General features: G+C 37.2%; 54 protein-coding genes, 9 tRNA genes, 3 rRNA genes, 2 pseudogenes and 3 riboswitches (2 of these 71 cut by a window edge). Of the genes and pseudogenes, 20 read left to right on the top strand and 48 right to left on the bottom strand.

The features are described from left to right. The 3 genes from F0362_RS01200 to F0362_RS01190 all read right to left on the bottom strand — a co-directional run. Nucleotides 1-736: the 5' portion of a YitT family protein gene (locus F0362_RS01200; protein WP_000248049.1), read on the bottom strand. It extends 101 nt beyond the left edge of the window; 736 of the gene's 837 nt are visible here — the first part of the coding sequence; it begins with the start codon at nt 734-736; its stop codon lies beyond the left edge, outside the window. 117 nt (nt 737-853) lie between these two features. Next, entirely contained in the window at nt 854-1,183 is a 330-nt protein-coding gene (locus F0362_RS01195; RefSeq protein ID WP_001004254.1) for a PH domain-containing protein, read from the bottom strand. 160 nt (nt 1,184-1,343) lie between these two features. After that, nucleotides 1,344-2,321, bottom strand: coding sequence for a LacI family DNA-binding transcriptional regulator (locus F0362_RS01190; RefSeq protein ID WP_149889616.1), 978 nt, complete (start codon nt 2,319-2,321; stop codon nt 1,344-1,346). Nucleotides 2,322-2,623: 302 nt separating this feature from the next. Here F0362_RS01190 and F0362_RS01185 point away from each other — a divergent pair, with 302 nt between their 5' ends. After that, the gene (locus tag F0362_RS01185) at nt 2,624-2,719 is read left to right on the top strand and encodes a DUF3948 family protein (protein WP_001060006.1); all 96 of its coding nucleotides are present in this window, start codon (nt 2,624-2,626) and stop codon (nt 2,717-2,719) included. A 64-nt stretch (nt 2,720-2,783) separates the two neighbouring features. On the opposite strand, the gene F0362_RS01180 is transcribed toward F0362_RS01185, so the two are convergent. Beyond that, the gene (locus tag F0362_RS01180) at nt 2,784-3,389 is read right to left on the bottom strand and encodes a lysophospholipid acyltransferase family protein (RefSeq protein ID WP_000277795.1); all 606 of its coding nucleotides are present in this window, start codon (nt 3,387-3,389) and stop codon (nt 2,784-2,786) included. 334 nt (nt 3,390-3,723) lie between these two features. Between F0362_RS01180 and F0362_RS01175 the strand changes: the two genes are divergently transcribed. Continuing rightward, nucleotides 3,724-3,819: a DUF3948 family protein gene (locus F0362_RS01175; protein ID WP_001179702.1), complete on the top strand. Its 96-nt coding sequence runs from the start codon at nt 3,724-3,726 to the stop codon at nt 3,817-3,819. A gap of 63 nt (nt 3,820-3,882) precedes the next feature. On the opposite strand, the gene F0362_RS01170 is transcribed toward F0362_RS01175, so the two are convergent. After that, on the bottom strand, nt 3,883-4,023 hold the full coding sequence (locus tag F0362_RS01170; RefSeq protein ID WP_000894071.1) for a YrzO family protein: 141 nt from the start codon (nt 4,021-4,023) through the stop codon (nt 3,883-3,885). Between the two features lie 21 nt (nt 4,024-4,044). After that, a complete protein-coding gene (locus tag F0362_RS01165; RefSeq protein WP_001252495.1) occupies nt 4,045-5,013 on the bottom strand; it encodes a DMT family transporter in 969 nt (322 codons plus the stop codon). A gap of 127 nt (nt 5,014-5,140) precedes the next feature. Between F0362_RS01165 and F0362_RS01160 the strand changes: the two genes are divergently transcribed. Together F0362_RS01160 and F0362_RS01155 are read left to right on the top strand one after the other, a co-directional pair. After that, a complete protein-coding gene (locus tag F0362_RS01160) occupies nt 5,141-6,007 on the top strand; it encodes a LysR family transcriptional regulator (RefSeq protein ID WP_000423064.1) in 867 nt (288 codons plus the stop codon). A gap of 255 nt (nt 6,008-6,262) precedes the next feature. Further along, entirely contained in the window at nt 6,263-6,364 is a 102-nt protein-coding gene (locus F0362_RS01155; RefSeq protein ID WP_001060020.1) for a DUF3948 family protein, read from the top strand. 65 nt (nt 6,365-6,429) lie between these two features. Here the strand turns inward: F0362_RS01155 and F0362_RS01150 are convergent, their stop codons facing one another. Beyond that, nucleotides 6,430-7,377, bottom strand: a complete 948-nt coding sequence (locus F0362_RS01150; protein ID WP_079520217.1) for a helix-turn-helix transcriptional regulator — start codon at nt 7,375-7,377, stop codon at nt 6,430-6,432. Nucleotides 7,378-7,511: 134 nt separating this feature from the next. On the opposite strand from F0362_RS01150, the gene modA reads away from it, so the two are divergent. The 3 genes from modA to F0362_RS01135 all read left to right on the top strand — a co-directional run bounded on the left by modA (nt 7,512) and on the right by F0362_RS01135 (nt 10,150). Further along, entirely contained in the window at nt 7,512-8,318 is an 807-nt protein-coding gene (gene modA / locus F0362_RS01145; RefSeq protein ID WP_001032238.1) for a molybdate ABC transporter substrate-binding protein, read from the top strand. A gap of 5 nt (nt 8,319-8,323) precedes the next feature. Next, complete coding sequence (gene modB, locus F0362_RS01140; protein ID WP_002037814.1) at nt 8,324-8,998, top strand: molybdate ABC transporter permease subunit; 675 nt, start codon at nt 8,324-8,326, stop codon at nt 8,996-8,998. A gap of 300 nt (nt 8,999-9,298) precedes the next feature. Beyond that, nucleotides 9,299-10,150 (top strand): GRP family sugar transporter, encoded by an 852-nt coding sequence (locus F0362_RS01135; RefSeq protein WP_000353553.1) that lies wholly within the window; start codon nt 9,299-9,301, stop codon nt 10,148-10,150. A gap of 67 nt (nt 10,151-10,217) precedes the next feature. On the opposite strand, the gene pnuC is transcribed toward F0362_RS01135, so the two are convergent. Continuing rightward, a complete protein-coding gene (gene pnuC, locus F0362_RS01130; protein WP_000252476.1) occupies nt 10,218-10,868 on the bottom strand; it encodes a nicotinamide riboside transporter PnuC in 651 nt (216 codons plus the stop codon). A gap of 197 nt (nt 10,869-11,065) precedes the next feature. On the opposite strand from pnuC, the gene proC reads away from it, so the two are divergent. The 4 genes from proC to F0362_RS01110 all read left to right on the top strand — a co-directional run bounded on the left by proC (nt 11,066) and on the right by F0362_RS01110 (nt 16,762). Then, the gene (gene proC / locus F0362_RS01125) at nt 11,066-11,869 is read left to right on the top strand and encodes a pyrroline-5-carboxylate reductase (RefSeq protein WP_000956243.1); all 804 of its coding nucleotides are present in this window, start codon (nt 11,066-11,068) and stop codon (nt 11,867-11,869) included. Between the two features lies 1 nt (nt 11,870). Further along, nucleotides 11,871-12,704: an aldo/keto reductase gene (locus F0362_RS01120; RefSeq protein ID WP_001054813.1), complete on the top strand. Its 834-nt coding sequence runs from the start codon at nt 11,871-11,873 to the stop codon at nt 12,702-12,704. Nucleotides 12,705-12,858: 154 nt separating this feature from the next. Further along, a riboswitch (SAM riboswitch) is annotated at nt 12,859-12,963 on the top strand. Nucleotides 12,964-13,096: 133 nt separating this feature from the next. After that, the gene (locus F0362_RS01115; protein ID WP_000726293.1) at nt 13,097-14,737 is read left to right on the top strand and encodes a peptide ABC transporter substrate-binding protein; all 1,641 of its coding nucleotides are present in this window, start codon (nt 13,097-13,099) and stop codon (nt 14,735-14,737) included. A 384-nt stretch (nt 14,738-15,121) separates the two neighbouring features. Then, entirely contained in the window at nt 15,122-16,762 is a 1,641-nt protein-coding gene (locus F0362_RS01110) for a peptide ABC transporter substrate-binding protein (RefSeq protein WP_149889615.1), read from the top strand. Between the two features lie 6 nt (nt 16,763-16,768). On the opposite strand, the pseudogene F0362_RS31210 reads toward F0362_RS01110, so the two are convergent. The 3 genes and pseudogenes from F0362_RS31210 to F0362_RS01095 form a co-directional block, all read right to left on the bottom strand. Beyond that, nucleotides 16,769-17,046, bottom strand: a pseudogene (locus F0362_RS31210) (hypothetical protein). Next, entirely contained in the window at nt 17,040-17,231 is a 192-nt protein-coding gene (locus F0362_RS01100) for a hypothetical protein (RefSeq protein ID WP_000942528.1), read from the bottom strand. The pseudogene F0362_RS31210 and the gene F0362_RS01100 overlap by 7 nt, the downstream one beginning before the upstream one ends. A 16-nt stretch (nt 17,232-17,247) precedes the next feature. Beyond that, nucleotides 17,248-18,150 carry a helix-turn-helix transcriptional regulator gene (locus F0362_RS01095; protein ID WP_000544207.1) on the bottom strand — a complete coding sequence of 301 codons (903 nt, stop codon included), beginning with the start codon at nt 18,148-18,150 and terminating at the stop codon, nt 17,248-17,250. Between the two features lie 173 nt (nt 18,151-18,323). Here F0362_RS01095 and F0362_RS01090 point away from each other — a divergent pair, with 173 nt between their 5' ends. Beyond that, entirely contained in the window at nt 18,324-18,791 is a 468-nt protein-coding gene (locus F0362_RS01090; protein ID WP_001221551.1) for a YusW family protein, read from the top strand. 24 nt (nt 18,792-18,815) lie between these two features. Here F0362_RS01090 and F0362_RS01085 read toward each other — a convergent pair whose 3' ends face one another. The 5 genes from F0362_RS01085 to F0362_RS01065 are packed head-to-tail and all read right to left on the bottom strand — an operon-like array spanning nt 18,816 to nt 24,116. After that, nucleotides 18,816-20,426, bottom strand: coding sequence for a peptide ABC transporter substrate-binding protein (locus tag F0362_RS01085; protein WP_000714105.1), 1,611 nt, complete (start codon nt 20,424-20,426; stop codon nt 18,816-18,818). A gap of 13 nt (nt 20,427-20,439) precedes the next feature. After that, a complete protein-coding gene (locus F0362_RS01080; RefSeq protein WP_000205656.1) occupies nt 20,440-21,213 on the bottom strand; it encodes an ABC transporter ATP-binding protein in 774 nt (257 codons plus the stop codon). Beyond that, nucleotides 21,210-22,220 (bottom strand): ABC transporter ATP-binding protein, encoded by a 1,011-nt coding sequence (locus F0362_RS01075; protein ID WP_000531247.1) that lies wholly within the window; start codon nt 22,218-22,220, stop codon nt 21,210-21,212. Before F0362_RS01075 ends, F0362_RS01080 begins: the two co-directional genes overlap by 4 nt. Beyond that, on the bottom strand, nt 22,177-23,181 hold the full coding sequence (locus tag F0362_RS01070; protein ID WP_000501534.1) for an ABC transporter permease: 1,005 nt from the start codon (nt 23,179-23,181) through the stop codon (nt 22,177-22,179). The genes F0362_RS01075 and F0362_RS01070 overlap by 44 nt, the downstream gene beginning before the upstream one ends. Nucleotides 23,182-23,198: 17 nt before the next feature. After that, on the bottom strand, nt 23,199-24,116 hold the full coding sequence (locus F0362_RS01065; protein ID WP_000289322.1) for an ABC transporter permease: 918 nt from the start codon (nt 24,114-24,116) through the stop codon (nt 23,199-23,201). A gap of 136 nt (nt 24,117-24,252) precedes the next feature. Further along, nucleotides 24,253-24,358: riboswitch (SAM riboswitch) on the bottom strand. Between the two features lie 173 nt (nt 24,359-24,531). Between F0362_RS01065 and F0362_RS01060 the strand changes: the two genes are divergently transcribed. Further along, the gene (locus F0362_RS01060; RefSeq protein ID WP_000377754.1) at nt 24,532-24,747 is read left to right on the top strand and encodes a DUF3951 domain-containing protein; all 216 of its coding nucleotides are present in this window, start codon (nt 24,532-24,534) and stop codon (nt 24,745-24,747) included. A 16-nt stretch (nt 24,748-24,763) separates the two neighbouring features. Here the strand turns inward: F0362_RS01060 and F0362_RS01055 are convergent, their stop codons facing one another. The 6 genes from F0362_RS01055 to F0362_RS01030 form a co-directional block, all read right to left on the bottom strand. Next, nucleotides 24,764-25,267, bottom strand: a complete 504-nt coding sequence (locus F0362_RS01055; protein ID WP_000756534.1) for a hypothetical protein — start codon at nt 25,265-25,267, stop codon at nt 24,764-24,766. Between the two features lie 249 nt (nt 25,268-25,516). Then, nucleotides 25,517-26,776, bottom strand: a complete 1,260-nt coding sequence (locus tag F0362_RS01050) for a multidrug effflux MFS transporter (protein ID WP_149889614.1) — start codon at nt 26,774-26,776, stop codon at nt 25,517-25,519. A 117-nt stretch (nt 26,777-26,893) separates the two neighbouring features. Continuing rightward, nucleotides 26,894-28,612 carry a DUF3981 domain-containing protein gene (locus F0362_RS01045; protein WP_149890052.1) on the bottom strand — a complete coding sequence of 573 codons (1,719 nt, stop codon included), beginning with the start codon at nt 28,610-28,612 and terminating at the stop codon, nt 26,894-26,896. Between the two features lie 78 nt (nt 28,613-28,690). Then, complete coding sequence (locus F0362_RS01040; protein WP_000222357.1) at nt 28,691-29,224, bottom strand: MFS transporter; 534 nt, start codon at nt 29,222-29,224, stop codon at nt 28,691-28,693. Further along, nucleotides 29,221-30,657 carry an FAD-binding oxidoreductase gene (locus F0362_RS01035; protein WP_000746388.1) on the bottom strand — a complete coding sequence of 479 codons (1,437 nt, stop codon included), beginning with the start codon at nt 30,655-30,657 and terminating at the stop codon, nt 29,221-29,223. The genes F0362_RS01040 and F0362_RS01035 overlap by 4 nt, the downstream gene beginning before the upstream one ends. A 110-nt stretch (nt 30,658-30,767) precedes the next feature. Then, nucleotides 30,768-31,532 (bottom strand): DUF6612 family protein, encoded by a 765-nt coding sequence (locus tag F0362_RS01030; RefSeq protein WP_000720091.1) that lies wholly within the window; start codon nt 31,530-31,532, stop codon nt 30,768-30,770. A gap of 145 nt (nt 31,533-31,677) precedes the next feature. Here F0362_RS01030 and F0362_RS01025 point away from each other — a divergent pair, with 145 nt between their 5' ends. The 4 genes from F0362_RS01025 (at nt 31,678) to F0362_RS01010 (ending at nt 35,374) form a co-directional block, all read left to right on the top strand. After that, complete coding sequence (locus F0362_RS01025) at nt 31,678-32,586, top strand: NAD(P)-dependent alcohol dehydrogenase (RefSeq protein WP_016513781.1); 909 nt, start codon at nt 31,678-31,680, stop codon at nt 32,584-32,586. A gap of 80 nt (nt 32,587-32,666) precedes the next feature. Beyond that, a riboswitch (SAM riboswitch) is annotated at nt 32,667-32,781 on the top strand. 84 nt (nt 32,782-32,865) lie between these two features. Further along, nucleotides 32,866-33,678 carry a MetQ/NlpA family ABC transporter substrate-binding protein gene (locus tag F0362_RS01020; protein WP_000756963.1) on the top strand — a complete coding sequence of 271 codons (813 nt, stop codon included), beginning with the start codon at nt 32,866-32,868 and terminating at the stop codon, nt 33,676-33,678. 12 nt (nt 33,679-33,690) lie between these two features. Further along, complete coding sequence (locus F0362_RS01015) at nt 33,691-34,731, top strand: methionine ABC transporter ATP-binding protein (protein WP_000571367.1); 1,041 nt, start codon at nt 33,691-33,693, stop codon at nt 34,729-34,731. Beyond that, nucleotides 34,706-35,374 (top strand): methionine ABC transporter permease, encoded by a 669-nt coding sequence (locus F0362_RS01010; protein ID WP_000428866.1) that lies wholly within the window; start codon nt 34,706-34,708, stop codon nt 35,372-35,374. Before F0362_RS01015 ends, F0362_RS01010 begins: the two co-directional genes overlap by 26 nt. Before the next feature lie 36 nt (nt 35,375-35,410). On the opposite strand, the gene F0362_RS01005 is transcribed toward F0362_RS01010, so the two are convergent. Then, a complete protein-coding gene (locus tag F0362_RS01005; RefSeq protein ID WP_149889613.1) occupies nt 35,411-36,187 on the bottom strand; it encodes an SDR family oxidoreductase in 777 nt (258 codons plus the stop codon). Between the two features lie 387 nt (nt 36,188-36,574). On the opposite strand from F0362_RS01005, the gene F0362_RS01000 reads away from it, so the two are divergent. Next, the gene (locus F0362_RS01000; RefSeq protein WP_000236354.1) at nt 36,575-37,081 is read left to right on the top strand and encodes a DoxX family membrane protein; all 507 of its coding nucleotides are present in this window, start codon (nt 36,575-36,577) and stop codon (nt 37,079-37,081) included. 71 nt (nt 37,082-37,152) lie between these two features. On the opposite strand, the gene F0362_RS00995 is transcribed toward F0362_RS01000, so the two are convergent. The 23 genes and pseudogenes from F0362_RS00995 to F0362_RS00885 form a co-directional block, all read right to left on the bottom strand. Continuing rightward, nucleotides 37,153-37,719, bottom strand: coding sequence for a DUF4256 domain-containing protein (locus F0362_RS00995; RefSeq protein WP_000138392.1), 567 nt, complete (start codon nt 37,717-37,719; stop codon nt 37,153-37,155). A 136-nt stretch (nt 37,720-37,855) separates the two neighbouring features. Continuing rightward, nucleotides 37,856-39,812 (bottom strand): annotated as a pseudogene (locus F0362_RS00990) (prolyl oligopeptidase family serine peptidase). A 26-nt stretch (nt 39,813-39,838) separates the two neighbouring features. Beyond that, nucleotides 39,839-40,012: a PDDEXK family nuclease gene (locus tag F0362_RS30420; RefSeq protein ID WP_002037801.1), complete on the bottom strand. Its 174-nt coding sequence runs from the start codon at nt 40,010-40,012 to the stop codon at nt 39,839-39,841. 184 nt (nt 40,013-40,196) lie between these two features. After that, entirely contained in the window at nt 40,197-41,999 is a 1,803-nt protein-coding gene (gene glmS / locus F0362_RS00980) for a glutamine--fructose-6-phosphate transaminase (isomerizing) (RefSeq protein WP_000334150.1), read from the bottom strand. Between the two features lie 12 nt (nt 42,000-42,011). Beyond that, on the bottom strand, nt 42,012-42,197 hold the full coding sequence (locus F0362_RS00975) for a hypothetical protein (RefSeq protein ID WP_033657406.1): 186 nt from the start codon (nt 42,195-42,197) through the stop codon (nt 42,012-42,014). Nucleotides 42,198-42,487: 290 nt separating this feature from the next. After that, entirely contained in the window at nt 42,488-43,831 is a 1,344-nt protein-coding gene (glmM, locus tag F0362_RS00970) for a phosphoglucosamine mutase (protein ID WP_000521472.1), read from the bottom strand. Further along, nucleotides 43,824-45,293, bottom strand: a complete 1,470-nt coding sequence (locus tag F0362_RS00965; protein ID WP_000359586.1) for a CdaR family protein — start codon at nt 45,291-45,293, stop codon at nt 43,824-43,826. The genes glmM and F0362_RS00965 overlap by 8 nt, the downstream gene beginning before the upstream one ends. Continuing rightward, nucleotides 45,286-46,107 (bottom strand): diadenylate cyclase CdaA, encoded by an 822-nt coding sequence (cdaA, locus tag F0362_RS00960; RefSeq protein WP_001115710.1) that lies wholly within the window; start codon nt 46,105-46,107, stop codon nt 45,286-45,288. The genes F0362_RS00965 and cdaA overlap by 8 nt, the downstream gene beginning before the upstream one ends. A 248-nt stretch (nt 46,108-46,355) precedes the next feature. Beyond that, nucleotides 46,356-47,249, bottom strand: a complete 894-nt coding sequence (gene rocF / locus F0362_RS00955; RefSeq protein ID WP_000711577.1) for an arginase — start codon at nt 47,247-47,249, stop codon at nt 46,356-46,358. A 209-nt stretch (nt 47,250-47,458) separates the two neighbouring features. Continuing rightward, nucleotides 47,459-48,604 (bottom strand): glycerate kinase, encoded by a 1,146-nt coding sequence (locus F0362_RS00950; RefSeq protein WP_000869568.1) that lies wholly within the window; start codon nt 48,602-48,604, stop codon nt 47,459-47,461. 117 nt (nt 48,605-48,721) lie between these two features. Next, nucleotides 48,722-48,794: transfer RNA gene (locus tag F0362_RS00945), tRNA-Ala, on the bottom strand. A 10-nt stretch (nt 48,795-48,804) separates the two neighbouring features. Continuing rightward, nucleotides 48,805-48,876: transfer RNA gene (locus F0362_RS00940), tRNA-Gly, on the bottom strand. Between the two features lie 5 nt (nt 48,877-48,881). Beyond that, a tRNA-Lys gene (locus F0362_RS00935) sits at nt 48,882-48,957 on the bottom strand. Between the two features lie 5 nt (nt 48,958-48,962). After that, a tRNA-Gln gene (locus F0362_RS00930) sits at nt 48,963-49,037 on the bottom strand. A 65-nt stretch (nt 49,038-49,102) separates the two neighbouring features. After that, nucleotides 49,103-49,186 (bottom strand) — tRNA-Tyr (locus F0362_RS00925). A gap of 16 nt (nt 49,187-49,202) precedes the next feature. Then, nucleotides 49,203-49,278: transfer RNA gene (locus F0362_RS00920), tRNA-Val, on the bottom strand. 5 nt (nt 49,279-49,283) lie between these two features. Beyond that, nucleotides 49,284-49,358 (bottom strand) — tRNA-Glu (locus F0362_RS00915). Nucleotides 49,359-49,380: 22 nt separating this feature from the next. Beyond that, a tRNA-Thr gene (locus F0362_RS00910) sits at nt 49,381-49,453 on the bottom strand. 4 nt (nt 49,454-49,457) lie between these two features. Beyond that, nucleotides 49,458-49,532, bottom strand: a tRNA-Asn gene (locus tag F0362_RS00905). A gap of 9 nt (nt 49,533-49,541) precedes the next feature. Next, nucleotides 49,542-49,657, bottom strand: a 5S ribosomal RNA gene (rrf, locus tag F0362_RS00900). 91 nt (nt 49,658-49,748) lie between these two features. Next, nucleotides 49,749-52,670: ribosomal RNA gene (locus tag F0362_RS00895) — 23S ribosomal RNA — on the bottom strand. 146 nt (nt 52,671-52,816) lie between these two features. Then, nucleotides 52,817-54,368, bottom strand: a 16S ribosomal RNA gene (locus F0362_RS00890). Together the 16S, 23S and 5S rRNA genes with 9 tRNA genes alongside form the textbook arrangement of a ribosomal RNA operon. A 225-nt stretch (nt 54,369-54,593) precedes the next feature. Then, entirely contained in the window at nt 54,594-54,812 is a 219-nt protein-coding gene (locus tag F0362_RS00885) for a hypothetical protein (protein ID WP_000901142.1), read from the bottom strand. Nucleotides 54,813-54,996: 184 nt separating this feature from the next. Here F0362_RS00885 and pdaB point away from each other — a divergent pair, with 184 nt between their 5' ends. Next, nucleotides 54,997-55,761 carry a polysaccharide deacetylase family sporulation protein PdaB gene (gene pdaB / locus F0362_RS00880; protein ID WP_000464721.1) on the top strand — a complete coding sequence of 255 codons (765 nt, stop codon included), beginning with the start codon at nt 54,997-54,999 and terminating at the stop codon, nt 55,759-55,761. Nucleotides 55,762-55,889: 128 nt separating this feature from the next. Here pdaB and kbaA read toward each other — a convergent pair whose 3' ends face one another. Beyond that, the gene (gene kbaA, locus F0362_RS00875) at nt 55,890-56,501 is read right to left on the bottom strand and encodes a KinB signaling pathway activation protein KbaA (protein ID WP_001088535.1); all 612 of its coding nucleotides are present in this window, start codon (nt 56,499-56,501) and stop codon (nt 55,890-55,892) included. Nucleotides 56,502-56,640: 139 nt separating this feature from the next. Between kbaA and gerD the strand changes: the two genes are divergently transcribed. After that, nucleotides 56,641-57,258, top strand: a complete 618-nt coding sequence (gene gerD / locus F0362_RS00870) for a spore germination lipoprotein GerD (protein WP_000821768.1) — start codon at nt 56,641-56,643, stop codon at nt 57,256-57,258. A gap of 55 nt (nt 57,259-57,313) precedes the next feature. On the opposite strand, the gene F0362_RS00865 is transcribed toward gerD, so the two are convergent. Beyond that, nucleotides 57,314-57,671, bottom strand: partial view of an Mrp/NBP35 family ATP-binding protein gene (locus F0362_RS00865; protein ID WP_000256621.1) — the end only. It continues 710 nt past the right edge of the window; 358 of the gene's 1,068 nt are visible here — the last part of the coding sequence; the start codon falls outside the window, past its right edge; the stop codon is at nt 57,314-57,316.

Here is a 57,671-nt window from a genome sequence, read left to right as displayed (position 1 = left end):
GCTCTTGTTTATTAATAACAACATATAAAACTTCTTTATTTTTTCCAGTATATCCGCCGCGTCCTTCTAATACAGTGACACCGCGTGTCATGTTTTTGGTAATAGCCTCACGTATTAAATCTGGTTGATTTGAAATGATTGTAACAGCCGTTTTTGTATCCATTCCTTCTACAATGAAATCAATCACTTTTGCACCGATGAATACTGCAACAAGTGTGTACATCGCTTTTTCTTGTCCTATTATAAATACAGAACCAGCAATTACAACGATATCAATAATAAGTACGCCTTTACCAACGCTCCACCCTAAATATTGATTTGCTAACTGTGCTAAAATTGCCGATCCTCCTGATGTACCTCCAGCTTTGAACATACAGCCTAATCCGATACCTACAAACAAACCAGCAAATAAAGCTGCTAATAGCGTATCACTATTTACATGATACTCAATATGTTCTGTAACATATAAAAACAAGGATGTTTCTACAATCCCTAAAATCGTATAAACCATCGTTTTTTTATCAAAAAACTTATAACCAATAGCTAGTAAAACTGCATTTATAGCAAAGTTCACAATCCCTGGTGACCAATCAAATAAGTAGTACGTAACAACCGTTAAACCAATAATTCCACCTTCCGATAAACGGTTTGGAATTGCAAAGTAATTAATACCAATTGCGAATAATAATGAACCAATTGTAATTAGTGTTATTTCCTTTATACGTTGATTAACCATAATTCATACCCTCCCCCATTTGACATTGTATCACTATCTCCTAGAGGTTTAGAAGTGGTTTTTATTCCGCATTTTACCTCTTAAAGATCGAGATATTATGTTTAAACAAAGGGTTGATTAATTATTCATATTTTCTCTAACTGCACGAACAAATCGCTCCACATTCCCTTTCTGAATATACCTAGCTCTAACCCTTTCATGATTACAAGTAAATTCAAAATATGGACAGAGATCTATGTCATCTATATGCAAATACGGATACTCTTCAAATATTGCAGGGTAGCCCGAAAATTTCCCGTAAAAAAGGAGACGTCTAGTAGTAGCAGCGAAAATCCCATGCCGGTAAGCTACGGTAAAATCATCCTTCTCAAATATCCCTACCACAACAGCTAAAATCTTTTCGTCATCCTCTACATATTTTTTCATACTCGATAAAAGTTCATTCATGCATATTCCTCCAAATTCTATTCATTGTTTTAACACTTGAAAAGAATCCATGGATTATTACAGACCGGTTTAACTCTTTTATAAAGTATGAAACGCGTTTCCTGTCAAAGACATTTCAAAAAATAATCCGTTATGCGATTATACACATAACGGATTAAGACTAAACTGTAGAGCGTTCCACAAGTTCATACGGAATCTCCACCTTTTCTTGTTTATAACTCTCGTTGCTCACTTGCCTATAAAACATTTCAAAAGCGTTTTTGCCTATCTCCTTTAAATTTTGATCAATCGTTGTCAACTGTAACACTTGTGAAATAGGTTGATTATCAAAACCAATAATCGCCAAATCCTCAGGAACTTGAATACCTAACATTTCAACTTCTGTCATAATCCCAATCGCAACTTCATCTCCTGCTACTATTAACGCTTCTGGGAGGACCTGCATCTCCTTTAACTTATGAGCCGCTCTCACACCATCTTCTAATGTAAAACATTCTGTAAAAATCCACTCTTCATTAACCTCTTCATCTATGGATTGTAATTGATGTTTATAAACATCAAAACGTTTTTGACTACTTGGCCCTAACTTCCTTCCCGTACAATAACCAATTTTTTTATAACCTTTTTCAATAAGATAATTCATTCCTAACTGAAAGGCTGCCGAATGATTTGTATATACACTTGAGATATTTGAAATATCATTATCTTCACAAGCAATTATTGTGCCGTAAGAAGCATACGGTTCTATCGTTTCCCAATCATTCGCACGCGAGCAAATAATAAGGCCGTCCAATTGTTTTGTTTTTAGCATATGTAAACTTTTCATTTCTTCTTTTTTATTGTAATTCGTTTGGCAAAGTAACACCCTGTAATTATGAGCTAACGCCACCTCCATCATTCCACCTACCATCGCATCAAAACACGGATGATTAATGTAAGGTAAAATTACACCAACAATATTCGTCTTCCCTTTGGATAAATGAACAGCGTTTGCGTTTTGTGAGTAATTCAACTTCTCAACTATCTCAATAACCGCTTTCCTTTTTTCTTCACTTACATATGGGTGATCATTTAGCACCCTCGAAACGGTCGTAACTGAAACTCCGGCCATCTTTGCGATATCTTTAATATTAGCCATACACTCACCTCTCCTTTTAACTTAATGAATTCCATGAACATATGTCAAATCTTCTCATCATTACACCTTCATTCGTTTTTCTTACAAAAGTGTAATTTTCCTGTAAGCTAATTCGATAGTGACTCTTCCCAATATCTTATACAATTAAGTCAGAAACAGGGCAACAACTATTCGAAAAGGAGCGGATTAATATGATGAACAAAATGAAGAACAACAAATTTACGAATACAATGGGCATGGTATTGTCCGCTCTTATCGATGCAAAATCTGTTGCTTCTACAAACAAGTAAGGAGAGATTATAATGAACAACATCACTTTTAACAAATTAGATTTTTTAGGACTAGCTAGCGGCTCTCTTCTTCTTACTGCTTTTATTTACGCTGCTACGCTTATATAAACTTTGTGTCCCCTTTCCCCTTTATATATAGAAAAAGACGACCGTCTATGCCCGGTCGTCTTTTTTACTTTTGTTTCGATTGCAAAGTTTCCTTTAGTTCTTCAAATTTTTCGTTTAATTGATCTGTCATCATTTTCATAGCCGTTTTTCGATCTATTTGTTCTCCGGCATCAATTTGAATCGGATCTCCAAAAACTAATTGCGCTTTTTTTCCTTTTATTAATTCTTTTACACTTGATGGACCAATATAAGCTGCCGGCACTAATGGAACGTTAGAACGCAGTGCAATCGTAACAGCCCCCGCTTTTAATGAAACGTCTTCTGTTGATCTCGTTCCACTTGGGAAAATCCCTACTACTTTTCCCTCTTTTAATAAACGCGATGGAATTTTTAATGTGCTCGGCCCTGGATTCGCACGATCTACCGGAAATGCATTTACATTTTTAAAGAACCAGTTTTTGAATTTCCCTTCAAATAATTCTTTTTTGGCCATGTAATGAATTTGGGTTGGATACATCCCAGTTGCTAACATTAAAACGTCCATAAAACTCGTATGTGTACACGCAACAACGTAAGGGCCGCCTTCTGGTAATTTCTCTCTCCCTTGTACTTCTACTTTCCCAGCCATTTTAAATATATATTTCAACGAAAATGTAATTGGTTTATACATTTGTTTCGTTCCTTTCTAAATATCCGAAGTATAATCATTTTCTTACAATGATTATAACACTAAGTTTTAGGAGTTGGTAATAAAAATAAGTATTTATTGTTAAATTTCAATTCTTACAAAAGTGTAATTTTCTTGTAAGCTAATTCGATAGTGACTCTCCCCAATATCTTATACAATTAAGTCAGAAACAGGGCAACCATTTGAAAAGGAGCGGATCGATATGATGAACAAAATCAAGAACAACAAATTTACGAATACAATGGGCATGGTATTGTCCGCTCTTATCGATGCAAAATCTGTTGCTTCTACATTAAACAAGTAAGGAGAATATATTATGCAAAATATCACCTTTAACAAATTAGATTTTTTAGGACTAGCTAGCGGCTCTCTTCTTCTTACTGCTTTTATTTACGCTGCTACGCTTATATAAACTTTGTGTCCCCTTTCCCCTTTATATATAGAAAAAGACGACCGTCTATGCCCGGTCGTCTTTTTAAATTTTTCTTTCTTTTAACTCTTTTAAAAGCTGTATCAGTTCAGCTTGTTGTTTTACCTTCTTACGACCATTTCGATTAATTGCTGCAAGCTCGCACGCAACTCCGACGGCGAAGAAAAACAATAAACTTTCTAACATGTTAAATCCTCCAATTGCCTATTAAACCGCTTGGCGTAATTGCTCTTCTTGTAAAACTTGCTTATTTATATTTTCTTCTTTTCTCTGACAAACGTTATTGCGAATAAGTGCTGCAATAACAAGTAAAGTTCCTACAATATCAAACATTGTTATTTGATACCCTTGTATCATCATAATAATCAAAGTCGTAACGGGTACAAAATTAATAAATAAAATGCCGTTAATCGATGATAAGATTTTCACACCGTAATTCCAAGCGAGTAGCGCTATGATTCCTGGTAATGTCATCATAAATAACAAATCATACTTCACGATAGAAATCGTTCCCATACTTGGGACTGGAACATACCCAAGCACCGTAATCATTACAGTTATAATTCCTGTGACAGTCGTACCAAATACACACGTCAATGTAGAATAGCGTAATGTTGACCAATCGCTACACGTTTGACCACCCATCGTATAAATAACCCAACCTACAACACCAATAAATATAAACGCTAGTGAAAACATGTTATCTTTCAATGTTAAAAAGAAACTCATATCACCTTTCGTAATAACAAACACAGCTCCTACAAAAGCGATAATCATGCTCGTTATCATATATTTTTTCGGTTTTATATGCTTATATCCCCATAAAATACAAATGGAAATCATCGGCATGAGTGCTTCCATAATGGAGGCTACCATTACACCTGATTTTCCCATTAACATTTGACCTAAAAATATGAGTACATTATATACAGTAAACGCCATCGTTCCAAAAAAGACGAGTAACTTTCCCCTTCCTTCTAAACGAAATGCCTGTTTTCCTTCTTTCATTAACAATAATATAATCAGTACTATCGCCACTGCTCCATAACGAATAAGTGAAAAATAAAATGGATCTATGTATTCTAGCGCATGATCAGCAACCGGAAACATCGCTCCCCATGACATACTTGCAATTAAACATGCCAAAGCTCCTATTACTATTTGACCTCTTCTCACCATAATCCCCCGCTTCTTTCTATTTGCACAAAGAGAATTGTAAAAGAAAAAACATATCACGTAAAACGATTCAAAATGATGTTAACTATCATTTATAATGATAGTTAACATCAAGGGGGAGCATACAATGGAATTACGAGACTTACAAATCTTCCAAAGCGTTGCCGATCGCGGTAGTGTAAGCGGCGCAGCAAAGGAATTAAATTATGTACAATCAAATGTAACCGCACGTATTAAACAATTAGAAAACGAGCTAAAAACACCGCTCTTTTACCGTCATAAACGAGGCATGACTTTAACAGCTGAAGGAAGAAAAATGCTCGTTTATGTTAATAAAATTTTGCAAGATGTTGAAGAGCTAAAACAAGTGTTTCTAGATAGTGAAACACCATCTGGTATATTAAAAATCGGTACAGTCGAAACAGTAAGTACATTGCCTACCATTTTGTCTTCTTACTATAAAAGCTATCCAAACGTTGATTTATCATTACAAGCTGGTCTAACCGAAGAACTTATTAGAGAAGTCCTTGACCATCAATTAGATGGCGCCTTTATATCAGGTCCTATTAAGCATCCACTAATTGAACAATACGATGTTAGTACAGAAAAATTAATGCTCGTGACACAAAATAAAGCTTTTCATATAGAAGAATTTACTACGACGCCCTTACTCGTTTTTAATCAAGGGTGTGGATACCGTACCAAACTAGAACGATGGCTTAAAGATGAAGGTTTGCTACCAAAAAGAATTATGGAATTTAACATATTAGAAACAATATTAAATAGTGTAGCACTCGGTCTTGGGATTACACTCGTGCCCCAGTCCGCGGTACAACATCTTTCTACAGCAGGTAAAGTACACTGTCATCCGATTCCCGAGAAATACGGTAGTATTTCAACTGTTTTCATACGCCGCAAAGATAGCTACATGACCAATTCAATGCGTAGCTTTTTAAAAACAATTGAAGAGCACCATCACATCAATATGCTTTAAAAGACATTCTTACACGAATGTCTTTTTTTCTTACAAAAGTGTAAGTCTCCCGTAAGATAATTCGATAGTTGTAGTTCATCATTTTCCCTATAATTAAGACATAAAGCAGGGCAACAACAATTCGAAAAGGAGCGGATACGCATGATGAACAAAATGAAATCAAACAATTTTTTTAACACAATGGGCATGGTGCTATCCGCACTTGTCGATGCAAAAGCAGTTGCAACTACATTAAACAAATAAGGAGAGATTATAATGAACAACATTACTTTCAACAAATCAGACTTTATCGGACTTGCAAGTGGAGCGACTCTTCTTACAGCTTTCATTTACACACTTGCTCAAAGTCTTGTTTAACAATTCGTTTCCCCAAACCCCTTTATATATAGAAAAAGCTGCTCGTCTTATAGACAAGCAGCTTTTTAGTTTGTTTCATATATAATTTGGCCTGTTTTCATAATATCGTATCCGCCAATCGCTTTTAACTCATTATGAAATTCTTCCGATTGCAGAATGTCTTTCATAACTTCAATAAGTTCTTCATTGTCTTTATTCTTCAAAATTACTAAATCATACTGTTCTTTCATTATCGGAATAAAGTCTACATTTACAATTTGCGAAACCTTTTCCGATCCTACCCCAACATCAGCTTTTCCGTTCGCAACTTGCGTGGCAACACCAAGATGACTCGATTCTTCCCATTCATATCCACTAATCTGTTCTTTATTTAACTTTTGAATTCGTAATTGTTCATCCACTAGCACCCTAATACCAGAGCCTTTTTCTCGATTTACAAATTTTATAGAGGACCCGAATATGTCAGCCCATGTCTTTATTTTCTTTGGGTTTCCTTTTTGAACATAAAACCCCACATTTCTTGCCAATAAATTGATCATAATACACGGTTGTCCAACTAAAATACGTTTTACGTAAGGAACATTATAAGTACCCGTTTCACCATCAAATAAGTGTAAACTAACTACACTTCCTTCTCCTTGGTACATCTTCACTAAACTTGTTAAACTACCTTGATACGCTCTTAATACATTAGAATTTAGCAATCGATTTTCTATACGTTTTGCCAACATATCTAACGTTAGTTCTTGCCCGCTAATGATGCATGTATTCAAGATACTACTATCGTCATTCTTTACAGAAGTAACTTGTATCTTTCCTGTTTTCATTTGCTTTATATATTGTTCTAAATCCGCTGTATCAATGCGCATCTGTCTACCAACTCTATAAGAAGGAAGTTCTCCTTTTTTAATTAAGTCGTATACAGTTAGTTTTGATACTTTTAATCGCTTCGCTACTTCTTCCGTTGTGTAGGAATGATGATCCATAGACGATTCCTCACTTTCTTCCTTCATTGTAACAAAGAAAAGAATATTTCTCCTATTTTTTAAAAACAACCATATTGTTCAAATTATATTCAATTATAACTAGTTATAATTAGTTATATTTAGTTATAATTAGTTATGTCAAAACGAAAGGGGATTTTTTTATGAACAAATTCACATTACGATCTATTGGGGCACTTATACTTTCTTTCCTTCTTATATTTAGTGCTGCTTGTACAAGCGTGGAAAAGAAGGAGAAGTCAGTTGCTAAAGAGAGAAAAACAGTCGAACTGACTATATCAGCTGCTGCTAGCTTACAAGATGCATTAAAAGAAATTGAAAAACAATATAAAGAGAAAAAGCCTAATATTAAACTTTCTTTTAACTTCGGTGCTTCCGGTGCACTTCAACAACAAATCGAACAAGGTGCGCCTGCTGATTTATTCTTCTCTGCAGCAGAAGATAAATTCCAAACACTTGTTAAAAAAGGATTCATTAATGAAAAAGAAGGAAAAAACCTTCTTGGAAATGAACTAGTTCTAGTCGTCCCAAAAGATAGCTCTCTTACAAAAATTCAAGATTTAAAAGATGAGAAAATCAAAAAAATCGCACTTGGTACACCTGAATCTGTACCCGCTGGGAAATATGCAAAAGCTTCTCTCACACATGAAAATCTTTGGAATGACATTCAAAATAAAATCGTATTTACAAAAGATGTTCGCCAAGTGTTAACATATGTAGAAACAGGTAATGTCGATGCTGGTATTGTATACAAAACAGATGCTCTCATTTCAGACAAAGTAAAAATTGGCGAGACGGCAGCAGCTACTTCTCATGAACCAATCCACTATCCTTTAGGCGTTATAAAAGAATCGAAGCATAAGAAAGAGGCGACTTCATTTTATGAATATTTGCAGTCAAAAGATGCACAATCTATCTTTAAGAAATATGGATTTACAGTCCTATCATAATTGCCATGAGCTTTGATGATATTTTGTCACCTGTCTTTTTATCTTTACGAGTAGCTGCATACGCCACCATTATCGTCACAATTTTAGGAACGATTATCGGTCGGTCACTAGCACGCTCCTCATGGAGATATAAAGTAATACTAGAAACTATTTTCTTATTACCAATGGTACTTCCGCCAACTGTAATCGGCTTTTTTCTCATTATTATTTTTGGAAATAACAGCCCCATTGGAAAGTGGATAGAATCGGTATTTCAGCAGTCCATTATGTTCACATCTACTGCTGCTATCATTGCTTCTACAGTTGTCGCATTTCCGCTCATGTATCAATCAGCAAAAACAGGATTTTCGATCGCAAATGTACAAATTGAAGAGGGCGCTCGCGATCTCGGCGCCAGTGAATATCAAGTTTTTCTACACGTTACACTACCGCTTGCATTTCCTGCATTACTAAGCGGTATGATCTTAAGCTTTGTTCGTGCACTAGGAGAATTTGGTGCTACACTCATGTTTGCTGGGAATATTCCTGGCAAAACACAGACAATCCCAACAGCAATTTATATGGCCATTGATGCAAGTAATATGCAACTCGCTTGGACACTTGTAATTATCACTATCAGTATGTCACTCATATTTCTCCTATGTATTCAGCTCATTAATAAAAGAATTACTAATTCTTAAAGCAGCTTTCGACAAAAGCTGCTTTTTTATTTCTTAGGAAATAAAAAATACTATATAAAGTGACTGAATTTTACCTTTTATTTAAATATACATTCTATTTGAATTTACTTTCTAAAATAGGCAATTTCCTGTTATTATATGGAGGTGTTTGAAAAAATGAAGAAATGAAAACGCATTTATATCGTGAATTCTTCATCCTGTTTTAGCGATCGGTAATCTTCTACTCTATTAGTGGGGCATTACCGATCGTTAGAACGATATGTAATTATATTGGTATAGCAAACCGAAGGGAGTCTTGTAATGGACATTTTATTAGCGCTTCTTCCTGCAATTGCATGGGGAAACATCTTATTAGTAAGCGTAAAAATGGGCGGTGGTGCATATAGCCAAACGGTAGGTATGACAATCGGTGCTCTATTCTTCGCAACAGTTATGTATGTATTTACTCAACCAGCTTTAACAATGACAATCTTGATTGTTGGTTTTATTTCAGGTGTATTCTGGGCTTTAGGACAAGTAAACCAATTAAAAACAGTTGAAAAGTTAGGTGTTTCTACTACTGTAACGATTTCTACTGGTATGCAACTTGTTGCAACTTCTATCTTTGGAGTTATCGCTTTCCGCGAGTGGACTACTACAACAACGATCATTATGGGAACGATTGCAATCCTATTAATCGTAGTTGGCGTTGTATTCACATCATTAGATGATAAAGAAAATGCACAGCCACCAGGACAATTGAAAAAAGGACTTCTTACTTTAATTGTTTCTACTTTCGGCTATCTTGTATATGTAATTATTATTCGTTGGTATAACATTGATGGTTGGTCTGCTATTTTACCACAAGCAGTTGGTATGTTTGTCGGTGCGGTTGTACTGACATCTAAACATAAGCCATTTAACAAATATGCAATTCGTAATGCTTTATCTGGTTTACTTTGGGGAACAGGAAACTTATTCTTACTTCTTTCATTACCACGTGTCGGAGTAGCGACAAGCTTCCCATTATCTCAAACTGGAATCGTTATCTCAACATTCGGTGCGATTGTCTTCTTAGGTGAAAAGAAAACAAAACGTCAATTGATCTTTATTGCACTAGGTAGTGTTTTAATTATCGGCGGCGCTGTATTACTTGGTCTAACAAAAGCATAAACTTATATTCTATTAAAAACCCCTGAGGCATATGTGTCCCAGGGGTTTTTTCGATTTTAATTATTTTCTAAATATAATTATTTACACGCACTTGTCCTTTATAGTTCTTCTTCCACTCTAGCAAACCAGCTACACATATAAAGAGATTAATAACAGCTAGTATTAGCATGACATATAAACCAGTGGAAATATAAATTACAATGCTAACTACGTTATACAAAATCCATAAATGCCAGTTCTCTAAAATTTTTCGACTTAGCATAAATTGAGCTACTAATCCTAATACAGCATTTAAAGCGTCTAAATATGGACTTGTTGATTCTAAATGACGGACTTGATAATAGCCCCAACCAACCCAAGCAACTAAAATAAAAATTATATAAAAGGTCCACCCCTTTAAACCTAAACGGACAGTTGCTTTTACCTCTTCTTCCCCACTACGTGCAATCCAATAATACCAACCATATACATTAAATATAAATTGAAAGACTGCTAATACTGCCATTGCATATAAATCTTGTATAATGAAAATATACAGAAATAATGTAACAGTAATCATACCAAATAAAAAGTTGGATACTTTTTCTCTTGCTAATAACCAAACATTAACAATCCCCATAACCGATGCGAAAATTTCAATATAACTCGATTGAATGTAAAATCCAACCAATACGCAAATAATACTAGAAATGAGTAAAAAAAGTGGACTTCTAACCATATTTATCTCTCCCCATATGTGTAATAAATTCCATATCACCAGTATAAGGAACTCCTCTTATTTTTATCATGAATTCCCTTATTCAAAAACCCCCTCATTATCTATTCCATATACGGTAAGTCTTTTCTTTTTACAAAATTCTCTTAAAAATGGTATCGTTTTTTATAACATATCTCTACTAGAAGGGAATAAAGGATATGCTTACTAAACATCGAATTTTATTTATTGGTGCCGGTCGTATGGCAGAAGCTATCTTCTCCGGGTTACTTAAAACGAGTAAAGAATATATCGAAGAAATTATCGTTTCCAACCGAAGCAACATAGAAAAACTAGAACAATTACAAGGGCGATATAATGTGTCCATCACTACAGACTGGAAGCAGCATATTACATCCGTTGATACGATTGTTTTAGCAATGCCACCAGCTGCACATGAACAGTTATTACAGGAGTTATCTCCTCTTCTAACTGAGCAATTCGTTGTGACCGTTGCTGCCGGAATTGGACCATCTTATTTAGAAAAACGGCTTCCTCAAGGGACACCTGTTGCCTGGATTATGCCAAATACAGCTGCCGAAATCGGAAAGTCCATCTCCTTATATACGACGGGACATTCCGTAGGTGAAACGCATCAAGAAACGCTACAACTCCTTTTAAAAGGTATTGGTACCTCACAGTTTTGTACTGAAGAGGAAGTTCATCAACTTACCGCCATTACTGGTAGTGCACCTGCTTTTCTCTATCACTTTGCTGAAGGTTTAATTGAAGCGACGAAAAACTATGGAATTGATGAGAAAACGGCAAACCACCTTGTCATTCAAATGATTGCTGGTTCTGCCGCTATGCTCCAACAAAACGAAGATCCAGCTATGCTCCGAGAACAAGTAACAACACCAGGAGGTTCAACTGCTGAAGGCTTAAAAGTTCTATATGAAAATAATTTTTCAGAAGTCATTCAACAAGCAGTTGAAGCAACAAATAAAAAAGCTAGGGGGAAATAATATGAATTTAACAAGTTTAAAAGACTATACAACATTACATAATGGTGTAAAAATGCCTTGGTTCGGTTTAGGTGTGTTTAAAGTAGAGGACGGATCAGAAGTAATTGATTCTGTAAAAGCAGCTATTAAAAACGGATACCGCAGCATCGATACTGCAGCAATCTATCAAAATGAAGAAGGCGTTGGTCAAGCAATTCGCGAATCTGATATTCCTCGTGAAGAGCTATTTATCACTTCAAAAGTATGGAATAGCGATCAAGGTTATGAAACAACAATTCAAGCATTTGAAACTACATTAGAGAAATTAGGCCTAGAATATTTAGATTTATATTTAGTACATTGGCCTGTAAAAGAGAAATATACTGAATCATGGAAAGCGTTAGAAAAGCTTTATAAAGATGGTCGTGTTCGTGCTATCGGTGTGAGTAATTTCCACATTCACCACTTACAAGACGTATTTGAAATTGCTGAAATTAAGCCAATGGTCAACCAAGTGGAATACCACCCTCGTTTAGCACAAGAAGAATTACATGCTTTCTGTAAAGAACATAACATCCAGCTCGAGGCTTGGTCACCATTAATGCAAGGGCAACTACTGGATCATCCAACATTACAAGAAATTGCGACAAAATATAGTAAATCAACTGCACAAGTTATTTTACGCTGGGATTTACAAAATGAAGTTGTAACGATTCCTAAATCAATTAAAGAGCACCGCATTATTGAAAATGCAAACATTTTTGATTTTGAATTAAGCTCGGATGATATGAAAGCAATTCAAGCTTTGAATGAAAATCATCGCGTCGGTCCAGATCCAGATAACTTTAACTTCTAGCAGAAAAACCACTGCCATGTGCAGTGGTTTTTTTCACTTTAAAAAAACTGAAAATTTAAACTATGTTTCATTTGATTGACACTTCATTATCCAAGGTGTAAGATTTTGAATTATCAAAGAAACAAAAAAATTAATAAAATTCATTCGTTTACTCATTGTATCAAGAGAGGTGGAGGGACTGGCCCTTTGAAACCTCGGCAGCAGGTTCATTTTGAATACTGTGCCACTTCCTGCAAGCTTTATGCTTGAAAGATAGAATGAGGGACTTCGTTTATATACGGGTACATAACTTGTATGTGAAAATCCCTCTTTCTCAATCAGAAAAGAGGGATTTTTTTATTTTTCATTTCCCTCATCATCATCCAAACTTAATTATTTAGGAGGAAAATCAAATGAAAAAGAAGTTTTTACCCGGTATCGCATCAGTTGTAGGAGTAAGTATTTTATTAACTGGTTGCGGTAGTTATAAAAACGAAGCTAGCGGAGCAAATGCAAAAGACGAGGCATCTAGTAAACAGGTTTTAAACTTATCTTCACCTTCTGAAATACGAACAATGGATACAGCTCGTGCTACAGATACTGATTCCGGTCAAGTAATGAGAAACGTATTTGAAGGTTTGTATAATCTTGGTGAAGGTAACAAACCTGTCCCTGGCGTTGCAAAATCCCATGAAGTAAGTGGCGATAAAACGAAGTACACATTCCACCTGCGAGATTCAAAATGGTCAAACGGTACTCCTGTTACAGCGAAAGATTTCGTCTTCGCCTGGCAAAGAGCTGTTGATCCAGCAACAGCCTCTGAATATGCATTTTTATTCTTTGATATTAAAAACGCAAAACAAATTAACAACAAAGAGCTTCCAGCCGATCAACTTGGTGTAAAAGCAGTTGATGACCATACGTTTGAGGTAGAATTAGAGCGTCCTGTTCCGTACTTTATTAGCTTAACGGCGTTCCCAACATTTCTACCAATTAGCGAGGAATTCTTTAAAACACAAGGTGATAAGTACGCTTTAGAAGATAATACAATTTTGTATAACGGAGCTTTTACACTAAGTGATTGGAAGCATGAACAAAGCTTTAAATTTAAGAAAAACCCTACCTACTGGGATAAAGATACTGTCAAAATCGAAGAAATCAATTTCAACATCGTAAAAGAAAAATCAACAGAAGTAAATTTATTCGAATCTAAACAATTAGACCGTATAAAACTAACATCTGACTTCGTTGATAAATATAAAAAGGATGCTAATTTTAAAGAACGTCCGAACGTAGGGGTACAATTTTTACGTATGAATCAACAAAACAAAGTACTTCAAAACGTTTCTGCACGCCAAGCAATTGATCAAACGATTGATCGAAAGTCCTTTGTCAATACGTTATTAAATGATGGCTCTACACCAACCTTTGGTCTTGTGCCAAAAAACTTTGCAAAAGGTCCTGATGGAAAAGACTTCCGTGCTACAAACGGCGATTTAACAAAAGTTGATACGAAATCTGCACAAGAATTATGGAAAAAGGCAAAAAAAGAACTAGGTTCTGAAAAGATAACATTAGAATTATTAACAAGTGACGGTGACCTTGAGAAGAAGACTGGTGAGTTTCTAAAAGGTCAATTAGAAAAGAATTTAGAGGGCTTAACAGTAAATATAAAACCGCAACCACGTAAACAACAAGTTTCACTCTTATTAAAAGGTGACTACGAAATCGGAATTGATGGTTGGAGCCCTGACTTTGCTGATCCAATTACATTCCTTGAATTGTTTACAACGAATAACCCTTACAACTTAGATCATTACTCTAATAAAGAGTTCGACGAAGCAATTGAAAAGGTGAAAACTACTTTAGCTGGTGATGAAAAAGCCCGCTTTGATGCATTACTAGCATCAGAGAAAATATTATTTAAAGACTCTGTTATTGCTCCTCTTTACCAAAAAGGCGAATCTTATTTAGAGAAATCTTATGTGAAAGGCATTGTACAAGTAGACTTTGCAGGTCAATTAAACTTCAAATGGGCAAAAATTGAAAAATAAAGTGAAACTTTAAACAACGTATTTCCACCAACTCCCATTGTTTTTTTGACAAAATATATTAAAAGTAGATTCCTTAATATGAGTGAATCTACTTTTTTAATATATTATTCCAAGAAATTAACGCTTTGTTTTTATTATTGACATATAGTTCTTTCTGGTGTTAATATTCTAAATAATCAAAGAAACGAAATATTTAACCATCAAAATATAATGTCTACTATGTTGAAACATATAACGATACATTATAGTTCAACATGTATATACATATAGAACACATGATTACCTATAAACAAATATTTATACTAGGTTTTATCTCTTTCTATAGCTACTTCAAGACATGGACATTATGACGTTATGAACAACACATTTAGGGAGGAACGAACAATGAAGAAAAAAGTTGTACCTGTTGTTGCATCTGTTTTAGGGGCAAGTCTACTACTAACTGCTTGTGGGGGAAATAAAAATAATGCAAGCGGAGCAAAAGCAAACGATAAAGCACCTGATAAACAAGCAATTAACTTATCATTTGCTTCAGAAATTCCAACAATGGATGTTGCAAAAGCAACGGATGGGGAATCCATGAACGTAATGCGAAATGTTTTTGAAGGTTTATATGCAATGGGCGAAGATAATAAACCAATTCCTGGTGTCGCTGAGTCGGTTGACGTTAGTCCTGATAAAACAAAATATACATTCCATCTTCGTGATTCGAAATGGTCAAACGGTACTCCTGTTACAGCAAAAGACTTCGCCTTCGCTTGGCAACGTGCTGTAAATCCTGAAACAGCTGCCGAATACGCATTCTTATTCTTCGATATAAAGAATGCAAAACAAATAAATCAAAAACAATTACCACTTGATCAATTAGGTGTCAAAGCCCTTGATGACAAAACTTTAGAAGTACAACTAGACCGTCCTGTTCCCTACTTCTTAAGCTTAACGACATTTGCAACATTCTTACCAATTAATGAAGATTACTTAAAATCGCAAGGTGATAAATACGGTTTAGAAACAAATCATTTAATCTACAACGGTGCTTTCACATTAGATAACTGGAAGCACGAACAAGGCTTCCAATTAAAGAAGAATCCTAACTATTGGGATGCTAAAACAGTAAAATTAGAAGAAATCAACTTCAATGTCGTTAAAGATAAGTCTACAGAAGTTAACTTATATGATTCAGGACAAATTGACCGTGTTGCTTTAACTGCGGAGTTTGTTGATAAATATAAGGGCGATCCAAACTTCAAAGAACGTGCTGAAGTCGGCATTCAATTTTTACGACTCAATCAAAAAAATGAAGTATTAAAAAATCAACATGCACGCCTTGCTATTAACGGCGCAATGAATAAAAAAGCATACGTAGAAACAATTTTAAATAACGGTGCTGTTCCAGCTGAAGGAATGGTTCCTGCGAAATTTGCAAAGAGCCCAGAGGGCACTGACTTCCGCAAAGAAAACGGAAACCTAGTCAAAGATGATGTGAAATCAGCGAAAGAAAACTGGAAAAAAGCGAAGCAAGAACTTAGTACTGACAAAGTAACACTTGAACTATTAACAAGTGATAATGCTTTAGCTAAAAAGACTGGCGAATATTTAAAAGGTGAACTGGAAAAGAATCTAGATGGATTAACAGTGAATTTAAAGCCACAACCACGTAAACAACAGTTGAAATTACTATTAAGTGGTGATTATGAAATCGGAATTGATGGCTGGGGTCCTGACTTCGCTGATCCTATTACATTCTTAGATTTATTCACAACAGATAGTGCTTATAACTTTGATAAATACTCTAACAAAGAGTACGACGAGCTAATTCATAAAGTGAAAACAGATTTAGCTGGCGATGAAGAAGCACGCTGGGAAGCAATGAAACAAGCTGAAAAAATCTTATTACAAGATGGCGCTGTCGCTCCTTTGTACCAACAAGGTCGCTCTTACTTACAACGCTCTTTCATTAAAGGACTTGTAACAACTGACTTCGGCGGTGAATTTAACTACAAGTGGGCAGAAGTTGCAAAATAATAAGTACTAATAAAAAGGTATCCAATTGAAGGATACCTTTTTACTGTGTACTTCATTAATTACAAGGTCTCTTCCCTTTATCATTTCTTTTATACCTATAGTGAGCCCCGCTACTAATTGTGTAACTAGTCTAATAAATAATAATGAGATAATATTTTCTCTAAATTAACTCCGGCAAATATTATTTTGTAATAGCCATTCGCTACGCATGTTGCGGGAAATAATCCCACATACAGGAATAAACATTTGTGTTAAAGAAATGCGAAGAAGACTATTGTCAACAATCCTCTTTCCCATCTTTTTGTATTGAACTAAAACTCATAATAAATATAAATGCAAATATCAAATATGTTTTCCACGTCAAAGAAGGTATATGCCCTGACCAAAGATAGCTAATTAAATAGTTAATTCCCATAATACAAGATGACGCTACTAAACTAATACTTATTAGTTTTACATATTGGAGCATACATTTTCTCCTTACCTCATTCTTTTTCCATTTCTTCAAATTGCAGGTTCATTGGCTCTTCTAGAAGAGTTTCATAAAAACTTTCTGCCAAATCCGTTACAGGAATTTTTCCATCCACCTCATCAAATCGAATACTATCTAGCCAGACACAACCTTCTCCTGATAATAAAACACCAAATGCAATACCAAGTGCTTCTTCTTTTATATCTAGTACAACCGAGTACGATTGCCAGTTATTCGTATTTTTAATTGGACGATTTTGCATGTTATCCATAGCAATCGGCTCCGTATTTTTTCCATCTACTCGCATCCACAATCCTGCCCAATCTTTTACATTCTCACTCTTAATAAATGCTGTTAAACGTAATCTCTTACCTACATAGTTATCCGCTCGAAACATTTGCATTAATGTTGAAAATCCCCCGTGCGTAACGTTCTCTTTTGCTTTTATATATGCAGATACTTTTCCTTGATGGGCAATTTCGTAATCTAAACCCATCTCATATTCAGCGGGATGACTTCCACTTAATACCCATCCTTTCGGTATACCTTTTTCCATTGAAATCCCCTCTCTTTCTATATAAAATGACTGGAAATACTTTCGATATTTTTTTGGTGGTAATTGAAACATTCTTTTAAAAGCTCTAGTAAATGCCTCTTGTGAGGAAAAACCGTATTGCACTGCAATATTAATAACTGCTCTTTCAGTCGATACCAAATCTTGTGCAGCATGAGTTAATCTTCTCTTACGAACATAATCCGTTACACTCATCCCAACATATCTTTGAAAGATGCGATGAAAATGGTACATCGATACTGCACTGTGAGATGCCACTCTTTCTGTTGTAAGCTCCTCATGTAAGTGATTCTCTATATATTCAATTGATTTTTTTATTATCTCTTTATATTCTTCATGCATTTTAGTCCCTCCCTCACAACTTCAATTTACCATATACATACAAATCGTTTTTGATTTAAATTGCGGATTAGCCCTTATGACTGCAGGATAATAATTTATTTTCAACACATACATAATTACATGTTTTTGGGAAAAACTTGTATAGAACGAATTTACATAAGGAGGAATTTATAATGAGAATTCTACTATCAGTTTTATTAGCTCTTATGCTAGTACCTGCATTAACAGGATGTAAAGCTCCTGCAAAAGAAGACACAACTTCTAATAAAAAGACGACTGAAGAAGCAAAAAATGAGGCTCCTGCAGATTTAAAACTAAACTTCAATGAATTCGATTTAAAGGCAGACTACCAAGATACAAAGAAAGACTACGAAGCAGACTATAAAAATGTAGCAGCTGATAAGAAAATGGAAGCAAAAATTGAAGATCATAAAGCAGATGTAAAATTAACAGGAGACGAGGCTATCACAAAATTAAGCCCACTTCTACAAGAATTAAAATTTGATAAAGATACTGCTGACCAAGAAGTAATCGATCAAGTAGTGAACGTGTTCAAACTTGATAAAGACTATCAAAAATTCGATTTAGAAGTTGTCTTCTCTGATGGAACGAAAAAAGAATATAAAAGAGAAATAAAATAAAGAAGTAGGCGGTTGCCTACTTCTTTATTTTTTAATTTTTGCGTACCTTAGTTCTGGACTAGAACCGATAATGAATTGGACACCGGATACTGATGGTTTTTGTAAATATGAGGAACTTGGGAAAATAATTGGGATTAATGGTGAATCTGTAAACATAATATCTTCCGCTTTATGCAATAATTCAAAACGCTTATCCTCGTTTTGTTCAACTTTTGCTTCTTTTATTAAAGCGTCAAATTCTTTATTATGCCATTTTGCATAGTTATTCGGACCATCACCTGCATATAAATCTAGTTTAGTAATTGGATCTAATAAAGAGCCGCCCCATCCCATATAAGCTAATTGGAAATCACTTTGCTTGTATGTGTCGATGTAACTCTTCCACTCTTTATTTTCTAATTTAATATCTACTCCAAGATTTTTCTTAAACATTTCTTGCATTGCTTCTGCTACTTTTTTATGTTGTGTATCTGTAGTGAATTTTAATGTTACTTCAGGTAATGTAGACCATCCTTGTTCTTTCATACCTTCTTCTAATAATTTTTTCGCTTCTGCTGGATCAAATTTAACGTAATCACCTTTTTCTTTACGGAAATCACGGCCACTTTGTGTTTTTGCTCCTTCTGGAACGAATGCATATGCTTCTTGCGCATTATTTTTATACAATTTTTCAACGATAAATTTGCGATCAACCGCTAATGAAAATGCTTTACGTACCTTCGCATTTGTAAACGGCTCTTTTTCTACGTTAAACGAGTAAATATAAGATGAGAATCCTGCAACACGCTTATATTCTTTATTTCCTTTTTCTTTTTCAATCATCTCTTGTGGTAAACCACTTAGTAAATCTAATTCTTTTGATTTAAATAATTGATACGCTGTTTTAGAGTCTGGAATAATACGAAACTCAATTTCTTTTAGAGTTACCTTTTTATCGTAGAATTCTTTATTTTTTTGTACTGTAATTGCCTGGTTATGCTTCCACTCTTTTAACGTGAATGGCCCATTCGTAATTAACTCTTTTGGATCTGTTTTTAATTTATTATTATCATCAATTGACTTTTTAGATAATGGAATAAATAGTGAGCTTGCTAATTTTTGTTTAATAGAAGCAACTGGATGTTCAAGAGTTACCTTTAATGTTTGAGGATCAACGACTTGAATACCAACTTGTCCCTCTTCACCTTTTCCAGTATTGTATGCCTCTGCCCCTTTAATAAAATACATTTCTGTCGCATTCATAGAACCCGTTTTCGGATTTAATAATCGCTTCCATGCAAATTCAAAATCATTTGCTGTAATAGGAGAACCATCTGACCATTTAATATCTTTCTTTAAATGAATTGTATACTCAGTTCCATCAGCACTTACGTCTTCTTTCTCCGCTAATTCATTTTGATATTTCCCATCACTATCTTGTGTATATAAGCTTGAGAATAAATGTCCAATTACATAACCTGAAGTACTATCTGTCGCAATAGCGGAATCAAGTGTATATGGATCGCTACCAATATTCGTTACTAATCGATCTCCTTCTCCCTTACCAGCACTCGCCTTTTGCGTTTCTTTCTTACCGCAAGCAACAGAAGTAATTGCTAAAACAGTCATAATGACAAACAGTAAAAACTTCTTCATCCTACATTCTCCTTTAACCTGAAATTTTTGGTGTTGATGCTAATAATGTTTTTGTATAAGAATGTTGTGGATTACGGAATACTTCGTCCGTATTTCCAAATTCAACAAGTTCTCCTTTATATAAGACAGCTACTTTTTCACATAAATAGTGAACCATCGGTAAATCGTGAGCGATGAATAAATATGTATAACCTTGTTCTTTTTGGATTTTTTGCAGCAGATGTACAATTTGAATTTGCAATGAAACGTCTAATGCTGAAATTGGTTCATCAAGAATCAATGCTTCTGGCTCACACAATAACGCTCTTGCAATAGCGATACGTTGACGTTGTCCTCCGCTAAATTCATGCGGATATCGATCAATATATCTTCTATCTAATCCAACACGCTCTAGCGCATCACCTGCTACTTTATCCTTCAGCCCTTTATCACCTAAACCGAATGAAATATAACCTTCCGTTACGCTATCGCGTACTTTCCAGCGCGGATTTAATGCAGCTGTAGAATCTTGAAAAATGAACTGTACTTTCTGTAAAAAATCTCGCTTATGAGCTGACTTCAGCGTGTGAACAACTTGACCGTTATAATTAATTTCACCAGACGTTGGACTCTCAATCCCCGCTATGAGCTTTCCAAGTGTTGTTTTTCCTGAACCACTTTCACCAATAATGCCAAGTGTTGTTCCTTTCGGGATAGAAAGTGATATGTCTTTTAACGCTGTGATTTCTTTACTTTTACTTCCATATATTTTCGTTACTTGCTTTACAGTAATTAAATCTGTCGTCATGAGGCATTCACCTTCTCTTTTGATTTCGCTTTATTATGCTCTAGAACATGCTGCCAACAATGTGAACTATGCGCCTTAGAATATGTTGTTCTCTCTGGGAAACGATGAATACATTCTTTTATCGCTACTGGGCAACGATTTACAAAAGGACAACCAAAGCTATTTAATGTTTCAATGGAAGGTGTCGTTCCTTCTATAGCACGTAATACCTTTTCGGAATCATCCATATTCGGAATTGCTTGTAATAAGCTTTTCGTATATGGATGTTTAGGAGAACCTATTACCTCCTGTATCGTTCCTTTTTCAACGACACGTCCCCCGTACATAACAACTACTCGATCAGCTACTTCACGCACAAGTGCCAAATCATGTGTAATTAATAAAATACTCGTATTTTGTTTTTCTTTCCTTTCTTTTAATAGCCCCATAATTTGTTTCTGAATCGTTACATCTAACGCTGTTGTCGGCTCGTCTGCAATTACAAGCTTTGGATGACAAGCAAATGCAATTGCTAAGCAAATACGTTGCCTCATCCCCCCACTTAATTGATGTGGGTATTGCTCAAAGCGTTTCTCTGCTTCATGTATCCCTAAATCATTTAGCAAGTTAATCGCAATTCCCTTTGCTTCTCTTTTCGATTTTTTCCCATGTTGCAAAATTACTTCTGTAATTTGTTTGCCTACCTTCATCGTTGGGTTTAAAGATGAAAGCGGATCTTGAAATATAAAGGAAATATCTTTTCCGCGAATTTGATTCCATTCTAATTCTTGTAAACTCGTTAATTCCTTTGATTGGAAAGATACATTTCCATCATCGATATGAATTGATTCTTGATTCAAGCCGATAATGGATTGTGCTGTAACACTTTTTCCTGAACCACTTTCTCCTACAAGTGCAACTATTTCACCTTCGTTAATAGAAAAGGAAACATGTTTCACAATTGCTTGCTTACTATTCTCTTTTTCAACGGCTAACGTTACGTTTTCTAAAGATAAGAGCTGTCCCATGTTTTTTCTCCTTTCGATTCCGTTTTACGATTTTTGGATCAATTGCATCTTGCAAACCATCACCAATTGCATTAAATGCGAACATAATGAGTGCAATCATGATTGCCGGGAAAAATAGCTGCCACCATTCTCCGCTCAATAATGTCCCGAGTGCATCATTCGTCATCGTCCCCCAACTTGCCGCTGGTGATTGTACCCCAAGTCCTATAAAGCTTAAAAATGATTCTGAAAAAATAGCTGCTGGAATTGTAAATGATAAATTGACGATAATAATCCCTGTTAAATTCGGAATTAAATGCCCATATATAATTTTTATATGTGATGTACCTAATCGCTCTGCTGCAATAACAAACTCTCGTTGTTTTAAAGACAATACTTGTGCTCGAATGAGACGAGCCATTCCAATCCATCCCGTTAATGCAAGGGCGATAATAATGGTGAAAAGACCTGGTTTCATAACAATTAATAGTAAAATAACAATTAATAAATATGGGATGCCGTATAATACTTCAATTCCTCTTATAATCCACTCATCAATTAACGTTCCAAGGCAATTACGCCCTCTCACATATCCACTAAATCCACCAATTAGTACACCAAGCCCTATATCGAGGGCAGCTGCTACTAATCCAACTGTTAGTGAAATCTTCCCACCAGCCCAAGTACGTGCCCAAATATCTCTCCCTAGATCATCTGTTCCAAACCAATGTTCACTACTCGGCGGTAAATTTGTTGCCTCTTTTACTTGTTCACTCGCAGTAAATGGCGTTAAACTTTCGCCAATAAGCGAGAAAACAATAATTAGCAATAACGTCACTGTTCCTAAAACTGCGATTGGATTCGATATAAACTTACGAAACACTTCTTTCTTTCTGCTAATCGTTTGCTGATTTTTATTTATCGTTAATTCTTTTTTCTCTTCTTTCGTTAATAACTGTTCATTAATTTCATAAGCTCCCATTTAAATATCCCCCCTCCTTATGTAATAGAACGAATACGCGGATCAACAATGCGGTGAATAATATCTGTAATGAAAATACAAGTAATTAATAATGCACTATAGAAAATTGTTGTTCCCATAATCACCGGATAGTCTCGGTTAAAAATACTATCTACAAAATATTTTCCTAGGCCAGGAATTGAAAAGATTTTTTCAATAACGAAAGTCCCTGTTAAAAGTCCAGCCATTAATGGTCCAACAAATGTAAGTACTGGAACAATCGCATTTCGAAGAGCATGTCTTATAATAATCTTCTTAATTGGTATGCCTTTCGCTCTTGCTAGCTTAATATAATCACTCTGCAATACTTCGATCATATTAGAACGAACAAACCTTGTAATAACCGCAATTGGACCTAACGCCAATGCGAAAGATGGTAATACAGTATGTTCGAATGTTCCCCAAGACGCTACTGGTAAAAGCTCAAATTGAATAGCGAATACTTGTATAAATAGTGGTGCTAAAATAAAACTTGGAATAGAAATACCGAGAATTGCGAGCAAACTCACACTATAGTCAATTACTTTCCCATGATATAGAGCAGCAAATGTACCTGCAGCAATTCCGACTAACAATGAGATAACAAGTGCTTGTAGACCAATAATTGCTGATGGACCAAAGCCAGTTGTTATAATTTCTGATACACCTTGCCCGGTTGATTGAACAGATTCACCAAAATCAAAATGAACTACACCGTCTAAATAAGCAACATATTGATTCCACAACGGTTCATCAAGGTGATACTTCGCTCTCATGTTTTGAATCACTTCTTCAGGAAAGATTTTTGCATCTGATGAAAATGGATCTCCCGGAATGATATGCATAATTAGAAATGTCACTGTCGTAATAACCCATAGCGTGAACACCATAACTGATAATTTTTTAATTACATACACTTCAATAACCCCCTAAACATATATATTTACTTAGTTTTATGAACATACTTTTTCCATTACTCCCTTTTCTCTTTTTAGAATACAAAAAGCCTTGATCTTAAAAAATAAGATCAAGGCTTAATAAACAAAGGCCCATCACTTATCTTTCAAGACTTGCTTGCTGGAATTAGCACGGTGTTCCTATTACAGAACCCGCTGCTGAGGTGTCATAGGGCCAGTCCCTCTACCTCTCTGGATAAGTAAATTGCTATATTATTATTTGGTTCAAATTGTATATTTCGAATTATAATTCTGAAAAAATGAAAAGTCAATCAAATTGGATATATTTAGAAAAATCAGTTTTTAATGGGGCCATTTATCTAAATCGCAGTTTTTTGTTTATAATATAAAGAAATGATATTAAAGGAGCTATATGATGGATTCCTTACTTCTAGCGACTATAGGACTGCCATTAACAATTGTTATACTTGTTATCATTGGATTTTATAAACTTTTCATTAAAAAGAAAAGCATTACTTCTTTTTACACACCCTTCGATAATATTACCGGACAAACTATTTCCGAATTTCACGAAGAGCAGAAAGTGTTAGTATACGAAGATGAAGATGGTGATGGTAAGAAGAAAAAATAACCTTGCATGTGCAAGGTTATTTCTTCGTTTCTGTTTGAAAACGTTTATAGTATGTCGATGCTGTTGCAAAATTAATTTCTATATCACGAATTAATGATGAATCTTCTTCTTTAGCTAACTTCTGTAATTTTTTCATCGCTTGTTCCGATTCATTCAAGAAACCAACATATACCTCATGTTCTTGCTCTTTCGACTTCGGAACATGAATTTCTTTACGTATATTATCAATATCTTCTAACATGCTCGTTGTTACTTTTTGCACATCTTCTTTATATGCAGCATTCGTTATTTCCTTACCGCCCTTTTCCTTTGCCACTTCAAATAACTGCAGTGCTTTATTGATTTCTTTATTCATTTTTATATCATATTTTTCATGTACTGCGCTGTATTCTTTCATTTCTTCTGTTTGTTCTGTAGATTGCTCTACCTTCTCTTTCGGTTCTTTCGTATCTTTATTTCCATTACATCCCGCTAGAAGAATCATACTTCCCATTACAGCAATACCCAAAACCTTCTTCATCTCTTTTTCTCCTTTTATCTACATCTACTTCTATCTATAGTTTCTTTTATCTCCACTTGTTATTATACCGAGAACGCCCTACTTTTTACACTTAAGAGGATACCTTAATATATATACCAACATTTTTGTCACAGTATCGTCACTTTATGCAAATAACTTTTGCATCACCTTACAAAGCTGTATGAGTTATTTCAAAGAAATGAAAAAAGAGCTGATTCAAAAATATTTGAATCAACTCTTTTTTATAATTTAAGCTTCTAAATTTTGTCTTTGTTGCAGTTCAAAATGCTTTTCACTTCTTCTAGCCATAAATAGATAACATAATACAGCACCAATTTCACAAAGAGCTATCACAATACCCATCGGCAATGCCGTATTACTTCCACCAATACCTACTAATGGTGCAACAAGTGCCCCTGAAATAAACTGTAATAAGCCTAGTAAAGCTGATGCTGTTCCTGCCGCTTGTTTTTGATTTCTCATTGCTAACGAGAAGCCGGTTGTCGATACAACCCCAACACTTGATACAACAAGGAATAACGAGCATAAAACACCAATGAGACCTATTCCTAATACGATTGTAAGTAGTAGAGATAAGCCACCAACAGCGGCGATAATAATACCGGAAACAAATAATGTTTTCTCATTCACTTTTCCTGCTAAACGACCAGTAACTTGGCTGGCAATAATAATACCGATACCGTTAATCGCAAAGAATAAACTAAACTGCTGTGGTGATGCCCCGTATATATTTTGCAACACAAATGGTGATCCCGAAATGTAGGCAAACATTGCCGCTGTTACTAATCCTTGTGACAATGCATATCCCATAAACAAGCGATCTTTCAGAAGCTTTCCGTATGTCGCCAATGTTCCTGACAAACCACCTGTCTCTCTTTCTTCAGGAGGTAATGTTTCACGTAATACGAAAGTAGCCGAGATTAACATAAATACACTAATTGCTCCAAGAACGATAAAAACACCACGCCACGTTGTAAACTGTAATAATTGCCCCCCGATAATCGGGGCCAAAATAGGTGCTGCTCCGTTTACTAACATAAGTAGTGAGAAAAACTTCGTCATTTCAGAACCTGAGTACATATCTCTTACCATTGCACGGGATATAACGATACCAGCAGAGCCCGAAGCGCCTTGTAAGAAACGTAAAAGCACTAAAGTCCAAATAGACGGTGCTACAGCACAAAGTAATGAAGAAGCAACATAAATAATAAGAGCAATAATAAGAGGTTTGCGCCTTCCGTAAATATCACTAATTGAACCGACAAATAATTGTCCTACTGAAAGCCCAAGTAAACATGCTGTCAACGTAAGCTGCGCAAGGGATGCACCCGTTTGTAAATCATCCGTTAATTTCGGTAACGAAGGCAAATACATATCAATAGATAACGGCCCAATCGCCGTAAGTGTTCCTAATACAATAATCATCCATAACCTGTTCATCTTTACAGGTTTATATATTTCGTGATTAACTTCATTCACTTTTTCCATTCACCCTTTCGTATTCATACTGAATCGTAACAATTATAGTTACAACATAAACATACGTCAAGTATAGCGCATTTTCCTCTTTCATAATGTAAAAAAAGCGATAGAAATTCTATCGCTTTACTTTTTCAAGTTGCTATTTGTAAATTTAGATACGGAAGACATCGCCTCTCCTGTATCTAAGTATGTGATTTGAATTGGATCTCCCACTTCTGTAAACATAGCATATGGGAATTTTTTCGCAGGTATCATAAATACTTTTTGTTCATTTTCTAACAGTACATACACAATTGTATTTTCACCTGATTTTTCTTTATATACTCGCTGTACAATACCTTCTTTTTGCGCTTCTTTTCCACTCGAAGTTGGTCTAAATGAATCTCCACTCCCGCTTAGCGCATTTTTATAATTTTCAAGAGCTTCTTTTTGCGTCGAACCTGTTGCAAATATTTTTGCATTAGAAGCATAGATGACAGTATGGGCACGTACTAATCCCCCGTCATCAATAACAGGTACAATCCAAGAAGGTTTACCGTACACGTTATAAATAACCGGCATCGTTCCATGCCATTTCTCTCTTTTAAAGGAATTATCCACCACTTCTGAAGCAGCTGAACCATCCATAATTCCCTTTACTTCTTTTCCGTTATAGTAATACAACTTACCTGTACGTGCATCAATAAGTGAATAACCTAACGCAGAATCTACTCCTTCTTTTGGAGAGGTGAAATCAGTAAAGTAATATAGCGTTCCATCCTTACCGAAGATTGGTGTCACTCCTTCTTTCGTCCCCCACTCAGTCGGAATCTTCATATCAGTTTGCGAGAATTTTGTATTCCAAAATCCGTGAATATATTTACCGAAATACGTATTTAATGTAGATGCGGTCTCATGATTCAATACACCATCAACAAATTTAGGTGCCTTTCCTTTATCATATCTTTTCACTTCACCTGTTTGTGCATCTACTACAACAACACCCTCTACCTCAAATCCAGATCTCCCTGAAATAAATTCACCATATGTCATTGTATAATACGGTTTCCCTTTATCATCAACTTCAAATTTAGGTTTCCCTTTAAAGATTAAATTTGGTTCGGATTTTCGTACGACACGCTCTAAATTATTCCCGAAAAACATGCTTGGCACGTATTTCATCTTATAACCGAGATGCAGTTTCGCTTCGGCATCAGGGTTCGTACCTGACATCGTTACGTACCCTGGAATTGTTTCAGCTTTACGTGCTTTAAAAAATCCTGAAACTTCAATCGGCGCTACATATAAAGCCTCACCGTTTACCATTTGTGGCGTTAATTCTCCTAGCTCAAAATAAGCTACTTTCGGAATATCCCCAAATACTTTTTTCATCTTATTCTCCGCTGTCTTTGGCGGCACTGTAAACGGCTGATCATTTTCAGTAAATGGCTCTGAAATATCTTTCTCTATCTTAACAACAGAATCATATTTCTTTTGCGTGATTACTATATCGTGCAAATAACCAAAATAGCCGTAACTTGCAAGTAAAACAAACATTAGAAGACCTTTTAATGTACCTTCTAATTTCCCTATCTGATCTTGTGAAAATAAAACAAGCCCAATTAAAATTGCTACTGCAACAGAATAATGAGTAAGAATCGAATCTGCTCGATCATCAATTAGCCAAAAATATTCATAGATTGCAATACCTATCCAAAATAAAACAGGAATAACTAAAATGGATGATTTCTTACCCTTTACAACCTTCTCATCCCCCTTCTTATCCACTGCTCGAAGTTTACTACCGCTTCTTGTCCATGGAATCAAAAACAAAGTGAGAATAACTAAAACTAAAAATTTCATCAAAGGCAATGTCCCCTTTTCTTTTGTCTTCCCTTTTAGTATAACAAACAAAGGGTATTTAGGTAAAAATAGGAATGGTTATATTTTTTTACTACTTAATACAACTCCACTTACTACATATAAGATAGATGCAATATAAAAAATCGTACCAATCGTAAAGAAATCTACTAAATACCCCGTTACAATAATCGCTACTGCGCCTCCAATTGATGTCCACACATGGTATTTTCCAATCTCATAACCAGCCTTTTCCTGCACAACCTTTCGTGCTAACGACGTTTTCTCAGTATTACGCTGCACAGCACCTAAAACTCCCATTACAACTTGAAGAATATACACATGCCAGACTTCCGTTGCAATTGGAAAACAAAGCATTAATATCGCCATGGACCAAGCGTATATTATTAATAATTTTTGATCACCTACTCTATCAGACGCCTTCCCTACTAACGGATATACAAGTGCTGAAGTTAATGCAAATAAGCCATAAGCCCACCCAAACTGTGAGAAGCTATTTCCAACATTCCGAAGCAATAGAATGTAAAAAGGAAATACCATACTTCCTGCCATCATAATGATGCTTTGTGAGGCTACAAATCTTCTATATGTCATTTCGTATACTCCCTATAAAATAAATTCACAAATCTCTCTTCTGGATCCACTTCCTTCTTCTTCTGAAGAAATTCTTCTATACGAGGATATGCTTTCTTTAGCTGTTCTTTCGTTGGATAAGAATAATACGGTAAATAATAACTACCGTTATGTTTTAAAGTAACATCAATCATCTTCCGAATGACATCCTCTGTTTTCTTCACCTCACTCTCGGAGCGTCCTTGGTTAATTAAAAGCACCAGTGCAAACATATCATCTTTTGCATAGGATAAAACTGCATTTTCATTCTTTTCCACGTAACGAATCGTAATATTGAGCAAGTTCAGTTCTTCTTCACTTAATACGGCACGTAAATCATCTATATATTCCGTGAAGGAATCTATAGGCACAAAGTATTCTTGTAGCACTTCTGTAAGGTTCGGATTTTCATATTCCATAAAAGCACTATCTGATCTCATAACATTATTCCGCGTCTCAAACTGTCCATCTGTACGTTCAAAATAACTTCTTTGTATATCCCAAAATGTATTCTTTCCCCAATCACTATAACGTGATAATCCAAGCAAAAATTTCGGTGCAGCTATAATATTTTCTTCTTTTAATTCACTGTACTCTTCTCTCATATTTTGATTTTGTGCCAATGCATAATCCGTCACATACATCTCTTTTAAAAATGAGTTTGGAGCAACAGAAATACGTGCTAAGTGCATACGAACATTTTCTTCTTTTTTCACTTTCTCTTTGAAGTAAGACGTGTATTCTTTATAGTCTATCATTCTCGTATGCATTTCATATAATTCATCATCAGTTAGCTTTAATGTCACATCTAAAATGACACCAAATAACCCGTAACCACCGATGACATATGGAAATAACTCTGCATTTTCTTCTCTACTTATATTACGTACCGTGCCATCTGCCATTAACAATCTAAATGACTCTACTGTATCAATCAATGCTTCATGACGAATATCACGCCCATGTACATTTACACTTAATGAACCACCAACAGTAAAAATGTTTTGAGATTGCATCACTTGAACTGCAAGACCGTATGGATTAATTTTCTTCTGGATATCATTCCACGTGACACCACTTTGAACTGTAATCCGCTTCTTCTCTGGATCGAATGCTAATATTTTATTATACTCTTTCATATCAAGCATCGTACCGTTCGGATAGTACGTCTGTCCGCCTTGGCTATGTTGCATACCTGCAATAGAAATCTTCTCTCTAGAAACATTTGCATCTTGCACGACCTGTTTTAATGAACTTTCATCCTCAGCATGTTCAACACGTTTAATTTTCGTTGGAAGTAACTTTCCTACATCGCTCATAATGGGATGAATTAGTTGCTCTTTATATGTATTTACAGATGTTGCAAGCAACACTGTATAAGCTACAATGACCACCATCATCTTTCTTTTTTTCAAATGACACTCTCCTCTTCTACATCTTTTCCTCTTCATATTGTACCTATTTTCCTGTGAAGAAAGTATACAAAAAAGAGGGTCCTTATTTTAGGTCCCCCTCATCAAAACTGTTACTTTGCTGCTGGCAATTTTATTGGGTCAAACTTTTCGTACGACGTATATTTTGCGTTCGTAATAATGTGTGCTTTATCCTTGCCATTACTACTCATAATCATGTCTATCTTTGCTGATTCATATTTAAAATCTTTTGTAATGATATATTCTGCATCCACTTCTTCTATCTTCGCATTTTGTGCTTGTAACATTTTCTTCTGCGTTTCATCCATGCTAGTTAACATACTTTCTGTTTCTTGCCCTTTTAATGTAAATTTCAGTTTATATTTATCTCCGCTTTTCTCCATCTTCATTTTATCTAAAACTACTTCCGGTACTTCTAACTTATCTATAATATCTTGAGTCGCTTTCATTCCACCAGCGTTTAATTGCTCCTCTGGTACGGTTATAACTTCTCCTGTATTAGGGTTTTTTACCTCACCAGCAACTTTACCATCCACAGTATACACTACAACATCTGTACCGGAAATATTCATTTCAGAACGAGAATTCTTTGTCTTTGGCTCTAATTGCATCTTAGCCTTTAATATGTCCATCTCTGTTCCCTCAGCTTTTACGCCTACACCATATGTCATCGTTACATGCTCTTCATTTTTAAAAGCTTCGTTCGTTTTCTTGAAAACATCCTTCGCTGCTAATTCCTTTTCTTTTTGAACTGATTCTTTTTTCGGCTCATCCGTCTTTGCTGTTTTCTCATTACTACACCCTACCCCTAGACTGATTGCAAGTACTAAACTTGAAACAAAAATAATTTTTTTCATAATGTCGCCCCCTTTCCCAAAATAATATCACCTCTTTTCCTATGAAATCTATATAATTTTTAATCTATATTCTCTATATAGAGACATGTTTAATGAAGATCTTAAATATGATGTAAATAATAACAACTCATTTCAGGAGGTTATTATGAAGGCGATTATTTGTACACAATATGGACCACCAAACGTTCTCCAGCTTCAAAATGTAGAAAAACCTAAACCTAAAAAGAACGAAGTATTAGTTAAAATTCGCGCAACAAGTGTATCGACTGGAGATTGTAGAATACGTGGCTTTAATAGTCCCCTCTTATTTTGGGTTCCTATGCGGATCATATTCGGTTTTAGAAAACCGAGAAAACCTATACTCGGCGTAGAGTTATCCGGTGAAATCGAAGAAATTGGAACAGATGTAACTCAATTTAAAAAAGGAGACCCAGTTTTTGCATTAACAGAACTAAACCTTGGTGGTTATGCCGAATACACATGCGTGCATGAAAGTGGATTAATAGCATTAAAACCTACCAATGTGACATATGAAGAAGCTGCCGTTATTCCTTTTGGCGGAACTTCAGCATTGCATTTTCTGAGGAAGGGCCGTATAAAAAAAGGGCAACAAGTGCTCATATACGGCGCCTCTGGATCAGTAGGAACAGCTGCTGTACAACTTGCTAAATATTTCGGCGCGACCGTTACAGCTGTTTGTAGTAATTCAAATTTTGAACTAGTGCAATCTTTAGGGACTGATAAAGTAATTGATTATATGAAAGAAGATTTTACTAAACAGGGCGAGAACTACGATATTATATTTGATGCAGTTGGAAAATATAAAAAGTCTCTTTGTACAGACGCATTAATGCCTAATGGAAAATATGTATCTGTTAACGGAATGATGGCAAAGGTCAGTAAAGAAGATATGAACCTACTAAAACAACTAGTTGAAACAGAAAAGCTAAAACCTGTTATTGATAGAACTTACCGATTAGAAGAAGTTGCAGAAGCCCATACGTATGTAGAAATGGGCCATAAGAAAGGAAACGTTTCGATTACCTTAAAATAAAATATATTCAGAAAATAAAGTTGACAATTCCTTTTGTTAGATTTACTATTAGTACCATATTTAAAAACTACATATACATACTCTTATCAAGAGTGGCGGAGGGACTGGCCCGATGATGCCCGGCAACCGAGCTTATAACGTATAAGCTAAGGTGCTAATTCCTGCAAAACGAGTTTTCGTTTTGGAAGATAAGAGAGGAACCTATTTCGTCTATTCGGCACCTCTCTTATTTTGAGAGGTGCTTTTTATTTTGGAACGTATATTAAGGGGGAATTATAGATGAAGAAAGTATTATTGAGCATTGTAAGCGGAGCAGTACTATTATTAGGCGCATGTGGCGCAAATTCAGATAAAGATGTAAAAATATTAGACGAGAAAAAGATTACTGTCGGTGTAACAGGTGGACCACATGAACAAATTTTTGAGAAGATTAAAGAAGTTGCGGCAAAAGACGGTCTCGACATTGATATAAAAATATTTAATGATTACGTAGCACCAAACGTTTCGTTAGATGAAAAAAGTCTTGATGTAAATAGCTATCAAACGAAATCATATTTAGATGTATTTAAAGCCGAACGCAATATGAAATTAACTGAAGTATTTTCAACAGTAACATTCCCAATGGGCGTATATTCTAAAAGCTTAAAAGATGTAAAAGAATTAAAAGAGGGCGATGCAATCGCTGTACCAAATGACCCAACGAATGAACTTCGAGCTTTAAAATTATTTGAAAAAGCAGGGGTTTTAAAAGTTGATCCAAAGGCTACAGAAAAAGCGACTGCAAAGGATGTAATTGAAAACCCGAAAAATTTAAAGATTGTTGAATTAGAAGCTTCTCAATTACCAACGCAATTAAGTGAAGTGAAAGCAGCTGCAATTAACACAAACTTTGCATTAGGTGCAAAACTAAATCCAGCGAAAGATTCCATTTTCCGCGAAGGAAAAGATTCACCATACGTGAACTGGGTCGTTGTTCGTACTGAAAATAAAGATGATGCTGTTGTAAGTAAATTAAAGAAAGCTTATCAATCTAAAGAAGTAAAAGAATTTATCGAGAAAAAATTTGATGGTTCAGTTTTACCATCTTGGTAGGAGCTGACGATAATGATTGAATTAAAAAACGTCTCCAAAGTATTTACAACAAAAAAAGGGACTGTTGAGGCTCTTAAGTCTACTTCCCTTAAAGTAGAAAAAGGCGAGGTATTTGGAATCATTGGGTATAGCGGCGCTGGTAAAAGCACATTAATTCGCTGTGTAAATTTATTAGAAAAACCAACGACAGGAAACATCATCGTAAACAACCAAGACTTAACCACTTTATCAACAAAAGAACTAGCAAAAGCGAGGCAAAAAATCGGAATGATTTTTCAAGGATTCAATTTACTTAAAACTGTTACCGTTTATGAAAATATCGCATTGCCGTTACGCCTTGCTGGCATTCCAAAAGCGGAAATTGAAAAAAGAGTAGAAAAATATTTACGCATCGTGGATCTTTTTAACCGTAAAGATGCTTATCCAAGCGAACTTTCTGGCGGCCAGAAACAACGTGTTGCCATCGCTCGTTCACTATCACATGAACCAGAGGTTTTATTAAGTGATGAAGCAACGAGCGCATTAGATCCAGAAACAACTGATTCTATTCTTGATTTATTACTAAAAATTAATGAAGAAATTGGCATCACGATTTTACTCATTACACATGAAATGAATGTCATCCAGCGTATTTGTGACCAGGTTGCCGTTATGGAGCATGGATCTGTAGTCGAAAGTGGGACTGCGAAAGACATTTTTACAAATCCACAACATGTAACAACGAAGAAGTTTGTAAATAGCGCATTTGCAGCTAAAATTCCAGAAGAAGTACAAAAAGAACTACAAACTACTGGTGAAATTGTAACACTTTCTTTTATAGGAAGTTCTTCAGGAGAACCAGCACTAGCTTTCGCCACAAAACGTTTCCAAGTATATCCAAATATTTTATCCGGTAATATTACGCAGCTAAAACATGAGGCATATGGGAAACTTGTCGTTCATATGCAAGGTGAAAAAAATGAAGTAAACCGTGCTTTAGCATTCTTACAAGAGAGAGGTATCATCGTAGAGGGAGGGAAAACAGACTATGGAAAACAAGTCCTTTTTGGATGAATGGGGTGAAGTCATATGGGAAGCAACAATTCAAACATTTCAAATGACATCTATTTCATTACTTATCTCTATCCTTATCGCATTACCGCTCGGCGTTACACTTGTTTTGACGAGACCCGGTGGACAGCGAGAAAATAAACTTATCTATCCTATTCTTAATACAGTTATTAATGTCATTCGCTCTCTTCCATTTATCATTCTATTATTCTTCATTTTACCTTTTACGAAGTTCCTAATGGGAACATCCATTGGCGTGCAAGGTGTTATCGTACCACTTGTCGTCTTCACAGCTCCTTATATTGCACGCTTAATGGAGACAGCTTTACTAGAAGTGGATCGTGGTGTTATTGAAGCTTACCAAGCAATGGGAGTCTCTACTATAAAAATCATTTGGCACGTCATGGTTAAAGAAGCACGCCCATCTCTTGTGCTCGGATTAACGATCGCAACAATCGGCTTAATTGGCGCAACAGCGATGGCTGGTCTTGTAGGGGCTGGCGGGCTAGGGGACTTGGCATATCGCTTCGGACATTTACGCTATGAACCTGAAGTAATGTATGCAACCGTCTTTATTTTAATTATCCTCGTTCAAGGATTACAATCTTTAGGGAATGGTGTTGCACGAAGATTGAAGAAAGATTAGAAAGAAGGCATCTCACCGAAAGGAGATGCCTTCTTTTTACCTTTTAAATCCACCTTCCGAATGAATCACTTGTCCCGTAATCCACTCTGCTTCTTCACTTACTAAAAACTTTATGAGTCTAGCTGCATCCTTTGGCTCACCAATTCTGCCCAGAGGAAACATCGGCTTTAATCCTTGCTTTATCTCTTCAGTCATCCATCCTGTACTAGTTGGACCTGGGTTAATTGCATTCACTGTTATTCCTAAATGGGCTACTTCTGCTGACAACGTACTGGTAAGAGCATCAATAGCTCCTTTCGTTGTTGCATACGCCAGTTCTCCTGCCATAGGCCCTTGAAATTGCCCCGAAGTCATATTCACAATTCTACCACCAAATTTCTTATCAAATCCTCGGACAAATTGACTACTTAACAATGTAGTCGCACGAACATTTACCATGTAATGCTTATCCAGCTCTTCAGCAGACAAATTAGAGAAATCATTATTCGTAGAATATGCTGCATTATTAATTAATATATGAGGGTAGCCTAGTTGTTCAGTAACCCTATTTATAAGCTCTTTCGGTGCATCATTTTGAGTTAAATCTAACTCCATGCTCGATACTTTAACACCTTTTTGTATTAGCTCTTCTTTTAATTGTATTTGTTCATTTTGCTCAACGCCCCAAGGCATCTCTTTATCGTAAGCTGTCCAATACGTAAAAAATATATCGTATCCAGCCTCTGCTAACTCTGTGCAAATAGCTGCTCCTATACCGTCTAGACGACTTACACCTGTAACAACTGCTACTTTATTTTTTAATTGATTCATCATATACTCCTCCAATTTTAAAGGACGCATATTTTATATGAGAGATATAAATTTCCCCACAAAAAAGATAGATACATAATAGGCCTATCCTTACCGAAGGAATGACTACGCCAAATATGCAGTCCTTGAATGATTTACAGATAGCTAAATAAACCCTCACTTATGAGAGAAAAATAATCTATCCAATTGCTAATCATTACAAGTTCATCCACATATCTAGTCTTTGCCTCCTTTTGATATATCTCTATTATTAGTCTATCAAAAAAGATGAAATGTTACAAAAAATAAAACAATTACTCACAACATATATTCGTTCACATTTCCTCCATTGTGAATTTATTCACAATGAATATATAATAAACATGTAAATACAATATTGGAGGGATTTCAATGGTTATCAATTTTTTAAGAACTGATAAACGTGCTACTTTCATATTATTACTTTTACGTCTTTACATAGGATATTCTTGGATTACTGCTGGAATAGGGAAAGTTTTAGGACAATCTTTTGATGCCAGCGGTTTCCTCAAAGGCGCCATCGCCCAAGCATCAGGCGATCACCCCGCAGTACAAGGCTGGTGGGCGGATTTCCTTCAAAACTTTGTTCTTCCGCACGCAGACTTATTTAGCTTTTTCGTACAATGGGGGGAAATCTTAGTAGGTTTAGGTTTAATTTTAGGTGGATTAACAAAAACTGCTGCATTCTTTGGAATCATAATGAATCTTTCATTCTTATTAAGTGGAACTGTTAGTGTAAACCCAAACATGCTTGTTTTAACTATGTTCATTTTAATTGCAGGTCATAATGCTGGACGTATTGGATTAGACGGTTATGTTTTCCCTAAACTTTTCCGGAAAAACAACCACGAAACATATAAATTAAGTAAAACTGCGTAGTAACAGTTTACTTTTAAAATATAAGTAAGAAAAGAGCCTAAGTATAGGCTCTTTTCTTACTTACTCCAAATTTAAACTCTTAACGAACCGCGAAACCCTCTAGCAGCATAATAGGAATCTGCTCCATTGTGGTACACAAAAACGTGTCCAAAGCGATAATCGCAAAATAGAGCGCCACCGAGTTCGCGAATATCTGAAGGCGTTTGTACCCAGCTTGATGATTTCATATCGAAATCCCCAATTTGTTGCAAATCTCGATATTGTTCTTCAGTTAATAATTCAATGCCCATAGCAGTTGCCACATCAATGACATTATTTTCTGGTTTATGTTTTTTTCTTGACTCTAACGCTTCAAGATCATAACAAAGACTTCTGCGGCCTTTAGGACTCTCCTTTGAACAATCATAGAAAGTATACTCGTCCTTCTCTTTATCATAACCAACAACATCCGGCTCACCGCCAGTTACTTCCATTTCATTAAGTGACCATAATTTCTCAGCATTAACATCCAGCTTCGCTTCAACTTTAGCCCATTCAAGACCTTCATGACGATTCATATTCTTCTCAAAACGAGCTTTCAATACTTTGAATAATTCTTCACGCTGTTCTACTGGTAACACATTTTTATTTTCTGTCATATTAGTCCTCCGAATTACATTTCCTTATAATCATAATGGTTTGCATGCAGTTTACAACAAATTATATAATTTGTTGTATCTCTTTTTCAACAATATGACCCGATTGTACAACGAAAAATCCCTGTACGAATATCCATTATATAGTACGAAAGCCCTCCATACTTTCTCCAAGAATATAATGTGAAAACCACATCAAGTTCTGCTTCATAATAGCTACTCTCATTCCTGGCTGATCAGAACTATATGCCATTCCTTTAAATATAATTAATTCTGTATCAACTTCCATATCTCTTAATCCTTCATATAGCTCATATGCATTTGTAGTTGGAATTCTTGCATCCTTTTCCCCATGTTGAATTAAGGTAGGCGTACAAGCTGATTTAATATATGTCATTGGTGATGTCTTCGTATAGATCCCCGGATCATTCCATGGAGTATTTCCTAAATACATTCTAATAAAGTAAGGGATATCTGTATTTACATAATGGGTACTCCAGTTCGTAATTCCGCCCCCAACTGAAATAGCTTTAAATCTACTACTAAATGTAGAACAGAAAGCTGATATATATCCTCCGTTACTCCATCCCATAACTCCTACTGTATCTTTATCTACAATCCCTTGATCAACTAGTTTATCCACCCCTGATATAACATCATCATAGTCAGCGATTCCCTGTTTTCTGTAGTTTGCTTTTAAGAATTCATTACCATAACCTGAACTTCCTCTGTAGTTTGGCTCTAAAACGATAAAGCCTTTTTCGATAAACTGTTCAATCGGATATTTCTCATTGAAGCTGTCTGAAAATATCGGAAAGGATGCCCAAGCCGGACCACCATGAATTACTACTAATAAAGGATATTTTTTATTTGAGTCAAACTCTGCTGGGGTTGATAACACACCCTCAATTTCAAGGCCATCTCTACTTTTCCATGAGATGATTTCCCTATTACTTTTAAGCTTGTCTTCGAAAAAGCTATTTTCATCCGTTATTCTTTTATCATCCAAATAGATTTCAAAGGTTTCATTTGTTATAGCCTTATTATAGGTTATATGATTTCCATCCTTTGTTATAGAGGCATCCATTATAAAGCCATCTACCTTGTCGCTTAATGCTTCCACAGTGCCATCTTCAGCTAGTAATCCAATACGATAATTCGTTTTATCCTGCCATCTAATTAAAATTCCTTTAGCTGTCCACTGTAATGGCGTAACCGTACTATCAAAATTTGTTAGAGGCTGAATTACCTCTCCAGTATTCATATCATATATCTCTAATGTATTATCTTGTATATGATTTCTATAGTAATCCTTCTCTCTTATGCTTGCTGAGTAACATATTTTATCGCCCTCAGGAGAAAAGCAGATGCTCGCTCCTAACAACGTATCTATATTCATCTTTTGTAGTTCCCCAGCTTCAACATCTAATATATATATCACCATTCATATAATCGTTTAGGCTTGGTGTAGCCATACATACAACCTTTTTCCCATTATTTGAAATATCAAAGTTATGTATATAAAAATCCTTACCGTCCGTTAGTTGATAAACACCGCTAACCTTCCGTTCCTGTTTATCATTTTGTTTCACTTTTTCTATTTCAATGTAGTATAAACAATTATTCTGATGTTCCTTACCTACATGATGGAAATCTCCATATCGTTCCTTACGTTTCTTTATCTCCTCACATTCTTTTGACTGTGCAATATAATAAAAACCTTTACCAGTAGGCTCCCATTTGAAATTACTGACTCCTTCTTTCTCATCAGTAATTTGAACCTCACTATAGCCGTCTAGTGACTTAAAAAAGATCTGATTTTTCCCATCTCCAACAGGGCTAAGATATGCGATACCCTTAGAATCTGGAGACCATAATGGATGTGTACTATCTATATCTCCAATTGTTAATGGGTAACTCTTCCCCTTTTCCTTTTCATATATCCATACATGGTTTCTATATGTATTGTCTTTCCAGTTAGCTGTCTTTTTAACAAACGCTACATTTTTGCCATCATCACTTATATTTGTACTTGATAAGGCCGGTAATGAAATAATCTCTTCTATACTTAAATATGTTTTTTCTTTCACTTTCATTAATAAACACCCCTCGTCATGTCTAGTCAATTAATGCATCTATACTCCCAAGATTCCCGTTCAATTGGATCAGCTAGGTGTTTCATTCCAAGCTCTTCAGCAATAACAATCGTCTTTTCTTGTAGTAATAAAGAAAACTGTTCATGAATACTTAAAATATTACTAGAAAATTCAGATAAACAAAAGTGATTTCGTTCCAAATCCGATAAAGTGAACCTTTAATCAGTAGGGCTTCTGTCCATTCCCACTGCTAGTTCCTCGCTCCTCTTTAATCCACTTATCGATTTTAAATGTTCTCTTTCTTTTGGACACAAAAACACCCCTTTAGATAAAAATATCCAAAGGGGTGAGGCTTCACAAATTTATTTCAAATCTACCAACCTTCTACTCAACCGTAACAGATTTAGCTAAGTTACGTGGCTTATCAACGTCACACTCGCGGTGAAGTGCTGCGTAGTATGAGATAAGTTGTAATGGAATAACTGCTACTAGCGGTGCTAGTGCTTCGTGTACAGCTGGTAATACGAAGCTGTCTCCTTCCATTTCTAAGCCTTTCATTGAGATGATACATGGGTTAGCTCCGCGTGCTACTACTTCTTTCACGTTACCGCGAATTCCAAGGTTTACGTGCTCTTGTGTAGCAAGTGCGATAACTGGTGTACCATTTTCGATTAAAGCGATTGTACCGTGTTTTAATTCTCCTCCAGCAAATCCTTCTGCTTGGATGTAAGAGATTTCTTTTAGTTTTAACGCACCTTCTAATCCTACGTAGAAGTCTACGCTACGTCCGATGAAGAAACAGTTACGCGTTGTTGCTAAAAATTGTTTTGCTAATGCGTCCATTTCTTCTTTTTGATCACAAAGTTCTATCATTGCATTTGCTACAATTCCTAGTTCGTGTGTTAAGTCGAAATCAAGAACTTCACCTTTTGCTTTAGCAATGTCAGCCGCTAAGATTGAAAGTACTGCAAGTTGTGCTGTGTAAGCTTTCGTTGATGCAACCGCAATTTCTGGTCCAGCGTATAGTGGAAGTGTATAGTCAGCTTCACGAGAAAGCGTAGAACCAGGTACGTTTGTAATTGTTAATGCTTTATGACCCATTTCATTTGTTTGCACAAGTACTGCACGGCTATCAGCTGTTTCACCACTTTGTGAAATGTAAATGAAGAATGGTCTTTCTGTTAATAATGGCATGTTGTAAGAGAATTCACTTGCTACGTGTACTTCAACTGGTGTTTTTGCAAACTTCTCGATAAATTGTTTTCCAACAAGACCTGCATGATAACTCGTTCCACATGCAATGATGTAAATACGATCGCTATCTAAAATCGCGTTGCGGATATCTTGATCTAATTCAATTTCGCCATTTTCATCTTGATACTTTTGAATAATATTACGGATTACAAGTGGTTGCTCATCAATTTCTTTAAGCATGAAATGAGGATATGTTCCCTTTTCAATGTCACTTGCATCTAATTCCGCTGTAAACGGTGCACGTTCAATCGTTTCACCTTGTAAGTTTTTAATTGTAATGCTTTCTTTCGTTACGATTACGATTTCTTTATCCATTAACTCAATAAATTGATCTGTAACTTGTAACATCGCCATAGCGTCGCTCGCCACAACATTAAAGTTGTCACCAACACCTACTAATAGCGGGCTTTTGTTTTTAGCAACATAAATCATGTTTGGATTTTCAGCATCAAGTAATCCGATTGCATAAGAGCCATGTAAAAGAGATAGCGTATTACGGAACGCTTCTTCTACACTTAATCCTGTGCTCACTTGTTGTTCCATAAGCTGTACGATAATTTCTGTATCTGTTTCACTTACGAACGTTACATCTTGTAAATATTCCTTTTTCACTAATTCATAGTTTTCAATTACACCGTTATGAACTAGTGTAAAGCGCTTTGATGTACTTTGATGCGGATGCGCGTTTACCTTACTTGGAACACCGTGTGTAGCCCAGCGTGTATGTCCGATACCTACGCTTGCTGCTACGTTCTCATCTACGATTTCGCGAAGTTTTGCAATACGGCCTTTTTCTTTGTACACAACAACACCGTTCTCTGCTTGTACTGCAATACCTGCTGAATCATATCCACGATATTCTAGTTTTTCTAAACCTTTTAATAAAATTTCCTTTGCATCTTGTTCTCCAATAAATCCTACGATTCCACACATGTTTAGTCGCCGTTACAAATGCTTACACTGCTTTGCGAACATGTAACGACATAGTCCGATACCATTTTTATTTATACTAAAAAACGGATTACATATTGCTAGCCCTGTAAGCTTGTAACGGCTTTCACCTTCCTCTCGATTGGGTTTAAGTCCGTATATACTTATACAGCTAGTTTTCATCCGTTCCTTTTCTCTCATCACACTTTCACCTTTGTCCATTAAGTCACCTTAATGATTTAAGTAAAAGCTTGCGGTTATGATGAACAACCGGGAGTCATCCGCCGAAATCTCGATAAAACTCCACCTCGTCAACTACACTACTTGTAGTTCTGGCGCTTTTATAATTTACAACATTTACTTTGAGAAAAAGAACAAGACAATCTTATAACAAACATTATAAACCGTCAATGAAATTTTTTTCATCGTCTTTAAAACATATGAAAAAGGAGCACTTCTTGTGCTCCTTTTAAAATAAATTCAACAAATTATTAAGCGCCAACTTCAGCTTTAACAACTTCTACAATACGATGTACATATGCATTACAAACTTCTTGTGTCGGTGCTTCTGCCATTACACGAATAAGCGGTTCTGTTCCAGATGGACGCACAAGAATGCGGCCATCACCGTTCATTTCTTCTTCTACAACACGAATAATTTCTTTAATTTTTTCATTTTCTAATGCTAATTTTTTATCTGTTACACGAACATTTACTAGTAATTGTGGGAATTTCGTCATTTCTCCTGCAAGCTCAGATAATGGCTTTTTCGTCATTTTCATGATGTTTACAAGTTGAAGTGCACTTAACATTCCATCACCAGTTGTAATGTAATCAAGTAAGATAATGTGACCTGATTGTTCTCCGCCTAAGTTGTAACCACCGCGTTTCATTTCTTCCATTACGTAGCGATCACCAACTGCAGTTTTGTCACTTGTAATATTGTTTGCTTCAAGTGCTTTGTAGAAACCTAAGTTACTCATAACAGTTGAAACAACTGTATTGTGCTTTAGTTGGCCAGTTTCTTTCATGTACTTCGCACAAATAAACATAATTTGATCGCCATCAACGATGTTTCCTTTTTCATCTACAGCGATTAAACGGTCACCATCACCATCAAAAGCAAGACCGATATCAGCACCTTTTTCTTTCACTAATTCTGCTAGGCCTTCAGGATGCGTAGAACCTACTCCAGCATTAATATTCATACCATTCGGTGAAGTTCCCATTGTTGAAATATCAGCTTCTAAATCCGCAAATAAGTACGGCGCTAAAGAAGACGTTGCACCATGTGCACAATCTAAAGCGATATGTAAACCAGAGAAATCTTCTTCTACAGTTTGTTTAATGTATTGTAAATACTTTTGTCCACCTTCAAAGTAATCGCTCACTTGTCCAAGGTTAGTACCTGTTGGACGTGGCAATTCATCAACTTCTTTGTCTAATAAAGCTTCGATTTCTGCTTCTTGCTCATCTGTTAATTTAAAACCGTCTGAACCGAAGAATTTAATTCCGTTATCTTGTACCGGATTATGAGATGCAGAAATCATCACACCCGCTTGTGCACCTAACGCCTTTGTTAAATAAGCAACACCCGGTGTAGAAATAACACCAAGGCGCATTACTTCTGCTCCAGTTGATAATAGACCTGCTACTAAAGCTCCTTCTAACATATGACCAGATACACGTGTATCACGACCGATAATTACTTTTGGACGATCTGTATCTTTTGTTAATACATAACCACCAAAACGTCCAATTTTGAAAGCTAATTCAGGTGTTAATTCCTCATTCGCAACTCCACGTACTCCATCTGTACCAAAATATTTACCCATTATGATTCGCTCCTTTTTCTTGCTCTTTTTGATTATCTACCGTTGGTTCTTGACTAAGTTCTTTATCTTTATCTTTGTCTTTTTCTTTGTCCTGGTCTTTTTCTGGATTAGTTTCAGGATCTTTTGGTTTTTCAGTTTGATTATCTTGATTATTATTTGAATCTGGTTGTTCACCATTACCCTGTACTTCTTGATCTGGCTTTTCTTTCTTCACAATAGTAACTTTAGCACTTTTTTGTTTTGGCTCTATTGAAATATTACCAGGACCGCTCACTTGAATCGAAACATCCTTCGTCCCTGGCGATACATTTTGCAAATTAATTACCGCTGTTATTTGAGCAGCTGTTATTTTATCTACTATACTTGCTTCTCCTGAAATATCAACGCTTATCTTTCCATCCTGTGGCGAAAGTAGCTGAGCAGTGACATCTTTAGAAACTCCATTTTTTTGAATCGAGACACCTTCAATTGTTCTAGTTTTTGTTTGTTTTACTTTTTGTACCCCTACGGAAACCTTCACTTGATTTGGTTTAGAACTCGTTACACCCTTTGGCAATAAAACAGAGGTATCGAATGTTGTAGACTCAGTCAATTGACTAAGATCTACTTCGACCCCCTCTATCGATTGTATATTATCCAAAATATCTTTTGGACCCGCTATCGTTACTTCTCTCGGTTCAACACTAATATTTGTAACGGCCAATCCTTCTGGTAAACTCCCCTTTTTCGTATACGTTACAGGAACAGTTTTTTCCGTATTATTGGCCGTAGCTTGCGTCGCCACATTCAACGTTACACTAATTTTAGATGGACTTGTTCTTACATTTAAACGTTTTCCTTCTTTATTGTATAATGTAACTTCAGCTGTTTTTGTAACAGTTTTATTAACACCTTTTAAATCAATATACGCCTTAGCAGATGAAATACTTTCGATTTCTTCTTTCGTCCCAACTACCTCAACAGTATCAGGTTTAATGTTTGATTTTTCGAGAGTAGCACCCGCTGGCATCTGATCCTCATTTGATAACTTTAAGTCTACATGAACATATTTTCTCGCTTTTTCATGAAGAGTAACTTTAATTGTTGATGGCTGAACTGTTCCCTTCACATCATCTGGAAGCCCGTTCGTTTTCAAAGAAACTTCATAAGTCCCTTTTGGGCTATCTCGCAAATCAACCGTTATATCAAATTGTTTTTTTGCTTTTGCTGTAGCAACTGCTGCTTTTGGGCCTTCTAACTTCACCTTAACGCCCTCTGCCGGAATACCACTTACAATATATTTATCTTCATCATACTTAAGGTTAATAGCATGATTAGTTAATGTTTCTTTCGTATCATTTGCGAAAGGTAATATACCCGATGTCGTATTCTTTTCAGTTAAAGTTGCGGACATAAAAAGCATACACGCCAATAGTAATGAGATTCCTTTTAAAAACCAATGATTCTCCATTAACTTATCCATGACGCTTTCTCCTCCAATTCCATAAAGACGAAGAAGTCGTTTTTTCGTTCCCACTAAATTCTGCTAATAACATATCCTTCAGTTGTTCTGTCTTCAAATCACGATGCAACTTACCATTTTTCGTTAAAGAAATTTGGCCTGTTTCTTCAGATACAACTACTGTAATACTATCAGTGACTTCACTAACTCCCATTGCAGCACGATGCCTTGTTCCTAACTCTTTAGAAATAAAGGGGCTTTCTGATAATGGAAGATAACAAGCCGCTGCTTTAATTGTACTTCCTTGCATAATTACGGCTCCGTCGTGCAGAGGCGTATTTGGAATGAAAATATTAATGAGTAACTCCGATGATACATTTGCATTTAACGGAATACCCGTTTCCACATAATCACCCATTCCGGTCTCTTTTGACAACGTAATTAATGCACCAATTCTACGTTTTCCCATATATTCCGTTGCTTTTGCTATCGATGTTGCAACAATTTCAGGTTCATCATCCTCCTGAGTTCCAACACGCGAAAATAAACTTCCGCGTCCTAGCTGCTCAAGTGCTCTTCGCAATTCTGGCTGGAAGATAATAATAACGGCTAAAAATCCCCACGTTAATACTTGTTCCGTTAGCCAATAAAGCGTATGCAATTCAAGGAAAATACTAATCATCCGAACGACAATAATAACTGTAATCCCCTTTAAAAGTTGAACAGCTTTTGTCCCTCGGATTATAAGAATTAGCTTATATATAATAAACCATACAACGGCAATATCTAATACCGTACTAAGATATTTCAAAATGGTCGTATCTTCAAAAGGCATGCTAACCCTTCCTCCTACTTACGAGCAATTCTATCCATATATTGAAATATTGTTTTATGCTCTATCTGTATGTATTTCCAACAACTAGTTAATTATACCATACATGAAACAAACGACAATTACAAACAACCCCCTTTAGATCAAATTGGTAAGATGTCAAACAATCTTATCGTACAGTATAATATAAATCATTATTATACGTCTATTTTCAAATAAAAAAAGCAACTTCTCAGTTGCTTTTCTTACATTTATTTTAGTTTTTCACCGAATAAAGAACCCATTAAAGCAACCGCAGTTGTTGCCGTTCTATTTCTCTCATCTAAAATCGTATTTACTTCAACAAACTCAGCAGATGTAACAATATCAGCTTCCGCTAACATTTCCATCGCTAAATGACTTTCACGATACGATAGACCACCAATTACAGGCGTTCCAACTCCCGGTGCATCATGAGGATCAAGACCATCTAAATCTAATGATAGATGTACACCATCAGTATGAGATAAATAAGCAATTGTTTCTTCCATAACAGCCGTCATACCCATACGATCAATTTCATGCATTGAGAATACTTTAATACCTTCATTGCGAATAAAGTCTTTTTCTCCTTCATCCAATGCACGTGCACCGATAATTACAACGTTCTCTTTTTTCACCTTTGGATATGCCTCGTATAAGTCTACAAGCGTGGGATGTCCATAGCCTAAACTTGCTGCAAGTGACATTCCATGAATATTACCAGATGGTGAAGTTTCCTCCGTATTTAAATCTCCATGTGCATCATACCAAATAACACCTAAATTTTTATAATGTTTTGCCACACCAGCTAGTGTACCAATTGCGATACTATGGTCACCACCTAATACAAGTGGAAAACGACCTTCTTCTATAATATGATCCACCTTACTTGCCAATTCATTACATACAGTCGCAACTTGTGTAAGGTTTCTTAATTTTGTATTTTCATCAACTTCTTTTTCTCTCTCTATACATATATCTCCCATATCTTTAACGTTATATCCAATTTCTTCAATTCTTTCAATTACCCCTGCATAACGGATCGCGCTCGGGCCCATATCAACTCCACGACGCATCTGTCCTAAATCCATTGGAACTCCAATAACTGAGATTTCTTTTTTCATAGATAGTATCCCCCTTTTATGCCTTCACTAAATATTTTAAATCTTTTATATACTCTGACTCAACTCGACATTTTTCTGTATGGATATACAATTTATTCACTTATATTTATGTTGAAATCCAAATCTTAAGACCATTTTATGTATAAAGTTAACTTAATGAAACAACTGCTATCATTATTATTAGATAATAATAAAAAACACTTCTACATTTAGAAGTGTTTTTTCGATGCAATTTTCCATACTGCTGCAATATTTCTTGCTGTCATTTCAATATTCTCTTTTGCCATCTTATATGCCTCGTCTAGTGCCATTGGAAAAGGCGTAATACTAAATACTGCATCGATTCCCTTTTCGTAAACAACTGGATAATTTGGAGATACCGATCCTCCTATAGCAATCACAGGAATATGAAGACGTTTCGCTCGCCCCGCGACACCAACAGGAGCCTTTCCATATGCTGTTTGTTCATCTATTCTACCTTCACCAGTTATAATTAAATCCGCATCTTCTATATGCTTATCAAAATTTGTATGATCCAATACAATTTCAATACCCTTTCGTAAGCTCCCCTTTAACACTGCAATAACAGCTGCTCCCATACCTCCTGCCGCTCCTGCACCAGGTATTTCAGATACATCCAAAGATACATATCGTTTAAGAATAGTCGCATAATGCTTTAAATTCTCATCTAGCCTTTTCAGCATCTCTACATCCCCACCCTTTTGAGCACCAAACACGAAAGATGCCCCTCTCATTCCGACTAATGGATTATTTACATCACACGCCGCTTCTATCGTTATCTCCTTTAGGCGTGAATCCATTCGTGAAAAATCAATCGTGACAATCGAATGTAATGTTCCTCCAGATGGATCTATTGCTTCACCCTTTTCATCTATAAACCTTACTCCTAAAGCCGATAACATACCTGCTCCACCATCATTTGTAGCGCTTCCTCCAAGCCCCAAAATAATATGCTTAACTCCTTGGTCTAGCGCATGTAATATAAGCTCTCCTGTCCCTTTTGACGTTGTAATGAATGGATTTCGCTTTTCAACCGGTACGTGTTGTAGTCCAGATGCCGATGCCATTTCAATAAACGCTGTCTTTTTATCTGTAGAAATGCCATAAAAAGCTTGTACGCCTTCTCTAAGCGGTCCTGTCACATAAAGTGATACAACGCTTCCTCCTGTGGCATCAACAAGTGAATCAACAGTTCCTTCCCCACCATCTCCAATTGGTATTTTTACATACTCTGCTTTAGGAAAAATTGCTCCAAAACCTCTTTCAATAGCTTCACATACTTCTATAGCCTTTAGACTTTCTTTGTATGAATCAGATGCAATGACAACTTTCACAATTATCCCCCATCCTTTATTTTTACGTTTTCTTCATTTTAAACGACAAATATGAAAGTTGTCTTTTTAAACACAAAAAAAGCGTACATCATATGATGTACACTTTCTCTATTTATATGGAGCCTAGCGGGATCGAACCGCTGACCTCCTGCGTGCAAGGCAGGCGCTCTCCCAGCTGAGCTAAGGCCCCGTAGTAATAAAGCGGAAGACGGGATTCGAACCCGCGACCCCAACCTTGGCAAGGTTGTATTCTACCACTGAACTACTTCCGCGAAAATGGTGAGCCATGAAGGATTCGAACCTTCGACCCTCTGATTAAAAGTCAGATGCTCTACCAACTGAGCTAATGGCTCGTAAATGGCTGGGCTAGCTGGATTCGAACCAGCGCATGACGGAGTCAAAGTCCGTTGCCTTACCGCTTGGCTATAGCCCATTAATATTTACTAGTATGCTTATCTTCTCAAAAAAATAAACCCTCTCAGGTTATTTTAAAGAAAATGGTGGAGGGGGGCAGATTCGAACTGCCGAACCCGAAGGAGCGGATTTACAGTCCGCCGCGTTTAGCCACTTCGCTACCCCTCCGACATTTAAACATATATGGTGGAGGATGACGGGATCGAACCGCCGACCCCCTGCTTGTAAGGCAGGTGCTCTCCCAGCTGAGCTAATCCTCCAAAAGTGGTGACCCGTACGGGATTCGAACCCGTGTTACCGCCGTGAAAGGGCGGTGTCTTAACCACTTGACCAACGGGCCAAAAATTTAAAAACTTTTTCCAAGCTTCCAACCGGGGTTGAACCGGTGACCTCTTCCTTACCATGGAAGTACTCTACCAGCTGAGCTATGGAAGCATAATGGCTCCGCAGGTAGGAATCGAACCTACGACCGATCGGTTAACAGCCGATAGCTCTACCGCTGAGCTACTGCGGAATAATACAAGCCTGGCAACGTCCTACTCTCACAGGGACAAGGTCCCAACTACCATCGGCGCTAGAGAGCTTAACTTCCGTGTTCGGTATGGGAACGGGTGTGACCTCTCTGCCATCATTACCAGACTTTTATCATTATACACATTCTTTTCAGAATGTCAAAAGGAATTTTAAATATATATTCCTTCAAAACTAGATAACATTTGCTACATATTATATGGTTAAGTCCTCGATCTATTAGTATTCGTCAGCTCCACATGTCACCATGCTTCCACCTCGAACCTATCAACCTGATCATCTTTCAGGGATCTTACTAGCTTACGCTATGGGAAATCTCATCTTGAGGGGGGCTTCATGCTTAGATGCTTTCAGCACTTATCCCTTCCGCACATAGCTACCCAGCTATGCCCTTGGCAGAACAACTGGTACACCAGCGGTGCGTCCATCCCGGTCCTCTCGTACTAAGGACAGCTCCTCTCAAATTTCCTACGCCCACGACGGATAGGGACCGAACTGTCTCACGACGTTCTGAACCCAGCTCGCGTACCGCTTTAATGGGCGAACAGCCCAACCCTTGGGACCGACTACAGCCCCAGGATGCGATGAGCCGACATCGAGGTGCCAAACCTCCCCGTCGATGTGGACTCTTGGGGGAGATAAGCCTGTTATCCCCGGGGTAGCTTTTATCCGTTGAGCGATGGCCCTTCCATGCGGAACCACCGGATCACTAAGCCCGACTTTCGTCCCTGCTCGACTTGTAGGTCTCGCAGTCAAGCTCCCTTATGCCTTTGCACTCTACGAATGATTTCCAACCATTCTGAGGGAACCTTTGGGCGCCTCCGTTACACTTTAGGAGGCGACCGCCCCAGTCAAACTGCCCACCTGACACTGTCTCCCGGGTCGATAAGACCCGTAGGTTAGAATTTCAATACAGTCAGGGCGGTATCCCACCAGCGCCTCCACCGAAGCTAGCGCTCCGGTTTCAATGGCTCCCGCCTATCCTGTACAAACTGTACCAAAATTCAATATCAGGCTACAGTAAAGCTCCACGGGGTCTTTCCGTCCTGTCGCGGGTAACCTGCATCTTCACAGGTACTATAATTTCACCGAGTCTCTGGTTGAGACAGTGCCCAAATCGTTACACCTTTCGTGCGGGTCGGAACTTACCCGACAAGGAATTTCGCTACCTTAGGACCGTTATAGTTACGGCCGCCGTTTACTGGGGCTTCAGTTCAGAGCTTCGCTTACGCTAACCCCTCTCCTTAACCTTCCAGCACCGGGCAGGTGTCAGCCCCTATACTTCGCCTTACGGCTTCGCAGAGACCTGTGTTTTTGCTAAACAGTCGCTTGGGCCTATTCACTGCGGCTTTCCGTTAAGAAAGCACCCCTTCTCCCGAAGTTACGGGGTCATTTTGCCGAGTTCCTTAACCAGAGTTCTCTCGCACACCTTAGGATTCTCTCCTCGCCTACCTGTGTCGGTTTGCGGTACAGGCACCTTTTATCTCGCTAGAAGCTTTTCTTGGCAGCGGGGAATCAAAGACTTCGCTCCATAAGGAGCTTCCCCATCACAGCTCAGCCTTCACGATAAGCGGATTTGCCTACTTATCAGCCTAACTGCTTGGACGTGCACAACCAATCGCACGCTTCTTCTATCCTTCTGCGTCCCTCCATTGCTCAAACGATAAAGAGGTGGTACAGGAATATCAACCTGTTGTCCATCGCCTACGCCTGTCGGCCTCGGCTTAGGTCCTGACTAACCCTGAGCGGACGAGCCTTCCTCAGGAAACCTTAGGCATTCGGTGGACGGGATTCTCACCCGTCTTTCGCTACTCATACCGGCATTCTCACTTCTAAGCGCTCCACCAGTCCTTCCGGTCTGACTTCACTGCACTTAGAACGCTCCCCTACCACTGATACCATTGGTATCAATTCGCAGCTTCGGTGGTGTATTTAGCCCCGGTACATTTTCGGCGCAGAGTCACTCGACTAGTGAGCTATTACGCACTCTTTAAATGGTGGCTGCTTCTAAGCCAACATCCTAGTTGTCTAAGCAACTCCACATCCTTTTCCACTTAATACACACTTTGGGACCTTAGCTGGCGATCTGGGCTGTTTCCCTCTTGACTACGGATCTTATCACTCGCAGTCTGACTCCTAAGGATAAGTCATTGGCATTCGGAGTTTGACTGAATTCGGTAATCCGATGAGGACCCCTAGTTCAATCAGTGCTCTACCTCCAAGACTCTTACACTTAAGGCTAGCCCTAAAGCTATTTCGGGGAGAACCAGCTATCTCCAGGTTCGATTGGAATTTCTCCGCTACCCACACCTCATCCCCGCACTTTTCAACGTGCGTGGGTTCGGGCCTCCATTCAGTGTTACCTGAACTTCACCCTGGACATGGGTAGATCACCTGGTTTCGGGTCTACGACCACGTACTAAACGCCCTATTCAGACTCGCTTTCGCTGCGGCTCCGTCTCTTCAACTTAACCTCGCACGGGATCGTAACTCGCCGGTTCATTCTACAAAAGGCACGCCATCACCCATTAACGGGCTCTGACTATTTGTAGGCACACGGTTTCAGGATCTCTTTCACTCCCCTTCCGGGGTGCTTTTCACCTTTCCCTCACGGTACTGGTTCACTATCGATCACTAGGGAGTATTTAGCCTTGGGAGATGGTCCTCCCAGATTCCGACGGAATTTCACGTGTTCCGCCGTACTCAGGATACATTCAAGAGAGAACGAAGTTTCGACTACGGGGTTGTTACCCTCTACGACGGACCTTTCCAGGTCGCTTCGTCTACCTCGTTCCTTTGTAACTCCGTATAGAATGTCCTACAACCCCAAGAGGCAAGCCTCTTGGTTTGGGCTAGATTCCGTTTCGCTCGCCGCTACTCAGGAAATCGCATTTGCTTTCTCTTCCTCCAGGTACTTAGATGTTTCAGTTCCCTGGGTCTGTCTTCCATACCCTATGTATTCAGGTAAGGATACCATACCATTACGTATAGTGGGTTTCCCCATTCGGAAATCTTCGGATCAAAGCTTACTTACAGCTCCCCGAAGCATATCGGCGTTAGTCCCGTCCTTCATCGACTCCTAGTGTCAAGGCATCCACCGTGCGCCCTTTCTAACTTAACCAAACTAAAATTAAAAAAATATGAGCTACACTGTTATCTAGTTTTCAAAGAACATACATTTATATATGAGAGATAGTTCTCTCAAAACTGAACAAAACGAAACACGGAAACTTATATTGATGAACAGCGTTCATCAATTCTCCATAGAAAGGAGGTGATCCAGCCGCACCTTCCGATACGGCTACCTTGTTACGACTTCACCCCAATCATCTGTCCCACCTTAGGCGGCTGGCTCCATAAAGGTTACCCCACCGACTTCGGGTGTTACAAACTCTCGTGGTGTGACGGGCGGTGTGTACAAGGCCCGGGAACGTATTCACCGCGGCATGCTGATCCGCGATTACTAGCGATTCCAGCTTCATGTAGGCGAGTTGCAGCCTACAATCCGAACTGAGAACGGTTTTATGAGATTAGCTCCACCTCGCGGTCTTGCAGCTCTTTGTACCGTCCATTGTAGCACGTGTGTAGCCCAGGTCATAAGGGGCATGATGATTTGACGTCATCCCCACCTTCCTCCGGTTTGTCACCGGCAGTCACCTTAGAGTGCCCAACTTAATGATGGCAACTAAGATCAAGGGTTGCGCTCGTTGCGGGACTTAACCCAACATCTCACGACACGAGCTGACGACAACCATGCACCACCTGTCACTCTGCTCCCGAAGGAGAAGCCCTATCTCTAGGGTTTTCAGAGGATGTCAAGACCTGGTAAGGTTCTTCGCGTTGCTTCGAATTAAACCACATGCTCCACCGCTTGTGCGGGCCCCCGTCAATTCCTTTGAGTTTCAGCCTTGCGGCCGTACTCCCCAGGCGGAGTGCTTAATGCGTTAACTTCAGCACTAAAGGGCGGAAACCCTCTAACACTTAGCACTCATCGTTTACGGCGTGGACTACCAGGGTATCTAATCCTGTTTGCTCCCCACGCTTTCGCGCCTCAGTGTCAGTTACAGACCAGAAAGTCGCCTTCGCCACTGGTGTTCCTCCATATCTCTACGCATTTCACCGCTACACATGGAATTCCACTTTCCTCTTCTGCACTCAAGTCTCCCAGTTTCCAATGACCCTCCACGGTTGAGCCGTGGGCTTTCACATCAGACTTAAGAAACCACCTGCGCGCGCTTTACGCCCAATAATTCCGGATAACGCTTGCCACCTACGTATTACCGCGGCTGCTGGCACGTAGTTAGCCGTGGCTTTCTGGTTAGGTACCGTCAAGGTGCCAGCTTATTCAACTAGCACTTGTTCTTCCCTAACAACAGAGTTTTACGACCCGAAAGCCTTCATCACTCACGCGGCGTTGCTCCGTCAGACTTTCGTCCATTGCGGAAGATTCCCTACTGCTGCCTCCCGTAGGAGTCTGGGCCGTGTCTCAGTCCCAGTGTGGCCGATCACCCTCTCAGGTCGGCTACGCATCGTTGCCTTGGTGAGCCGTTACCTCACCAACTAGCTAATGCGACGCGGGTCCATCCATAAGTGACAGCCGAAGCCGCCTTTCAATTTCGAACCATGCAGTTCAAAATATTATCCGGTATTAGCCCCGGTTTCCCGGAGTTATCCCAGTCTTATGGGCAGGTTACCCACGTGTTACTCACCCGTCCGCCGCTAACTTCTTGAGAGCAAGCTCTCAATCCATTCGCTCGACTTGCATGTATTAGGCACGCCGCCAGCGTTCATCCTGAGCCAGGATCAAACTCTCCAATAAAGTTAGTTTGTCTAGCATCTAAAAATAAAAATTGACGTTTCACGTTGTTTGTTTCGTTCAGTTTTCAAAGAACTACTTGGTCGCTCATTTGCGACTTCCTTATGTTAACATCTTCGTTTTTCGATGTCAACTAAGTTTTTCAATTTCTTTTTTGTCGTTTTCTGCGTTTCCGCATCAGCGACGTTTATTAATTTACCATATACTAATCATTAACGTCAACACTTTTTAATAAAAAATTCTTTTTCTTACATAACGAATACATTCTTCTGCGTTAGCAACTCTTCGAAATAAACAAAAAATGATTTTATATCTTTCTTCCATCGCTTTTTTTACAACCTCATGAATACGCTCATCTTCAAAATCAAATAAAAGTTCCTCTAACTCTCTCTTCAATATGTATTCCATTTCTTTTTTCTCTTCTTTCGTCAACATAAGCCCAAGCAAATCATCACCTCAATCATTCCTTACAGAGCAATACAAGTTCCGCTCATTTTTACTTATCAAAAACAAATCATCAAAATCCTATCATTCATTATATCCACCACTTACGATATTAATCCCTTGTTCTCTTTTTTATATTTAAAGCATATATGTAACTGAAAAGGATTGGACAAAGGGGCGTAATATTATGTTTTTCTTTTTTATTACGAGCAAAAGAACTTTTAAACACATTAGCTTAATAGTGATACTTTCCTTATTTACAGCATGGCTACTCTTTTTAAAAACATATTCACATGAATCTGCTTTTTCAACTGCTACAGGTCCTAAGGTAATTTACAAAGGAGATACCGCTAAAAAACAAGTTGCGTTCACGTTTGATATTAGTTGGGGAGACAAAAAAGCGATTCCAATCCTTGAGACACTCAAAGAAAGAGAAATTAAGAATGCAACCTTCTTCCTTTCTGCTGCATGGGCCGAAAGACACCCCGATATCGTCGAACGTATCATGAAAGATGGACATGAAATCGGTAGTATGGGTTATAATTACACGTCTTACACTTCTCTAGAGCCAAATGAAATAAGAAGAGATCTTTTACGAGCCCAAGATGTTTTTACGAAACTTGGCGTAAAACAAGTCAAGCTATTGCGTCCACCTAGTGGTGAATTCAACAAAGCAACTCTTAAAATCGCAGAATCGCTCGGATACACTGTCGTTCATTGGAGTAATAATTCAAATGATTGGAAAAATCCAGGTGTAAATACTATCGTTTCCACTGTCTCTAATAATTTGAAGGGTGGAGATATTGTCTTATTACACGCATCTGATTCTGCTCTTCAAACAAATAAAGCTTTACCGCTACTTCTACAAAAGTTAAAGAGTGACGGATATCAACAAATATCCGTATCACAACTCATTTCCAACACAAGTACGAAAAGTGAAGATGTGAAGTAGTTTCTTTTCTGCTACCCTTTACACATAAATAGCTCTATTACCTTATCGAAAGGTAATAGAGCTATTTCCATCTCACTATTTCTTGTAGTATAACTATCGCTGCGTAAAAATTCAAAAGTACTTTTCAATTAAGCAGCTTTACTCGTTTTTCCGATTAAACGATGTAATATAAGTAACTGATATGCATTACATAATAAAAGTGGTATAACCATTAAATATAACCAATCTGTATCATTAATCCTTAGTGCTGGCACCCATTCAAGAATTGTTACAACAACCATAAAGAACAGGGCAGGCACAAATGCTTTTTTATTTGTTTCTTTACTTTTTATATAAGCAACAATCGCTCCAAACACAAATAATATTCCAGCAACAAGTATGTTATTCCCTAATGAAACTTCTCCATTTGCAATGAGTACAGATCTTAAATACACAAAATCGAATAAAACGAATGCAATAAAGAAGAGCTGGACTACATTCCATAAAGATGACGATCGGAACATACCTAGTCCAAAACGATGAATCGTTAAATAGGCAAAGAACCCCATTTGACTTATAACACTAAAAATAAACCCTACACCCATCAACCAGAAAGAAACTGCTAGAATCTCCTTTGCGTCGAAATTTTGAAAAAATTTATCGTACTTGTCCCACTCCAAAACAAACCCAATAATAACCGTGCTGACTCCACCAAGAAACAACGTCGTTAAAAATAGTCGTACCCACTTGCGGCTATTCACAACACATCCCCCATTATCCTTATATTTCTAATTAAATTGTATCAATGACAATTTCAAAAAGCTAGCCATGTTCATGTATAAATTCCTTAAAGATATTTATATTAAAAAGAGAGAACTGTGTTGAAAGGAGTTCCAACTTATGAAACGGATACTACTCGTTTTCGTTTCTTCTTTTCTACTTATTGCACTTGTAGCATGTGCACAAGGAAAAGAAACGAAATCCGAATTAGATTACGATCAAACAAAGAAAATGATTGTTGATATTTTAAAAACTGATCAAGGTAAGAAGGCCATTCAAGATGTATTAACTGATGAAAAAATGAAACAAGCACTCATACTAGATGAAACAGTAGTAAAGAAAACGATTGAAGATGCAATGGTATCCGACAAAGGGCAGCAATTCTGGGAAAAGCTCTTTAAAGACCCTGAGTTCTCATCGAAATTCGCTAAAAGTATGGGGAAAGAACAAACAAATTTAATGAAAACCTTACTAAAAGACCCTGAATACCAAGCAGGCGTTATAGAGATCATGAAAAACCCTGAAGTAGAAAAAATGATGTTGCAAACAATGAAGAGTAAAGAATACCGTCAATATTTACAACAAGTACTAACAGAAACTACTGAAAGCCCACTCTTCCAAGCTAAGATGATTGATATTATTAGTAAAGGTGTGCAAAAGGCTGAAAAAGGTGGCTCTGATAAAAAAGATGCAGGTGGCGAAGGTGGCTCCCAAAGCGGGAGTAAGGAACAACAGTAAAAAATAATAACTATAATAGTGAGTGGACAATATATATCGTCCACTCATTATTATTTTATTTTTGCGCGACAGCTGTTTTATCAATTACTGTTTCAGCTATCGTGCGATAAATAATCCCCGTTGTATGCGTATCTTCATATACTGAAGGAGCGAAGTCTTCTTTATTCCAATCAGGTTGTTGAAGTGGAATGCGGCCTATTACATCTGTTTGTAATTCGGCAGCTAATTTATCTCCTCCACCTCTTCCAAATACATACTCCTTCTCACCAGTTACTTTACTTTCAAAATACGCCATATTTTCAACGACACCAAGAATACTGTGTTCAGTGCGCAAAGCCATCGCTCCAGCACGCGCTGCTACAAATGCCGCTGTTGGATGAGGCGTCGTTACTATAATCTCTTTACAAGCCGGC

The organism is Bacillus sp. BS98, from assembly GCF_008432245.1.
Taxonomy (GTDB): Bacteria; Bacillota; Bacilli; order Bacillales; family Bacillaceae_G; genus Bacillus_A; species Bacillus_A toyonensis.
This window is presented reverse-complemented; position numbering and strand designations above follow the sequence as displayed.

What these genes read in the sequence shown, in the direction of transcription:
- F0362_RS00965 (WP_000359586.1), bottom strand. Translation starts at nt 45,293, where the DNA reads ATGGATAAGTTAATGGAGAATCATTGGTTTTTAAAAGGAATCTCATTA.
- F0362_RS01030 (WP_000720091.1), bottom strand. Translation starts at nt 31,532, where the DNA reads ATGAAAAAAATTATTTTTGTTTCAAGTTTAGTACTTGCAATCAGTCTA.
- F0362_RS01180 (WP_000277795.1), bottom strand. Translation starts at nt 3,389, where the DNA reads ATGTATAAACCAATTACATTTTCGTTGAAATATATATTTAAAATGGCT.
- F0362_RS01080 (WP_000205656.1), bottom strand. Translation starts at nt 21,213, where the DNA reads ATGACGACAGATTTAATTACTGTAAAGCAAGTAACGAAAATATATGGA.
- F0362_RS01115 (WP_000726293.1), top strand. Translation starts at nt 13,097, where the DNA reads ATGAAAAAGAAGTTTTTACCCGGTATCGCATCAGTTGTAGGAGTAAGT.
- pnuC (WP_000252476.1), bottom strand. Translation starts at nt 10,868, where the DNA reads ATGGTTAGAAGTCCACTTTTTTTACTCATTTCTAGTATTATTTGCGTA.
- glmS (WP_000334150.1), bottom strand. Translation starts at nt 41,999, where the DNA reads ATGTGTGGAATCGTAGGATTTATTGGAGAACAAGATGCAAAGGAAATT.
- pdaB (WP_000464721.1), top strand. Translation starts at nt 54,997, where the DNA reads ATGTTTTTCTTTTTTATTACGAGCAAAAGAACTTTTAAACACATTAGC.
- gerD (WP_000821768.1), top strand. Translation starts at nt 56,641, where the DNA reads ATGAAACGGATACTACTCGTTTTCGTTTCTTCTTTTCTACTTATTGCA.
- F0362_RS01090 (WP_001221551.1), top strand. Translation starts at nt 18,324, where the DNA reads ATGAGAATTCTACTATCAGTTTTATTAGCTCTTATGCTAGTACCTGCA.
- F0362_RS01000 (WP_000236354.1), top strand. Translation starts at nt 36,575, where the DNA reads ATGGTTATCAATTTTTTAAGAACTGATAAACGTGCTACTTTCATATTA.
- F0362_RS00975 (WP_033657406.1), bottom strand. Translation starts at nt 42,197, where the DNA reads ATGAGAGAAAAGGAACGGATGAAAACTAGCTGTATAAGTATATACGGA.
- F0362_RS01020 (WP_000756963.1), top strand. Translation starts at nt 32,866, where the DNA reads ATGAAGAAAGTATTATTGAGCATTGTAAGCGGAGCAGTACTATTATTA.
- rocF (WP_000711577.1), bottom strand. Translation starts at nt 47,249, where the DNA reads ATGAAAAAAGAAATCTCAGTTATTGGAGTTCCAATGGATTTAGGACAG.
- F0362_RS01110 (WP_149889615.1), top strand. Translation starts at nt 15,122, where the DNA reads ATGAAGAAAAAAGTTGTACCTGTTGTTGCATCTGTTTTAGGGGCAAGT.
- modA (WP_001032238.1), top strand. Translation starts at nt 7,512, where the DNA reads ATGAACAAATTCACATTACGATCTATTGGGGCACTTATACTTTCTTTC.
- F0362_RS01025 (WP_016513781.1), top strand. Translation starts at nt 31,678, where the DNA reads ATGAAGGCGATTATTTGTACACAATATGGACCACCAAACGTTCTCCAG.
- F0362_RS01195 (WP_001004254.1), bottom strand. Translation starts at nt 1,183, where the DNA reads ATGAATGAACTTTTATCGAGTATGAAAAAATATGTAGAGGATGACGAA.
- F0362_RS01060 (WP_000377754.1), top strand. Translation starts at nt 24,532, where the DNA reads ATGGATTCCTTACTTCTAGCGACTATAGGACTGCCATTAACAATTGTT.
- modB (WP_002037814.1), top strand. Translation starts at nt 8,324, where the DNA reads ATGAGCTTTGATGATATTTTGTCACCTGTCTTTTTATCTTTACGAGTA.
- F0362_RS01095 (WP_000544207.1), bottom strand. Translation starts at nt 18,150, where the DNA reads ATGCATGAAGAATATAAAGAGATAATAAAAAAATCAATTGAATATATA.
- F0362_RS01010 (WP_000428866.1), top strand. Translation starts at nt 34,706, where the DNA reads ATGGAAAACAAGTCCTTTTTGGATGAATGGGGTGAAGTCATATGGGAA.
- F0362_RS01050 (WP_149889614.1), bottom strand. Translation starts at nt 26,776, where the DNA reads ATGGAAAAAGTGAATGAAGTTAATCACGAAATATATAAACCTGTAAAG.
- F0362_RS01085 (WP_000714105.1), bottom strand. Translation starts at nt 20,426, where the DNA reads ATGAAGAAGTTTTTACTGTTTGTCATTATGACTGTTTTAGCAATTACT.
- F0362_RS01120 (WP_001054813.1), top strand. Translation starts at nt 11,871, where the DNA reads ATGAATTTAACAAGTTTAAAAGACTATACAACATTACATAATGGTGTA.
- F0362_RS01075 (WP_000531247.1), bottom strand. Translation starts at nt 22,220, where the DNA reads ATGGGACAGCTCTTATCTTTAGAAAACGTAACGTTAGCCGTTGAAAAA.
- F0362_RS01170 (WP_000894071.1), bottom strand. Translation starts at nt 4,023, where the DNA reads ATGTTAGAAAGTTTATTGTTTTTCTTCGCCGTCGGAGTTGCGTGCGAG.
- F0362_RS01055 (WP_000756534.1), bottom strand. Translation starts at nt 25,267, where the DNA reads ATGAAGAAGGTTTTGGGTATTGCTGTAATGGGAAGTATGATTCTTCTA.
- F0362_RS01160 (WP_000423064.1), top strand. Translation starts at nt 5,141, where the DNA reads ATGGAATTACGAGACTTACAAATCTTCCAAAGCGTTGCCGATCGCGGT.
- F0362_RS01100 (WP_000942528.1), bottom strand. Translation starts at nt 17,231, where the DNA reads ATGCTCCAATATGTAAAACTAATAAGTATTAGTTTAGTAGCGTCATCT.
- F0362_RS01045 (WP_149890052.1), bottom strand. Translation starts at nt 28,612, where the DNA reads ATGAAATTTTTAGTTTTAGTTATTCTCACTTTGTTTTTGATTCCATGG.
- F0362_RS01175 (WP_001179702.1), top strand. Translation starts at nt 3,724, where the DNA reads ATGCAAAATATCACCTTTAACAAATTAGATTTTTTAGGACTAGCTAGC.
- F0362_RS00995 (WP_000138392.1), bottom strand. Translation starts at nt 37,719, where the DNA reads ATGACAGAAAATAAAAATGTGTTACCAGTAGAACAGCGTGAAGAATTA.
- F0362_RS01190 (WP_149889616.1), bottom strand. Translation starts at nt 2,321, where the DNA reads ATGGCTAATATTAAAGATATCGCAAAGATGGCCGGAGTTTCAGTTACG.
- glmM (WP_000521472.1), bottom strand. Translation starts at nt 43,831, where the DNA reads ATGGGTAAATATTTTGGTACAGATGGAGTACGTGGAGTTGCGAATGAG.
- F0362_RS01040 (WP_000222357.1), bottom strand. Translation starts at nt 29,224, where the DNA reads ATGACATATAGAAGATTTGTAGCCTCACAAAGCATCATTATGATGGCA.
- F0362_RS01015 (WP_000571367.1), top strand. Translation starts at nt 33,691, where the DNA reads ATGATTGAATTAAAAAACGTCTCCAAAGTATTTACAACAAAAAAAGGG.
- proC (WP_000956243.1), top strand. Translation starts at nt 11,066, where the DNA reads ATGCTTACTAAACATCGAATTTTATTTATTGGTGCCGGTCGTATGGCA.
- cdaA (WP_001115710.1), bottom strand. Translation starts at nt 46,107, where the DNA reads ATGCCTTTTGAAGATACGACCATTTTGAAATATCTTAGTACGGTATTA.
- F0362_RS01005 (WP_149889613.1), bottom strand. Translation starts at nt 36,187, where the DNA reads ATGATGAATCAATTAAAAAATAAAGTAGCAGTTGTTACAGGTGTAAGT.
- F0362_RS01155 (WP_001060020.1), top strand. Translation starts at nt 6,263, where the DNA reads ATGAACAACATTACTTTCAACAAATCAGACTTTATCGGACTTGCAAGT.
- F0362_RS01150 (WP_079520217.1), bottom strand. Translation starts at nt 7,377, where the DNA reads ATGAAGGAAGAAAGTGAGGAATCGTCTATGGATCATCATTCCTACACA.
- F0362_RS01185 (WP_001060006.1), top strand. Translation starts at nt 2,624, where the DNA reads ATGAACAACATCACTTTTAACAAATTAGATTTTTTAGGACTAGCTAGC.
- F0362_RS01135 (WP_000353553.1), top strand. Translation starts at nt 9,299, where the DNA reads ATGGACATTTTATTAGCGCTTCTTCCTGCAATTGCATGGGGAAACATC.
- F0362_RS01070 (WP_000501534.1), bottom strand. Translation starts at nt 23,181, where the DNA reads ATGGGAGCTTATGAAATTAATGAACAGTTATTAACGAAAGAAGAGAAA.